We start from the raw sequence: 49,711 nt of genomic DNA on the forward strand, positions 1-49,711 counted from the left end.
GTCACAACCGTCTCTCCGGCCCGTCACCAGCAACCCTCAAGCGCCGGTGAAGGGCGTTCTAAGACTAACTGCAAATCACCGCAAGCGGAAAATTCGAAATCGGCGAATTTTTTTGCAAAGTCACACTTTTTCGTTTAAAATCAAGAGACTGACTTCAATCTGACCAATCGTCCAATACCCCTACTCCCACCAAACCCGTAACCCCTCTTGCGTCCAAACCCGAGCACGTCGAGTCGTGCCACAACATGTTGTTGGCGAACTTGCGGATCCCACAAGCCAGCAGGCCCGGCAGCACACCGAAACGACTCGCCGAACCCCATGAGACCCGCCTTCACGTCACAAATTTTACCTAACGTGGCCTTCAGCTTCCGCTACAGGCTTCGATCAGCTCTACATCGTCCGGAACACCCGGCGAGCCGGTTGCTCCGGCCTCCGGCAGCTTATCAGTCACGAAACTGTCGAACCGACCCCAGCCGGCAACCGCACATTTGGCGGTCTTGGCCCATTTGCTCTGATCGGCGACCAGAATGGTGTGGCGGGCATGATCCAGCAGCACCCGACCGATCTCGGCATCGAAATGCTTGAAATCCAGAACCCCATGCACGGCGTCCAGCCCGCCGGCACCGATCAGGGCGAAATCAGCCAGAAACCCGGAAAAACCGCGCAGCGTTGCGGGGCCGGCGACGTCGCGATCCTCGGCCCGCAACTGGCCGCCGACCAGATGCACGTCATGGTCGGTCCCGCTGCACAGCAGCCGCGCGACCTCGAGGTTGTTGGTCACGATCGTCAGGTTGGATTTGTCCAGCAGCGCCTCGGCCACATATTGCACCGTCGTGCCGATGCCCAGCAGCACGGTGGACCCATCGGGGATACGCGCGGCGGCGCATTGGCCGATGCTGCGCTTGGCCTCCTCGTTCAGGATGCGTCGGGCCGAGAAGGTCAGGTTCACCGGGTTGCTCGGCGGGGCCACGCCGCCGTGCACCCGCCGCGCCACACCCTGTTCGCACAGTGCATTTATGTCCCGGCGAATGGTCTGGGTCGCGACCCCGAAATGACTGGACAGCGCATTGATCGACAACAGGCCGGAGCCGCGGATCATCTCGACGATCTGCCGCTGCCGGTCGTTCAGCTCCATCATCTCTTTCTCCCCGCGCCGCATGGCGACGCTAAATGGATGGCACGATCCAGTCCGGAGACAGGCCGCTGCGCCCGATGAACGCGTCCACGTCGAGGCCGGCAAAGAGCCCATGCGCGCTGACGAGGACCGAGGTCCAGCCGCGCGCGTTCGCGCCCAGCACATCCGTGTGCAGCGTGTCTCCGATCATCGCGATGCGGGCACGCGGCACGCCGTCCAGCCGTCCTTCGATCTCTTCGAAAACCGACGGAAACGGCTTGCCATGGTACTCCGCCTCGATCCCCAACCTGTCTTGTAAGGCATGCGCAAAATAGCCGGGCTCCAGCGTCAGGCCGGTCTCGCGCGGGGCCACGAGATCAGGGTTGGCAACCACCACCGGGCGCGGGAGGGTACGAAGGCTGTGCTCCAGCAGGGTTTGCCGGGCTTCGGTCCAGATCGCCGAACTGAGCAGCAGGAAACCGTCGACCCGGTCGTAATCAGCACGTGCCTCACCCAGAGGCACATTGTTCACGCTCAATTCGCCGCGATCGAAACCCAGCGGCGCGGCCACACCCCAGAGCGAAACGCTTCGCCGGGACAGGTGCGCCTCGCACACGTCGCGGCTCGAAATGATTTCGGCCGGTGTGAAATCGAACCCGAGCCTGTGGAACTTGGCCAGTGTGGCGGCGCGGTTATAGCTGGCGGCGTTGGTCAGAACGAACAGCCGCTTGCCCGCCGCGCGCAGCATCGCCACACGCTCGGCGGCGCCGGAGATCGGGCGCTCGCCCACGTTCAAAACCCCGAAGGCGTCGAAGACAACGGCGTCGAATTCACCGGCCAGGTCCCCGAGATCAGCCGCAGACCGCGCCGCACCGGGCCGCCGCATACCGGGCAGGCGGTGGCGGATCGCCTCATACCGGTCAAAGGCGGCTTCGGGTGTCATCGTCCGCCTCACTGTCTCGCACGCCATTGCCATTTCCGGGATCCGATCCTTTCGCGCTCAGTTCAGCCGGGTACCGTTCTGCGCGTCGAACAGGTGCACGTTCTCCATCGCGAAGGTCAGCGGCAAGCGGGTGCCGGGGGCGCTGGTCTGCACCCCGTGCAGGCGGATCGACAACACGTTGTCGCCGCCGTTCAAAGTGCCGTGCACCACCGTGTCGGCGCCGAGCTGCTCCAGAAAGCCCACGGTCAGGTCCATCTGGCCCTGCCCTTCGGCGGCGTGTTGCAGATGTTCGGGGCGCACGCCCATGATCACCGATTGCCCGGCAGACACCGGCAGTTCAGCGGCGAAATGCACCTGCTCGGCGCCGTGATAGACCAGCGACTGGCGGTCCTCGCCCACGGTGCCCTCGAACATGTTCATGGCGGGGCTGCCGATGAAATCCGCCACGAACCGGGTGGCGGGGCGCAGGTACAAGTCCATCGGGGTTCCGATCTGCTCGACCCGGCCCGCATTCATGATGATGATCCGGTCGGCCAGGCTCATCGCCTCGACCTGATCGTGGGTCACGTAGATGAAGGTGGCGCCCAGCCGCTGGTGCAGCGCCTTCAGCTCGGCACGCAGCTGGGTTCGCAGCTTGGCGTCGAGGTTCGACAGCGGCTCATCGAACAGGAACACCTTGGGATCGCGTACGATGGCGCGGCCCATGGCGACCCGCTGGCGCTGACCGCCCGAGAGCTGCCGCGGCTTGCGGTCGAGATAGTCCTCCAGCCTTAGGGTGCGCGACGCCTCGGCAATGCGTTTCGCGATCTCGGCCTTGGGCAGGCCCTCGTTCTTGAGCCCGTATTCCATGTTCCCGCGCACGCTCATATGCGGATAGAGCGCATAGTTCTGGAACACCATGGCAATGTCGCGGTCGCCGGGCTCAAGCTCGTTCACACGGCGGCCGTCGATCTGCAACTCGCCCTCGGTGATGGTTTCCAGCCCTGCGATCATCCGCAGGATGGTGGATTTGCCACAGCCCGAGGGGCCCACCAGCACGATGAACTCGCCATCGTCGATACCCACATTCACGTCCGATACCGCGGTCACCCCGCCCGGATAGACCTTGCCCAGCGATGAGATGTTCAGAGTGGCCATTTACTTCTCGCTTTCAACCAGCCCTTTGACAAAGAGCTTCTGCATTGCAACGACGACCAGCACCGGCGGGATCATGGCCAGCACGGCGGTGCCCATGATGTAATGCCAGACCGGCAGGCTCTCGCCCGAGTTCACCATGCGCTGGATGCCCATGACGACGGTGTAGAGCCCTTCGTCGGATGTGATCAGGAACGGCCAGAGATACTGGTTCCAGCCAAAGATGAAGAGGATGATGAAGAGCGCGGCGATATTCGTCCGGCTCAGCGGCAGCAGGATGTCCCAGAAGAACCGCAAGGGGCCCGCTCGGTCGATCCGCGCCGCCTCGACCAGTTCATCCGGTATGGTCAGGAAGAACTGCCGGAACAGGAAGGTGGCGGTCGCCGATGCGATCAGCGGCACGGTGAGGCCCGCATAGGTGTTCAGCATCCCCATCTTCACCACCACGTCATAGGTCGGCAGGATCCGCACCTCGACCGGCAGCATCAGGGTGATGAAGATCATCCAGAAGAACCCCATGCGGAAGGGGAAGCGGAAATACACGATGGCATAGGCCGAGATGATCGAGATGGCGATTTTGCCGAAGGTGATGCACAGCGCCATGATCAGGCTGTTGAACATCATCCGCCCGATCGGCACGCCGCCCGCCTCGGGTAGGCCACCGGCCAAGAGTTGCGAGTAGTTCTCCCACATCTGGCCGCCGAACCACATCGGAATCGGCGACCGGCTCAGCGCCTCGGGGCCATGGGTCGAGGCGACCAGCGCCATCCACACCGGAAAGCACAGGAACACCACCCCGAGGATCAGAACCGCATGGGTGAGGAAGGTCAGGAAAGGGCGATTTTCAACCATCAGTACTGCACCTTGCGCTCGACATAGCGGAACTGGACAAAGGTCATCGCGATCACCAGCCCCATCAGGATCACTGACTGCGCGGCGGACGATCCGTAGTCCTGCCCGATGAAGCCGGTATTGTAGACACGGAAGACCAGGATCGAGGTCGCATCGACCGGCCCGCCCTCGGTGGTGGCGTGGATCAGGGCGAAGGTGTCAAAGAAGGCGTAGACCAGATTGACGACCAGAAGGAAGAATGTGGTCGGCGTCAGCAGCGGGAACACGATGGTCCAGAACCGGCGCACCGGGCCCGCGCGGTCGATGGCGGCGGCCTCGATCATGGATTTCGGGATAGATTGCAGCCCGGCCAGGAAAAACAGGAAGTTATAGCTCACCTGTTTCCACGCCGCCGCGACGATCACCAGGAACAGGGCCTGATCGCCATTTACGTAGTGGTTCCACTCGACGCCCACACCGCTCAGCCAGTAGCTGACGATGCCCAGGCTCGGGTTCATCAGGAAATACCAGATCACCCCGGCCAGCGCGGGGGCCACCGCATAGGGCCAGATCAGCAATGTCCGGTATCCGGTGGCCGCCTTGACCACCCGGTTCGCCGCCACCGCCAGACCCAGCGAGATCGCCATGGCCAGAAACGCCACCGAAATGCCGAAGATCAGCGAGGTGCGGAAGGATTTCAGGTATCCGGGGTCCTTGAACAGTTCGAAGTAATTCGTCAGCCCCACCCATTCGCGGGAAAAGCCGAACGCATCCTCGATGAAGAACGAGCTTTCAAGCGCCTGATAGGACGGCCAGAAGAAGAAGATCACCGTGATCGCGATCTGCGGCAACACCAGAAGATAGGGCAGCAGCCGGGACCGAAAGACGACACGCTTTTGCATTCATGTCCCCATGTGGAAGCGGCAGAGCGGGCTCTGCGGAGATGGATGCGGAGGCCCCGTATGTCACGGGACCCCCATCAGCACGGATCGAAACCGATCAGCTGTTGGCGTTTTCGAACTTGCGCAGCAGGGCGTTGCCGCGCTCGACCGCTTCATCCATCGCCTCTTTGGCAGTTTTCTCGCCGGACCAGACAGCCTCAAGCTCTTCGTTGATGATGTCGCGGATCTGCACGAAGTTGCCAAAGCGCAGGCCCTTGGAGGCCGGGGTCGGCTCGTTCAGGCTCAGCTGCTTGATCGCGGTGTCGGTCATCGGATCGCTTTCGTAGAAGCCGTCCGCCTGCGACTTTTCATAGGCCGCCGTGGTGATCGGCACATAGCCGGTCTGCTGGTGCCAATAGGCCTGCTGCTCCTGGCTGGACAGGAACTGGAAGAAATCGGCCACACAGGCATATTCCGCCTGCTCCTTGCCATTCAGCACCCACAGCGTCGCGCCACCGATGATCGAGTTCTGCGGCGCTTCGGCAACGGCGGTGTCCAGCGGCAGCATGGTCTGGCCGAACTCGAACTCGGTGATGTCCTTCTTGAACCCGCCATAATAGGCCGACGAGTTGATCCACATCGCGGTTTCGCCGTTCACGAACTGTCCGCGCGAGTCGCCCCGGCGGCCGCCATAGACAAAGAGACCTTCCTTGCCCATGTCCCCGATGCGCTGGATGTGGTTGACCACCGCGTCATTGTTGAAGGTGAACTCGGTCGAGAGCCCGGCAAAGCCGTTCTCTTCGGTGCCCAGCGGGATGTTGTGCCAGGCTGAGTAGTTTTCGATATTCGACCACGACTGCCAGCCGAACGAGAACGGCTTGGGCACGCCGTTTTCCTTGAGTTTACGCGCGGCTTCCTCAACCTCGTCCCAGGTGGTCGGCACGGCCACGCCGGCGGCGTCCAGCGCGGTCTTGTTGTACCACAGAACCGGGGTCGAGCTGTTGAAGGGCAGCGACAGCAGGCGGTTCTCGGTGTCGGTGTAGTAGGAGATCACGGCGGGCAGATAGACCGACTGGTCGAAATCGATCCCGGCATCTTCCATCAGCTTGTAGACCGGATAGATCGCACCCTTGTCCCCGGCGGCCATCATGGTGGCGGTGCCCACCTCGAACACCTGCACGATATGCGGCTGCTCACCAGCGCGGAAGGCGGCGATGGCGGCGGTCATGTTCTCGGTATAGTTGCCCTTGTAGACGGCGTTGATCTGGCAGGTCTCGCTGCCGGCATTGTAATCGGCGGCGAACTTGTCGGTGATCTCGCCCAACTGACCGCCCATGGCGTGCCAGAACTGGACTTCGGCCTTGTCGGCGGCAAAGGCCGCGCTGGCCGCGACGGATGCGATGGCAGTCGCGGAAAGAATGGATTTAACGGTCATTTCGGTCTCCCCAGAGCCTGAAGGGCCATGTTCCCAGCACGTCAGGCGCCTCTTGTTGGATCATTGCGATGCGCGATTCGAACGCGCACTGTGGCAATAATAGACCCTTGTAACGTTCATATGAATAAAATTTGCGGTTCATATGAACATTCGCATGCGTTTGCGCCTGCGATCCGGTTCAGGCTGGCTCGTACCGCGGGACGCGTTGCTGCCGAGGCCGTGGCACAGCGGTGTCGCCCGCTTTGCGGGCAGCTTTATGGCGTGGAACAATGGCGAAAAATGGCTGGCACGGCGATGACGCCCAGCCAGCCTTTCAGACGCGCGCAAGGGGCGTGTTACGCCGACGTGTCCCGGATAACGAAATGCTTGGTGGTGGTCTCGATCACTTCCCAGAACCCGCGAAATCCGTCGGGGATCAGAAAGGACGCACCGGTGCGGAACTCCTGCCGGGTGCCGTCCTCATGGATCAGCGCGCAATGGCCCGAGACGATGTAGCAATATTCATCCTTGTCGGTGAACGCGTGCCACTTGCCGGGGGTCGAGGTCCAGGTCCCGGCAGACAAGCGGCCATCGGGGCTGGTGAAATGCATGCCGACCTTGTGGTGCGGGTCGCCTTCGACCACGCGGTCCGGCAGATCGGCCAGACGCCTCTCGCTTTGCTTCTCGGCTGCGCCGTTCAGATTAATGACATGAGTGGTCATTCGGTGTCTCCGTGAGTGTGATGCGCCGTTCAGGCCACTTCGTCCTTGAGGTAGTACCAGACATAGGCGATGCGCTGGCCGAGCCGCCGGAAGGGTGTGAGCAGCCCGTGGCTGGGCAGTGGCGAGGTGAAGATCGGCAGGTTGAACACCTCGTCCTTCACGCCGGCGATTTGCTGGGCCATGCGGCGTCCGGCTTGCGCCGAATACATCACCCCGTTGCCGCCATAGCCCATCGCATAAAAGATGCGCTCGTCCGGGTTCGGCTGGAAGATGCGGGGCATCATGTCGTGGCTCACATCGACCCAGCCCCACCAGGAGTAATCGAGGTTGATATCCTCAAGTGCCGGGAACTTCCGTGCAAGGCCCTTCCTCAGCTGAGCCAGATGCTTGTCATTCTCGGCATCGCGCCCGGTCACCGCCGAGCGGCTGCCGATCTGCATCCGGTTATCGGGCAGCAGCCGGTAGTAGTGGCGCAGCGTGCGGGTATCGGTCAGCGGCGATTTGGTCTGGATGCCGCATTCCGCCAGCTCGTCCTGCGTCAACGGGCGGGTGACGATCGAGTTCGACAGGATCGGCATCAGGCGATGCCTGGTCTTGGAGTTGAGGCCCGGCGGTGTGTAACCGGCGGTGGCCAGCGCCACCGTCTTGGCCCGCACGATGCCGCCCGGGGTGCGCAGGTGGTGCACGCCGTTCTTCGTCTCCCATCCCATCACCGGGCTGCCGGTGTGGATCTTGACGCCCAGACGGCGGGCCATGTTGACATAGCCAAAGGCCAGCTTGCCTGCGTGAATGCAGGTGCCGTCAGGCTCCCATAGCGCGCCTTGCGCCTCCTGGTCGCGCACGTGTTCGGCGTGCAGTTCGTCGCGTGAAATGATGCGCGAGGCATAGCCGAAGGTCTCGTTCAGCAGCGCGCTTTCCTTCTCCAGCCCCGGCATCACCTTGGCGCGGTGGGCGATGTAGTAGTGCCCGCCCGGCTGCGGGTCGCAGTCGATGTCGTCGCTGGCGATGAGATCGTTGAACAGCTCGAACGCCTCGGAGACCTCGCGGTGCATGCCCTTGGCGGCCTCGACGCCCCAGCGCTCGATCCATTGCGAGCGCTTCAGGCGCCCGGACGAGATCTGGGCCTGCCCGCCATTGCGGGTCGAGCAGCCCCAGGCCACGGTATTTGCTTCCAGAACAATGGCTTGGATGCCGTGTTCCTTGGCAAGGTGAATGGCGGTGGACAGGCCGGTATAGCCCGAACCGACGACAACGACATCCGCGTCCATGTCGCCCGACACGGGACCGTCATCGGCGGGCGGCTGGCCCGCGGTGCCGATCCAATAGGTCGGGGCGTAGTCGCGGTTATGACCCGGACCCGCATCCATGATCGGGTCGTATTTGGGGTCATAGCTGGCCTTGGGCCAGTGCCGAGGGATGGAGTTGTCCACCATTCTAGTCTCCTCCGGTCGCGCGTGGCGGATCAGGCTTTGAACATCGGGCGCGTCTTTCGAAGCGCCTGTTTCACAATGATTTTCCCGTCCCGAAGGGTGAAGAGATCGGCCCCCTCGGCCTCGACCCGCATGCCGTTTGCGTCGGTGCCCGAGAAGGTCCATTCCGACACTGCGCGGTCACCATGCACGAAATGGCTGTGGTGATCCCAATGGGCATCCTTCATGCCCGCCCACACGCCCGAGAACGCGGCGGCGATGGCCTCGGCGCCTTCGACCTTGTTGCCGTATTTCTCGTCACCGGCGACGGTGTAGAACACGCAGTCGTCGGCGAAGTGGGTCATCACGCCGTCAATGTCATGACGGTTGAACGCGTCGAACGTGTCGGACAGGTCCTGCGCGGTCAGGGTTTTGTTCATTTTGTACGTCCTTTTGAGGGGGGTTGTTACGTTTTGTCCTGATGTGGAACGATCAGTGTCGGGATCTTCGAGCGCCGCAGAACGCGCTTGGCCACGGTGCCCAGGAAGGTGTGCGAGAAGCCGTGGTCATGCGCGCCCAGCACGATCAGGTCGCAGCCCAGTTCGGCCGAGCGGCGCAGGATCACCTCGGCCGGGTGGCCGTCGGTGACCTCGACCGAGGTCACCTGTTCGCGGATCTTTTCGTCGTCGCCTTCGAACTGCGCCCAGAACTTGGCCTGCCGCTCGGCCAGCACCTTGCGCACCATCTCGTGACGGCGCGCGACGGCGGTCTTGCGGGTTTCCTCGTTCAGGATGAACATCTCCATCGTGATCTTGGCATCGTCCGACAGCGGCTCGTTCACATGCAGCACGTGAATCTCCGCCCCGGTGGCCTGCGCGATGCTGGCCGCGTGGCGCATGGCATGACCCGAGTTCTCGGACAGATCGGTCGCAAACAGGATGTTCGTCACCAGCTGTTTCATGTCGTCATCCTTTCCGGGTCAGTAGCCAAAGACGCGTGGCAGCCACAGCGACAGTTCAGGGAAGAAGGCGATGATGAAGATCGCGATCGTGTTGGCCGCCGCAAACGGCAGGGCACGCAGCGAGATTTGCTCGATCGAGATGTTCGATATCCCCGAGGCGATAAACAGGTTCTCACCCAGCGGCGGCGTCTGGAAGCCGATGCCGAGAGTACAGACCATCACCACGCCGAAGTGGATCGGGTCGATGCCCACCGAATAGGCCACCGGCAGCATCACCGGCACCAGGATCAGGATGGTGGCCAGCGTCTCCATGAACATGCCGACAAACAGCAGGAAGAAAATGATCAGCGCCCAGATCACGTAGAGGTTCGAGGTGAAGCTGAGCATGCTTTCCGCGATGATCGCCGGGATCTGGTTTTCCACCAGCAGGCGCCCGAACACGGTTGCGGTGAACAGGATCAGCAGCACGCGTCCGGTCAGCCATGTGGTGGCTTCCAGGGCCTGGAACAGCGAGTTCCACGTCAGCTCGCGGTAGATGACGACGCCCACGACCAGCGTGTAGAAGATCGCCACGATGGCGGCCTCGGTCGGAGTGAAGAAGCCGGTATAGATACCGCCCAGGATCACCAGCGGCGCCATCAGCGACCAGAAGCCGCGATACATCTCACACATCACGTGGCGGAAGGACCAGCCATCGGCAACGCCCTTGTAGCCGCGCTTTTTCGACATGATGAAGTTCAGGATCAGCAGGCTGGTGGCGATCAGGAAGGCCGGGACGAAACCCGCGATGAACAGTTTCGAGATCGAGACCGACTGGAAGGTGCCGAATTTCTCGACCGCTTCCGGCGGCGGCGCCATGCCGAGCGCGGCAATGCCGAAGATCACCATCGGGATCGAGGGAGGAATAATGATCCCGAGGCCGCCCGAGGAGGCCGTGATCGCAGAGGCATAGCCGCGCTCATAGCCGCGGTCGATCATCGCGGGGATCATCAGCATCCCCACAGCCGCGGTTGTTGCCGGGCCCGAGCCCGAGATGGCGCCGAAGAACAGGCAGGCCATGACCGTGGCCGCCGAGATACCGCCGGTGAACGGCCCGGCCAGACTTTCGGCCACGTTGATCAGCCGTTTCGAGATGCCGGCGGCCTCCATCAGCGCGCCGGCCAGAATGAAGGCAGGAAGCGCCATCAGCGGGAAGGCCCCCACCGAGGTAAAGGCGATCTGCACGAATTTGATCGGGTTCTCGTCCAGATAGAGGAACGAGACCAGTGATGCCACACCCAGCGCCACGGTGATCGGTGCGCCGATAAACAGCAAGAACAGAAAGGATCCGAACAGGATGCCTACGATTTCCGTTTCCATGATTTCTACTCCCTACCTCAGTTGTGCTTTGCCGCTTCGGTGGCGGCTTTGATCTCGTCCAGGTCGATCTGGTCGGGATCATGGATGTCCTCGCCCTTGACGAGCTTGAGGTAGTTCACCTGAATGATGCGGATGGTCATCAGCGCAAAGGCGATGGGGAGCACCATGTAGATGTATTTCATCTCGATGCCCAAGGTCTGGGATTTCCAGAACTTGTTCATCTTGTTGAAGACGAAATCGGTGGCCAGGTAGAGGAAATAGACGTTGAAGAAGAGCCAGAAGAGATCGGCGAAGGCTTCGATGTACTTGATCGCGCCGTCCGGCAGGAACTTGAACTGGAATGTCACCCGGTTATGCGCGCCCTTGAGCGCTGCGTAGCTGGCGCCGAAATAGACGAACCAGACGAACATGTAGACCGAGAGTTCCTCGATCCAGCTGATCGAGAAGCCGAACACCTCGCGCGCGATGATCTGCACGAAGAGCAGGATGACAAAGCCGGATAGCAAAATCCGGCAGATGATACTTTCTATATTGTCCAGGAATTTCCAGAACATGATGATTTTCCTCCTCCCTAGGGGGGAAAGAGCGCCGGAGCGCTCTTTCCAATCTTTTTTGTTCCGGAAGTTACTGGACCGGGTCGCGCCCGATGGCGGACAGAACCGCGTTCAGCTTTTCGACACCGCCGATGGAGTCGTAGAACTGCGGCCAGACTGCATCGGTGGCGAGCTGGATGAACTCGGCCTCGTCGTTTTCAGGATCGACGATTTCCATGCCCTTGGAGGTCAGTTCTTCCTTGATCGCGGCCTCGCTGTCGCGCAGGAACTGGGCCGAGGCGAGGGTCGCTTCCTGACCGGCGTCAAGGAACATCTTCTGCTCGTCTTCCGAGAGATCCTGGAAGACCGCTTCGGAGACGATGAGCGGCTCGATGGAGAAGATGTAACGCAGGTTGGTCACGTGGTTCTGGACCTCGTAGAACTTCATCGCGTTGATGGTCAGGTACGGGTTGTCCTGACCGTCGACCACCTTGGTCTGCAGGCCGGTGAAGGTTTCCGACCAGGCCATCGGGGTCGGGTTGATGCCCCAGGCCTTGTAGGTTTCGATCATGATCTCGTTCTTGGGAACGCGGATGATCAGGTCCTGCAGGTCGGCGACCGTTGTGACCGACTTTTTCGAGTTGGTCAGGCGGCGGAAGCCGGTATAGGTCCAGCCGATGATGCGCACGCCGGCGTCACGGATGGTGTTTTCCACCAGTTCCTGGCCGATGGGGCCCTGGGTCAGGGTTTCGGCGTCTTCCAGGCTGAGGATCACGTAAGGCAGGGTGAACACGCCAACGCTGGGCGAGAACGGCGTGATGTTGTTGATCGCCAGCAGCGACATGTCCAGCGTACCGATTGCGGCCTCGTTGACGGTGTCCTGCTCTGAGCCCAACTGACCGTTCAGAAACAGGGTTGCGGTGTGTTCGCCGCCCGACTTCTCCTCCAGCGCCTTGACGAAGGCCAGACCAAGAGCTTCCTGTGCGCTGCCCGCGCTGTCGCCTACGGCGATCTTGAAGTTCTTTGCGTCTGCTGCGCCCGCACCCATCAGCGCCGCCACGGAAACGGCGGCGGTGAAGGTGCCGAGCTTTTTGATGAATGACATGGATGTCCTCCCATTTGTCGGTTTTTCGAGGTGCGCGCTGCCCTGGGGAGAGGTGGGGCAATCCGATTCTACCTCGGCGGCGCAAACCTACATTGCGGATAATGTTTCAAGAATGTAATCTTGTGCGCGTTAGGTTTCACAAATAGCGAACCTTGGAATGAATCAGAGAGCCCTGGTCGCGCGCATTGGCGACGCCGATATCAAGCTGTTGCGGATCTTCAAGTCGGTGGTCGAAAGTGGCGGTTTGTCGGCGGCCGAGGTGGATCTGAACATCGGCAAATCCACCATCTCGAAACATATCGCCGATCTGGAGCATCGGCTGGACCTGAAACTGTGTAACCGGGGGCCGGCGGGATTTTCGCTGACCGAGGATGGCGACAAGGTGCTGCGGGCGGCGGAGAACCTGCTGGCCTCGGTGTCGCATTTCCGGACCGAAGTGAATGATATCAAGCAGAAACTGGTCGGTACCATCCGCGTTGCCTTGTTCGACCAATGCGCGTCGAACCCGGAATCCCACCTGGCGCAGGCGATCCACCGCTTCAACAGAGCGGCCCCCGGGGTCGAGATCGAGCTGTCGCTGGAGCCGCCCAACATCATCGAAACCATGGTGATCGGCGGACAGCTCGACCTTGGGATCGTGGCACTGCACCGGCCCTCGTCGAGCCTGGATTACGCGCCGCTTTATGGGGAGAACATGTACCTGTATTGCGGCAAGGGACACCGGTTTTTTGGCGACCACCAGAGCGCGCTGGGGATGCAGGATGTGCGGGCCGCGAACTATGCGGGCATCAGCGTAAATTCGCCCAACCTCTATATCGGTCAGAAACTGGGGCTGCGCCGGGCGGCGAAAGTGCAGAGCGAACAGGCGTTGGCGATCCTCATCATGTCGGGCCGGTATCTGGGATTCCTGCCGGATCATCTGGCCAAGGAGTTCGTTCGGAGGGAGTTGATGCAGGCGGTGCTGCCCGATCACATCCACTATCGCACGCGGTTCGCGGCGATCACCCGCAAGCGCCCGGTGCCGACGCGGACCACGAAGCTGTTTCTGGAAACGCTGCTGGATCAGCACGCGGGCTGAGTGCGCCGGGCCTGAGGCGTTTTCAGTTCAAGTTGGATCGGTTTTCGCTACCTCTCACCTCCGGTTCGAACGCAGAAAACCGATGCATTGGTTCAACGAGAACTGGAAACGCTTTAGTAGCCGGACACGTCGCGCGCGTATTCCTGGTAGATGCCCGGGTTGAAGATCGAGTTCACCGCCAGTTCGCGCCGGGGCAGCAGGTCGGCGGGAAACACCCGGGCGGCGGCAAAGACCTGCGGGGTGAGGAACCGCAGACCCTCGGGCAGGTCACCCAGGTCGGTGCCCGGGCGGTTGCTGGCCAGATTGAAGCCCCAGACCCCGAAGGACGGGATGGGCATCTGATAATTCACCACCTGCGGGAAAATCTCGGCCAGGGTTTCGGACACGGTCCAGTAGGTGTGCGGCGAGAAAAACGGCGAGCTGCTTTGGGTCACCAGCACCCCGTCCTCGGCCAGAATGCCTTTGACCATGGCGTAGAATTCGATCGCGTAGAGCTTGGACAGCGCCTCGTTATGCGGGTCGGGGAAGTCGATGATGATCCGGTCATAGGTCTGATCGGTGGATTTGACGAAGTTGAACGCGTCGGTGTTGTGCACGGTCAGCGCTGGCGAGGCCATGGAGTTGCCGTTGAGCTGCACGAGCGGGGCGAAGTCGCGGCCCAGATCGGTCATCGCCGGGTCGAGATCGACCAGATCGATACGCGTGACACTGGGGTGTTTGAGAACCTCGCGAACGGCGAGACCGTCGCCGCCGCCCAGCACCAGCACCGTCTTTGGCGCATCCTCGCCCCAGGACAGGACGGGATGCACCAGTGCCTCGTGATAGCGGTACTCGTCCACTTCGGCGAATTGCAGATGGCCGTCGATGAACAGGCGCACATCGTTTTTCTGCCAGGTGTTGGTAACCACCAGCGACTGATACTGCGACTGCTTGCGCCAGACGATGCGGTCGAAATAGAGGTGATCCTGCGCAAAGGCGGTGATGCGGCCCGCCAGCAGGGTCAGCACGAACAGCAGGACGATGGTGCCCACCGCGCAGGCCAGCATACGCTTGGGCGCATCGAGCCGATCCCACAGCCAGAGCACGCTGAGCAAGCCCACCATGGCATTGGTCAGCCCGATGGCGAACGAGGACGAGATCAGCCCCAGCGACGGCAGCAGCAGGATCGGGAAGAGGACCGAGCCGCCCAGCGCGCCGATATAGTCGAGCGACAGCACATCCGAGATGGATTCGCGCGTCGTCGTGCGCTCGGACAGGACCCGGGTGAGCAGCGGGATCTCCAACCCGACCAGAAACCCGATGGCCGAGATGAAGGTGAACATGCCCACCGTGTAGAACCAGGGCGCGAAAGGAAACAGCAGGAACAGCGAGATGCTGCACAGCCCGCCGATCAGCGCCAGCACCAGCTCGACCCAGATGAAGGCCTGAATCAGATTTCCGAAGATGAAGCGCGAGACATAGGAGCCGACCCCCATCGCGAACATGAAAAAGCCGATGGTCAGCGAGAACTGATAGACCGAGTTGCCCAGCAGGTAGCTGGACACGGTGCCGATGATCAGCTCGTACACGATCCCGCACAGGGCCACGACCAGGATGGCGCCCAATAGAACCGCGGCCTGTTTCTGCGGCAGATCGGCGTAGCGGAGCGTTTGGGTTTCGGTCATTTCGATGTCTCTGAGTGCTTCGGGTCGTGCGGGGTCTGCAATTCGGCCCGGGTATGGAAGCTGCGTCGTGACAGGTTACTTGCCCGCCCGCAATCCCCCAGACCGCAGCCGGGCCCAGATGCCCGTGCGACTGCCCTGCGAACTGGCAGCCTTGGGGGCGACATAGCTGCTTCGGGGTGTGGTCGAGCGTTCCTGAAAGCTGGAGGCCGCGATCCCGGCTGCCCGCTGCCGGCCGATCAGGTGGCCCAGCAAGGCGCCTGCGATAAATCCGGAGCCGGCAAAGCGCTTGTCCGCGGCCCAGCCGGTGACGTCGGTGGCAATCAGCCGGTTGTCGGCCTCGTCGATCTCGACGGTGAAGACGTCGCGCTCGCCGGTATCGCGGTTTCCGTCGGCGTTGTCGTCGGCATAGCCGGTGAATTTGGCGTCACTCCCGATCTCGATCCCCAGTTGCTTGTCGTAAAACCGAGGCTCGTTGTTCAGAACCTCGGTCAGAAAGACGGCGAACTCATCGAGCTGCGCGTCCGAGGCTTCCCTGATCTTCGCTTTGGACAGTTTCTGCTGGTATTTGACGATGGCAAACTCGGTCCGGTCCAGAACCTGGCCCAGATCCACCCTCTGCTCTCCTGCCGGAGCGTCCGGGCCGGGCAGCAAGACCCATCCCAGGACCAGAACAACGATTATCGTCGCTATTACGCGCAACATGCGAAAACCCCTTTGGTCAGTGCCCCCTGCCCTTTTTCATCTTATGCGGGGGTGCGCCAGACCCGATGCACCCCCGCTGGCATTGCTGCCGCCACGTCCGTCGGGTTACTTGCCCGCCCGCAGACCGCCCGAGCGTGCGCTGCGCGGTGCGCTGTAGCTGCTGCGCGGCGTGACGGTGCGGTTGTTGAAGCTGGCGGCCGAAACCCCGGCCGAGCGCTGGCGTCCGATCAGGTTGCCCAGCAGCGCCCCAGCCAGAAAGCCCGCGCCCGAGAACCGCAGACCCGCCGAGGACCCGGCGGTGTCGGTCGCGATCAGGCGGTTGTTGGCCTCGTCGATCTCGATGGTAAAGACATCGCCTTCGTCGCTATCCTTGATGCCGTTCGTGTTGGCATCGGCAAAGCCCAGGAACTTGGCGTCGGTCTGGATCTCAAGCCCCAGCTGCTTGTCGTAAAAGCGCGGATCCGAGTTCAGGATCTGGGTCAGGAAACCGGCGAACTCGTCCACCTCGTTGTTGGTGGCTTCGGCGATGCCGTTCTGGTCGAGATATTCCTGATATTTGACGATGGCGAACTCGGTCCGGTCCAGAACCTGACCCAGATCGGCGGTCTGCTCGGACTGGGGTGCCAGAAAGATCGAATAGGCAAAATATCCGAGAACGCCGAGGATGACGATCCCTTTGAGTTTTCCGAACATGTAATACTCCTACTAATTCAGGTCCGTTTTCATTTCTGGGTCAGGTCGCAGGTCCACCAGTCCTGGTGCAGCCCGGTTCCGTAGTAGTCCTTGAGGTCGCCGCAGCGGCGAAAGCCCTGCGTTTCCAGCGTGGCGCTGTTGGCCGCCGACAGGTCGGACGGGATGGCCAGAACCGCCATGCGGAATTTCTGAGTGCGTGCTTGCGTCAGTTGCTGCTCCATACCGGTCAGCCCGCCGGGGGTTTCGGTCCAATGCAGCCCGGCCACGTCCAGGGTCTCGGCGGCCTTGTGCAGTTCGGTGATGGCCAGCCCGGTGGATTGGCCCGGTTCCGGCGCGGGGGTGGCGGGTGCCTCGGGGTTGTCCAGCCCGTAGATGATCTTGGCCTCGCGGGGCCCGTGATAGGCGGGCACGGTCAGTTCGACGCTGGCGCCGAATTCTTCGTAGAGCTCGTGGGCGCTGGCATAGATCTTTTTGCCGAATTCCTCGTAGTCGCTGGTCTCGATAAAGATCTTGCGGATGCCCTTCTTTGCCAGCTTGCCCAGGAGGTCGTTGAGCATCTGCCCGCCCAGCCCCTTGCCGGTCTGCGCCTCGTCCAGATAGGTCCAGGACAGCCAGGCGAGATCGGGCACCTGCTCGTCGAGGCCGAAGCCGATCACGCCCAGCACTTCGCCCCGGTCCTGCAGGACGAACATGTTGTCCATGCCGTCGTCCAGAAAGGTGCCTTCGGCCTCGACGGCGTCGTCCTCATCGGTCTGCCCGATGATCTCGATGACGCGCGTGGTGTGGCGCCATTCCATGGGTTTCAGCGACGGGCCCTTAGTGCCGAACAGTGAGCCGAACATGGCAAACCCTCCTCCGATGGCGGCGGCTGTGATGTGGGTGAAGACGGCGATCTGAGGCCGCAGAAAGAGGGCCTCGGCGGTCAGCGCCAGCGCGATCAGGACGACCGTGTAACCACGCCGGTCGGGCGGGGTCGAGGCGAGGATTCCATGGGCCGCCAGCCCGTAAGCAATTGCGGAAAGGCCGACGAAGCCAGGGCCCGCCAGTGTGAGTTCCGCCACCGTGCCCAAGATCGCGCAGAGCGCGGCCAGCAGCGCGGTTCCGGCCGGTCCGATGCGCGGTTCGGTCAGCGCGCCGCCGATGCCGATCAGCAGGCAGTTGAGCGCCAGATGCCCGGCATTGCCGTGCCGGAAGACGCCGATCAGGTGATCGGCCAGGGATGTGACGCTGCCCGCGCCCCGCGCAGGCCCCCAGACCGCATAGACCGCGATCCCGAGGAGGATGAGTGATACCGTGACCTGACATCTCGATAGCTCTCTCATTCCCCGTTCAGAAACCCGCGGCGAGCCGGCGCTCGGGCTGACCGAGCAGGCCGCGCGAGATCACCTGCACATCCGTCCGGGCGGGGGCGAAATAGGATTCCAGCACCTTGAGGCTGGCCTGCGGGTTGGCGTCGCCGCACATGAAGATGTCGATGGCGGCATAGTCGTGTTCCGGCCAAGTGTGCACCGAGATATGGGACTCGGCCAGCAGAGCAACGCCGGTAAAGCCCGCGCGGTCGCCGAAATCGTGGGTGTTGACCTCAAGCAGGGTGGCGCCGGCGGCATGAGCGGCACGGGTCAGGGCGTCTTTTGCTGGCGTCGGATCGTAGAGAGCGCTGGCGTCGAATAATTCAGCTATTAAGTGCAATCCCAACGGGGATGGAGAGCTATACATGCGAACCCGGCTTCTCGGTAACGGTACTGATATGGGAACGCTGATAACAGACTGGTTTGGCGGGGCAATGCGGAAGTTTCGGGATGAGACGCGCGCGTGTGGCCTGTGGCAGAAATGCACAACCTTACCGTGAGTCACTCTGGTTTCGGACCATCGTTTTCCGTGCCGTCAAGCGCTCAGCAGAGGGCCGCGCCCTCCCTCGGGTGGGCGCATGCTCGGCACGTGGTCAGCGGTTTATCTCGAAAGCTCCGGGCGACGGATGGGCGGTGCACTACTTCGCCAATGCGCCCTCCCGTGCGGGAGGGAGGGCGCGGCCCGGCGGCACTGCGTGCCTTTGTTCCGGGCCATGGGGTCAGATATGAAAACGGGCTGCGCGATCCTGACGTGAGGGCGCGCGCGCGCCGTGTTCCGAACAAAAAAAGCGCGACCCCGTCGGGCCGCGCCTTGGTCATTGCTTCACTACGATCAGGCCAGATCGAAGCGGTCCGCGTTCATGACCTTGGTCCAGGCGGCCACGAAGTCCCGCACGAACGCCTCTTTCGAGTCGTCCTGGGCGTAGACCTCGGACAGCGCCCGCAGCTGCGAGTTGGAGCCGAACACCAGGTCCACACGGGTCGCGGTCCACTTGACCTCGCCGGTGGCGCGGTCGCGGCCTTCGAACACATCGGCGTCGTCCGAGACCGGTTTCCACTCGGTGCCCATGTCCAGCAGGTTGACGAAGAAGTCGGTGCTGAGCGTGTCGGACTGGGTGGTGAGGACACCATGCGCAGACCCGTCATGGTTGGCGCCCAGCATGCGCAGACCGCCGATCAGCACCGTCATCTCGGGCGCGGTCAGGGTCAGCAGTTGCGCGCGGTCGACCAGCAACTCCTCGGCCGAGACGGCGAACTGGGCCCGCTGGTAGTTGCGGAACCCGTCCGCTGCCGGCTCCATCACGTCGAAGTTCTCGATATCGGTCTGATCCTGCGACGCATCCGTGCGGCCCGGGGCAAACGGCACTTCGGTCGCGTGACCCGCGTTCTTGGCGGCCTGCTCGACCGCCGCCGAACCCGCCAGCACGATCAGGTCGGCCAGCGAGACCTTCTTGCCGGATTGCGCGCCGTTGAACTCGGCCTGAATGCCTTCGAGCACGCCCAGAACCTTGGCCAGCTGATCGGGCTGGTTCACGGCCCAGTCCTTTTGCGGGGCCAGACGGATGCGCGCGCCATTGGCGCCGCCGCGATTGTCCGAGCCTCGGAAGGTTGAGGCCGAGGCCCAGGCGGTCGAGACCAGCTCCGACACCGACAGTCCCGAGGCCAGTACCTTGGCCTTGAGATCGGCGATGTCGCCTGCGTCGATCAGCTCGTGATCCACCGGCGGCAGCGGGTCCTGCCAGATCAGGTCTTCGGCGGGAACCTCGGAGCCGACATAGCGGGATTTCGGCCCCATGTCGCGGTGGGTCAGCTTGAACCAAGCGCGGGCGAAGGCATCGGCGAACTCGTCGGGGTTCTCATGGTACCGCTTGGAGATCGGGCCATAGATCGGGTCCATGCGCATCGCCATGTCGGCAGTGGTCATCATGGTCTTGACCTTCTTCGACGGGTCGTGCGCCACCGGGGCCATGTCCTCTTCCTTGACGTCCACCGGCTCCCAGATCCAGGCGCCTGCCGGGCTTTTGGTCACGTTCCAGTCATAGCCGAACAGCAGATCGAAATAGCCGTTGTCCCACTGGGTCGGGTTGGCGGTCCAGGCGCCTTCGATGCCGCTGGTCGTGGTGTCGTCGCCCTTGCCGCTGCCATGGGCGTTGATCCAGCCCAGGCCCATGGCCTCGATCGGGGCGCCTTCGGGTTCGGGGCCCACCAGTTCGGGATTGCCCGCGCCATGCGCCTTGCCGAAGGTGTGCCCGCCGGCCACCAGCGCCACGGTGTCTTCGTCGTTCATGCCCATGCGGCCGAAGGTGTCGCGGATGTCGCGGCCCGAGGCCAGGATGTCAGGCTCACCATTCGGCCCTTCTGGGTTCACGTAGATCAGGCCCATCTGCACGGCGGCCAGCGGGTTTTCCAGATCGCGCTCGCCGCTGTAGCGGGCGTCGCCCAGCCAGGTATCCTCGGCGCCCCAATAGATGTCTTCCTCGGGCTCCCACACGTCGGCGCGGCCACCGGAGAAGCCAGCGGTCTTGCCGCCCATCGATTCAATGGCGCAGTTGCCCGCCAGGATGATCAGGTCGGCCCACGAAATCTGATTGCCGTATTTCTGCTTGATCGGCCACAGCAGGCGGCGCGCCTTGTCGAGGTTGCCGTTGTCGGGCCATGAGTTCAGCGGTGCAAAGCGCTGCGTCCCGGTCGAGCCGCCGCCGCGTCCGTCGCCGGTGCGGTAAGTGCCGGCGCTGTGCCATGCCATGCGGATGAAGAGCCCGCCGTAATGGCCGTAATCCGCCGGCCACCAATCCTGCGAATCGGTCATCAGCGCATAGAGGTCCTCTTTCAGCGCCTTCAGGTCGAGTTTCTTGAACTCATCGGCGTAGTTGAACCCGTCGCCCATCGGGTCGGACAGGTTCGAGTTCTGGTGCAGAATCCTCAGGTTCAGCTGGTTCGGCCACCAGTCGCGGTTCGACCGGACACCCGAGACCGTGTTCCGCGCGGTTCCGTGCATCACCGGGCAACCGCCTGATTTGTCGATATCATTTCCGTCCATAGTGCTCTCCGATCATGGCTGAGTTGGCTGAATGGGTTGAGTATTTAAAAGACGTCAGACCGGATCGTGACCGATCCGGCGACCCGGGCTGGGCGGTTCTGCGCCCGTTCTGTGCACGTGCTGTGCAACCCCTATGGGTCGTGGCATCGGCCGGTCCTCATCTTCGCTGACCCAAAGGTAGCGAATGCGGGCCATTAGTATAAGTTTTGTTTTCTAATGGCTGCGATAGGATCGGATTATGAAGGCGTGCTTATTGGGCGCTGTCCGTTTTTTGGCCCCGGAAGCGGGTGTTTCAGCGCAAACGACCGCCGCTCGCTGAGCGGAGATCTGCGCCTCTGGGCCCCTTCTGCCGGAATGCACCAGCCTAGCAGCAGCCGCATTTGCAGCCCGATACGTAGCTGTCGCAGTGATTGGGCAGTACGGCGACGGCGACCAGAACCGGGCGCGAGATGCATCCGTCGGCGCTGACGCGGGCATAAGCGACCTCGCAGTGATCGACATCGGTGGCGCGGTCTTGGTTCTGCCCGGTGTCGTCGGGGCTGTCGGGTTTGCCATTGCAGAAGGCCGCGCAGTCGACCTGAACCGCCAGCTGCACGGTTTTCTCGCCACAGGGGCCGAGTTTGAACTTGGTCTCGGACAGGGATGCGGTCCAGTTCAGATCACGCCCGCTGGCGGTGGTGAAGCCGCTGAGCGACAGCGTCACCTCGCGGTCGCGGCGGGTGTCGTTGCAGAAGGTCAGCGAAATCAGGCGGCGTTCGAGGCAACGCGCCTCGATCACCACATCGGCGTCGCAGATGCAGCACTCGCAGCAGCTGTCGTAGCCGCAGCAATGGTCATGGTGGCAGTCGCAGTCATAGTCGCACCCGCAGTCATGCGGATGGTAGCGGCCCCGCGCATGCGGCTTGCGGTGCGGCACGCCATAGAGGCGGTCGGTGTAGTCCTGTATCTGCGCATAGCCCTCGCGGATGTTGCACAGGTAGTCGTCGATATTCATCATCCGCATGCCGCCGGTCTGGTAGCTGTAGCCATAAAAAACCTCTGGCGCAGCGGACCGCCGGGGGTGTCTTGTCTTCACGCCGTGCATAATGCTCTCTCCCAATCCTTCGTCCTTTTGCGTCGCGCGTCACACCGCGAGGACACGTATCGTCACTGTTTCGGACACGATCTGAATGCTTGCGGTTGCGGGCACCCGTTTGGGTGTCTTGCTGGGTATCTGAAAGGTAAATTTCGCGCTGACCGAGGCGCCGGGGTCGATGGTCAGCGCATCGTTGGTGACCCGCAGGGGGGCAAAGCTGGCCAGCTCGGCCTTGTAGCTCTTGGCGAAGGCCGCCGCGATCTCGTCCAGCGTGCAATCGGCCTCTCCCAGCGCCTTCAGCGCCGCCCGTGGCGCCCGGCAATGCAGCATGTCGATATCGAGCTGCACAGCGCCCACGGCCGGCACGTTGACGGGCACATTGCCATGGTTCTGGAAGAACAGGAGCTTTTCGAATTTCGCACCCGGCTTGCCTTCGAGGAAGATCTCGGAGGGCTGGATTTCCAGATCCACAACCTCGGTCACCACCAGTTCGACCGGGTGGGTCTTGCCCTCAAGCGCCAGATCCAGCGCGTAAGTACCCGGTGCGGCGTTGCGGTTCAGCGCGAGGTTCAGGGCGACCTCTTTGGACGCATTCGGGCGCACGGTCACGCGGGGCAGGTCGATGGCCAGCGCCGGTTCTGGATCGGCTGGCTGGCCTTTCTTGGGCTTGGCGCGGCGTTCGGTCAGCCGCAGGTCGCGCAGGGTCTTCTTGTCGGCGCCCGGATTGCGCAGGCACAGCCTGCCCTGCACAAAGCCCGGCTCACCCACCAGAACCAGAGGTGCCGCGACTTCGAGCCCGGTGGCTGCCTCTTTCTTTGCTGGTGCCATGACGCCTGCCTTTCCCGCTGATGCGCCGAGAGTGTTGTCAGGTTACTTGATGCGGATCTTTACCCCGCCCGAACCTTTGGGCTGCGGTTTGGTGGAATGTGGTTTTGCCTGACTCTGTGGCGGCAACTGGACCGAGGGCCGGAACGGCAGTTCCTCGAACACCTGCTTGGCCTCGCCGCTATAGGTGACGCCGTAATACTCGACGCCGAAATAGGTCACGCCGATATGGTGGTGATACGGCTGGCGGATGATGCCAGTGGGCAGCTTGCCCAGATTGACCGTGGTGCACAGATCCAGCGCTACCGGCTTGATGTCCACCGACAGCGGCTTGATCTCGACCGTCAGCGCGCTTTTGTTGTCGGTGACGATGGGTTCGGAAATCTTGAAGTCCTGCAGGCTTTCCGTCTTGATCGGATCGCCGCCCTCAAGCTTGGTTTCGGTCTTGATCGGGTCACCGCCTTCGAGCGTGACGCCGATATCGTCGAGACCGTTGATGGTGACATCCGCGTCCGTATCCGAGTCGATGGTGATCGGGCCGTTGTTCACGTTCACCGTGCTGCGGCTGCTGCCACCTTTGCCTCCCCCTCCGGGCATGGCTGACCTCCCCTTGGCTGGCGGTGCGGACCCCGGAAAATCAGGAACCAATACCTGAGGGCGCACCGGTTGCCGCGCATGTCGCGGCGCGTCAGGACAATGGCGAAACCATAGCAGAAACGGCCTGAATCTTCATCACCTATCGGGTTTGCGGCCCCGGCCGGACGGGGATCGGGCGAATTGGGGGCGTGTCGCAGTCAGCCGCCCTCCCCGGCAGAAATGTGCAAAGCGTGCTAAAATATGGGCAGAGGGACACTCGGCATTATTCTTGCGGCTCTCCTGCGGATCAGCGGACAGGAGAGGCTAATTCATTGACGGTGAAGGGTTCTTTGGCGTGGACAGGTCATTCGAGATTTCCATCAGCGCCCCGGATGCGGGCCTGGTCGATGACGCCCCCCGCCTGATCTGTTTTCCACATGCGGGCGGCAGCGCCGACAAGTTCCAGAAGTGGGTCGGCGAGTTTTCGCCGCATATCGACGTGCGTGCGGTCACATTGCCGGGCCGGGGCGGTCTGACCGGGCATCCGCCGATTACCGCATGGGACGGGTTGGTTCAGGCGGTTGCCGAGCGGATTTTGCTGCTGGCGGACAGGCCCTATGCCCTGTTTGGCCACAGCTTTGGCGCGCTTCTGGCCTATGAGGCGGCGCGCGCGATGCAGCGGCTGGGGCAATCACCAGCGCTTTTGGCCGTGGCCGGACGGGCACCGCAATGCGCCATGTCTGGACCGGGGCTCTCAGACCTGCCGGATGAGGCATTTCTGGCCGAACTGGCGGCCATGAACGGCACGCCGGACGAGGTGCTGGCGAACCAAGCGTTGACGGATCGACTGTTGCCCGCGATCCGCGCAGATTTTGCTCTGCTCGAGGGCTATGACACGGGTGCAGCGACGGCGCATGACCCGCTGGCCTGCCCGATCCTGGCGCTGGGGTCGGATCGTGACCCGCAGGTGTCGTTCCGCGAGATCATCGAATGGCGCCACCGGACCGGCACGTCGTTCGATTGCCGTATCTTTGCCGGTGACCACTTCTTTCCTTTCACCAACCCGGGCTTTGCGGACGCATTGTTCGACTACATCGACGGGGCGCTGAATGAACAAGGCACGTATTTCGAACAGGCCGGATGACGGCGCGATTGCCATTATCGGCATGCAGGGGCGGTTTCCGGGGGCGGCCGATGTCGAGACCCTGTGGACCAACCTGAAAAACGGTGTCGAGGCGGTCAGCACCCTGACCGAAGAACAGATGCAGGGCGCGGGCGTTCCCAAAGACGTCTATTCGCTGCCCAACTACGTGAAGGCGGCCACGATCCTCGACGATGTGGACAAGTTCGATGCCGAGTTCTTTGGCTTCAGCCCGCGTGATGCCGAGCTGACCGACCCGCAGCACCGGCTGTTTCTGGAATGCGCGTGGCACAGTCTTGAGGATGCGGGCTACGTCCCCAACACTTACGAGGGCGATATCGGCGTGTTCGGCGGCTGCGAACTGAGCGGGTATCTGTATCTGATCAACCGCAATCTGGACCGGCTGGGATTCCTTGACGGGATGCAGCTGATGATCACCAACGACAAGGACTACATGGCCACGCAGGTCGCCTACAAGCTGAACCTGACCGGGCCTGCGATCACGGTGCAGACCTCCTGTTCGACCTCGCTGGTGGCGATCTGTCTGGCCTGTCAGAGCCTGATCGAGGGCAGTTGCGACATCGCGCTGGCCGGGGGGGTCACGGTCAAGGTGCCGCAGCGGCGGGGGTATCTGTTCACGCCCGGGGGAATTCTGTCTCCGGACGGTCACTGCCGCCCCTTCGATGCGGCCGCGCAGGGCACCATCGTCGGCAGTGGCGTGGGCTTGGTGGTGCTGAAACGGTTGAACGCGGCGCTGCGCGACGGGGACCGGATCAGGGCGGTGATCCGCGGTTTCGGGCACAACAATGACGGCGCGAACAAGGTCAGCTATGCCGCGCCCAGCGCCGAGGGGCAGGCCCGCGCCATCGAAACCGCCTATGAGATGGCCGGGGTCGAGCCCCGCAGCGTCGGCTATATCGAGGCGCACGGAACCGCCACCATGCTGGGCGATCCCATCGAGGTGTCGGCGCTGACACGGGTGTTTCGCAAGCAGACGCCGGACCGTCAGTTCTGTGCCTTGGGTTCGATCAAGGGCAACGTGGGTCATCTGAGCTGTGCCGCCGGGGCCGCCGGGCTGATCAAGGCGGCACTGGTGGTCGAGCGGGGAGAGATCCCGCCGAATGCGCATTTCAACGTGCCCGCGCCGGGGATCGATTTCGCCTCGGGCCCCTTTTACGTGAACCGCGATCTGACGTTCTGGAACGGCAATGGCGGGCCGCGCCGGGCGGGCGTCAGCTCGTTCGGGGTGGGCGGCACCAATGCGCATGTCATTCTGGAGGAGCCGCCGCGGCAGGCAGGCAGCGGGCCGGGCCGCAAACGGCAGTTGCTGGTGATGTCGGCTCGCAGCAAGGCGGCGCTGGAGCGGCTGTCGCAGGTCTATGCGCGCCGGATGCTGGGGGCGACGGGCACTGAGTTTGCCGATATCGCCTATACCGCCCGGATCGGGCGTGCACGTTTTGCGCATCGGCGGTTCGTGGTGGGGGACAGTGACAACCCAGCGGGCACAGCGCTGGCTTTGTTGTCGCGAAACCCCGACCGGCTGCGCACGTTCCAGTCGGCGGGTGAGGACCGTCCTGTGGTCTTCATGTTCTCGGGCCAGGGCGCGCAGTATCCGGGCATGGGGCGTGATCTTTATGCGCAGGAGCCGGTGTTCCGCGACGCCTTCGACACTTGCCGCAAGGCGTTCCGCGGGGAAACGGGTGTGGACCTGAAGCCGATCGTGTTTCCCGCCAAGAGCAGGGCCAAAGAGGTGGCGGAGAAACTGAGGCAGACCGAGATCACTCAGCCCGCGCTGTTCTCGGTCGAGTATGCGCTGGCCCAGCTTTGGATGTCGTGGGGGGTGACGCCGCAGGCGATGATCGGGCACAGCATCGGCGAATATGTGGCCGCCACGCTGGCCGGAGTAATGTCTTTGCCGGATGCGGCCAGGCTGGTGGCGCGGCGCGGGGCGCTGATGGCGTCCTGCCCGCGCGGCACGATGCTGGCCATCCCGAAGCGTGAGACGGATGTGCGCCCGCTGCTCCCGCCCGACATCGCCGTGGCCGCCGTGAACGCGCCGGGCATGACGGTGGTTGCGGGGCCGACGCCTTCGGTCGAGCGGCTGGTGGAGCGGCTGGAAAAGCAGCGGATCGTGCCGACGCGGCTCAGGACCTCGCACGCATTTCACTCGGCGATGATGGACCCGATCCTCGACCCGTTCATCGACGCCTTCGAGGGGATCACGCTGAATGCGCCTACCATCGACGTGATCTCGAACCTGACCGGAGAGGTTCTGACCGCCGAGGCCGCCACCGATCCGGCCTATTGGGCGCTGCACCTGCGCAGCACGGTGCGCTTTGCCGATTGCGTGCGGACCTGCCTGAAGACGCCCGAGGCCGTGCTGCTTGAGGTCGGGCCGGGGCGCAGCCTGTGCAATCTGGCCGGGCTGCAGGTGGGATCGGCGGGGGAGAATGCGGTGCTGGCCTCGATGGACAGCAAAGCCGGCAAGGTGGATGAGGGCGATCTGCTGACGGAGTGTCTGGGCCAGCTCTGGGCCCATGGCGCGCGGATCGACTGGGACAGGTTTCATGCCGGTGAGGTCCGGCGCCGGGTCAGCCTGCCGGGATACCCGTTCGAGCGCGACAGCTATTGGGTGGACGGCGCCGAGGACCCCAGCATTCCCGCCGCCGCAGCCCGTCAGGCGATGGCGCACTGGGCCTATCTGCCGAAGTGGAAAGCCGCCGATCTGCCGGACGACCTGCCCGCCCTGCCCAAGGGCGCGCGGGTACTGATCCTGAGCGACAATGGTCCGGCTGCCGCCGGGCTGGAGACTGGTTTGCGCGAGGATGGGGTGCACACGGTCATGGTGCGGAGCGGGAAACGGTTTACTGCGCGCAGTGACCGGGGGTTTACCCTGAACCCGAGTAATCCCAAGCATATCACCCGCCTATTCGAGGCTATTGCGGAGACCGATCAGCCGCTTACGCATGTGGTCTGCCTGTGGCCGCTTGCCGCGCGCGACCCCGAGGATGCAGCTCTGATGATGCAGCGCCTTTCTGTGGCGTTGTCCAGAACCAACGGGCTGACCAAGGTGCGGATGCTCTGCGTCACGCGCCAGAGCCAGCCGGGGCGGGCGGATGGGACCAAGGAGGCAGCGGTCTCGCCCGTGCTGGCGCTGACGAAAGTGATCAATCAGGAGTTTTCGAATCTGCGCGGCACTTGCCTCGATATGGCGGCGTCCGATCTGACCAAACCCCGGGCAGCGCAATGCGCGGGGATCTTGCGCAACGAGTTGCGCGCGCCGGGTTTTGCAGCCTCGGTCGCCTATATCGGTGGCAAGCGGCATGTTCTGGGGTTCGGACCCGCCCGCCTCGATCCGGTCGAGACCTGCCCGCTTCTGCGCCAACAAGGCGTCTATGTGGTCACCGGTGGGCTGGGCAATATCGGGCTGGCGGTGGCCGAAATGCTGGCCAGCCGCTATCGGGCGCGGCTTGTGCTTGTGGGGCGTTTAGGGTTCCCGGCTAAGGAGGAATGGCCGGATCTTGCGGTGAGCAAGGACGAGTTCGACGCCACCGCGAAACTGGCGCGGCGGTTGCTGGAGATCGACAAGGCAGGGCAGGTCATGACCGTTGCGGCGGATGTGGCCGATGCGGAGGCTCTGCGCGTGGCACTGGGGCGGGCTGAGGAGTTTGGGCCAATCAACGGTGTTTTCCATCTGGCCGGGAACGTGTCCGAGGGGTTTGGCCCGCTGAAAGATCTGACCGAGGCGGAGTTGCACCGGCAGTTCTTGCCCAAGATCGGCGGCGTGCAGGCATTGGCCGAGGCGCTTGCGGGGAAGGAGCCGGATTTCGTGATGCTGGGCTCGTCGCTGTCGGCGGTGCTGGGGGGCCTGAACCTTGGGTATTATGCGGCGGCGAACCAGTTCCTCGACAGTTTCGCAGCGTCGCAACGTCCAAAGTCAAAGACACGCTGGATGACGGTCAACTGGGATCAATGGGCCTTTGCCGGGCAGCAGCACGGTGAGAACGCGATCTCTCCGGCGCATGGGGCCGAGGCCTTGGAGCGGCTGATGTGCCTTGAGGCCGATCAGGTGGTGATCTCGACCACGCCGCTGAAAAAGCGGCTGGCGGAATGGGTGGATTTCACGGCGACGCCCGAGGCAACGGAGAAAGCCGCAGGCCACAGCCGGCCGAACCTGTCGAACCCGTTCGAGGCGCCGAAAAACGATATGGAGAAGATTCTGGCGGAGATCTGGGAGGATCTGCTGGGCCTCAGCCCCGTCGGCATCCACGACAAGTTCTTTGAGTTGGGCGGGCACTCGCTGCTGGCCATCGAGATGACGATGAAGATCGAGGAACAGCTGGGGCATGCTATGGAAGTCGGGCAGATCTTCGACACGCCGACGATTGCGGGTCTGGCGCCGCTGATCGAGGCCGAGGTGCAGAGCGGAACGGCCCCGAAGACACAACCCGCTGTACCCGCGCCGGAGCAACCCGAACCAGAGCTTGATCTGGACGGCACCAAGCAGAGTTTTCAGGACATGTATGACGGCGTCACCCGGCAGCTGGACGGCTCGGCCTTTGGGGCGTTCGCGCATTTCCTGAACTACGGATATGTGCTCAATGGCGCGCCGGAGGCGTCGTCGGTGCGGCTCGACGACAAGATGCTGAACCGCAACTCGGTCAAGCTGGCGCTGGAGGTGATCGGGGCCTATCCGGTCGCGGGCAAAACCCTGCTGGATGTCGGTTGCGGGCGCGGCGGGACGGCGCGGACGCTGGTCGAGTTCTTCGACCCGGAGGCGGTCACCGGGCTGGACTTGTCGGGCGCGGCCATCGAGTTCTGCCGCAAGACCCATACGGATGCGCGGCTGCGTTTCGTGCAGGGCGATGCCGAGGACCTGCCGTTTGACGACGCCAGCTTCGATGCGGTGACCAATATTGAATCCTCGCACACCTACCCCGCGATCCAGCGGTTCTATGCCTCGGTGAAACGGGTGCTGAAACCGGGCGGGCATTTCCTTTACACCGATCTCATGCCGGTAGGTAAAATGCACCAATGCATGGAGCTGTTGCGGGAGCTGGGGTTCGAACTGCAACAGGACCGGGACATCACGCCAAATGTCCTGCTGTCTTGCGATGAAATAGCGGCCTCGCGGCTTGGGGCGTTCGAGGGGGATCAGGCGGGGTGGAGCAACTTTCTGGCCGCGCCTGGATCGGCGGTTTACGAGTCGATGAAATCCGGCGAGTGGACCTATCGCATCCTGACGCTGACGGTTACGTGACCTCGATCTGCATCGAGATCAGCTGGTCGCGCCCATTGCCCAGCCCCACGATCACCAGCGCGCTGGAATAGGTGCTGCCCGCCTCATAAAGCTCGGCATCGAGCGGGACATGCACGGTGACGGTCTGCTTCTGACCGGGCGCGAGGTTCAAGAGGTCGGGAATGATGTCGACCATGGCGCCGTCCAGGCTGTTCCCGTCGGCGTCCAATATGGGCGTCGGGGACACCCGGGGGCTGACGCTGGTGGCCAGGCTGTTTTCCACGTCGAAACTGGTGGCGAGCGTTGATCCGGCCTCTCCCCGCAGGATCAGGCCGTTGCTCTGCTGCGGCTCTTCGACCGAGGGTTCTTTCAATCCCTTGTGTTGCAGGAAAAAGAACAGCTCATCGGTGTAGCGTTTGGAGAGAGCCTGCGCCGAGGCGGCGTATCGGATGGCGAGTTGCAGCCCTTCCTGCGCGATTTCCGCGCCGCGGGTTTCGGTGAACTCGCGGTATAGATCCGCCAGTTCGGGGCGATAGCCCTGTTCCGACAGCCGCTGATACTGCGCACCCGCATCGGTGTATTGCCGGGTGAAGGCGTCGTAGATGCTCTGGAGCTGGCGGTAGCTGTCTTCCATCGCGGCGTTGAGGTCGGGTTTCGGCGGCGGTGTGTGCGGGGGCATTTCCGGCGCCGCGGGCGCTTCGGTCGGCGGTGGCGTGGGTGCGGCTGTTTTGCGCGCCTTGGCCGCCGGGCGTTTGGCACGGGTTGTGGTCGTCTTTTTGGACTGCTTTCGTGGTGTCCGGGCCATGGGTGCCCCCCGTTGAATGGCTAAACGCAATACCGGCCAATAGTATATCAAACCTCAGGAAATCGCTACGGCGACGTCCTGTTCGCGGCGAAGCGCCGCCTGATGCCAGGTGCCCAAGAGGGCGATGAAACCCGCCAGATTGGCCGTGCTCGCGGCCTGCGCGCGCCCGTGCGTGGCGGCGGAAAGGCCCCGATGTAGCGCCAGCGTGCCGTAGCGCTCGGCGACCTGTTGGATCAGGGCGGGCTGGCTGTAGGCGAGCGATAGGTGCCGGGGTTCCCACACGGTGTTGAAGTACAGAACCGCGTCCAGCTCATCGGCAAATTCCAGCAGTTCGGGCAGTTCCTGCCAGTTGGTGGTCATCATGCAGGCGGAGATGCCGAACGACCGGCCATGGTGGCGGGAGTAATCCGCCATCCAGCGGGTATTGGCGATCACCGCGTCATAATCCGCGTTGCGGCGGATCGAGGCGTAGGTGGCGGGGTGCACGCTGTCGAGCGACACGCCCAGATGGAAATTTCCACGCTCCAGAAAGTCGTGGACGCGGTCGGAGAGGATCGAGGCGTTGGTCTGCACCATGATCTCGCACTCGGGGTTCAGGGCGATCAGACGGTCCCAGATCCGGTAGTAGAGCCGCATCAGAAAAGGCTCTCCGCCATAGAATGTTGTGCCTTCGAGATGGGGAATGAAGTCTTCGAGCTGGTTGACAAAGGCGGCGTCATAGACGTTCCGCTTGGCGGGCAGCCGGTCGCGATATCGGCGGATGCGCGAGGACAGATCGCCGTTGCACATGATGCATTCGAGGTTGCAGGTGTTGTGCAGCTCAAAGGAAAACGAGGTCGGATGGTCCGGATCGACCGACCAGCGGTCGGAGTGCTGCGCCACCACGGCGCCGTAGTTGCCGACCTCGATCTGAGAGCCGCAGCCGACACAGCCGCCGGAAAGATCGTTTGCCGCGATGCTCTGGCACAGGGAGTGGCGCGGCCGCCCCTGCCAGATCTCACGGATGGTGTTTTTGGGGTAGCGGCCCAGAACCGTCTCGCGGTTGTAGCAGCAGCTTGTCACCTTGCCGTCGGTGCCGAAGAACAGGCTGGTCGAGGGGCTGTAGCACAGGTGCTCACGCGGGCCGCACCGGCGTTGCAGGTTGTAGAGATATATCTGGAGGGCGTTCAACAGGTCCTCCCGTCCCGGGCCCCGTGCCGATGCAGCCTAGCACACTGGTGGGCTGTTGGCACGGGCAGGGCTTAGGGGACCCGCTGGCGTCAGTTGGCGCGGCGCACGGTCTGGGTCTGGACGCCGAGACCCTCGATCCCCAGCCGCATGACCTCGCCACCTTTCAGATAGACCGGCGGTTTTTGCCCCATTCCTACGCCGGGCGGGGTGCCGGTTGAGATGATGTCGCCGGGCTGAAGGCTCATGAATTGGCTGCAATAGGCGATCAGGTGCGGCACCTTGTAGACCATGGTGGCGGTCGATCCGTCCTGATAGCGGTGCCCGTCCACCTCAAGCCACATGGGCAGGGCATCATAGTCGCCCACCTCGTCCGGGGTGACCAGCCAGGGGCCGGTGGGGCCAAAGGTATCGTTGCCCTTGCCCTTGTCCCAGGTGCCCGCGCGGTTCAGTTGAAAGTCGCGTTCGGACACGTCGTTGACCACGCAGAAGCCCGCCACGTGGCCCAGTGCATCCGCCTCGTCGATGTAGCGGCCACCCTTGCCGATCACCACGCCCAGTTCGACCTCCCAATCGGTTTTTTCGGAGCCGCGCGGGATTTCGACGTCATCGTCGGGGCCGGTGATGGCCGAGGTCCATTTGCCGAAGATCACCGGCTCGGGCGGGATGTCCATGCCCGCCTCGGCGGCGTGATCGGCATAGTTGAGGCCGATGCAGATGAACTTGCCCACCTGACCGACGCAAGGCCCCAGCCGCAGGTCCTGTTGCGGGGCGCCGTCGACCACCGGCAGCGCCGCCGGATCCAGCGCGCTGAGCCGGGCGATGCTGTCGGGCAGCAGCGCCGCGCCCGCGATGTCGGGCACATGGGCCGACAGGTCGCGCACCTGTCCGTCGTCATCCAGCAATCCCGGTTTTTCGGCACCGGCGGGCCCGTAGCGCAGCAGTTTCATCCAGTCTGTCCCTGTTCATGAATCGGCCCGGCACACACCTGCCGGGCCAAGGGTTACCCTGCCTGCGTTCAATCGTACAGAACGGCGGCAATTTTAGGGTCGTCGATATTCGACGCATCGTAATAGTAGAAGCCGGTATCGATCAGCGCCGGGACCTCTTCGCCCTTCACCGCTGCCACGGCGGCCTTGACGGTTTCATAGCCGATGCCGACCGGGTTCTGCGTGATCGCGCCCGCCATCAGGCCGCTCTTGATCGCGTCCTTCTGGGCCTTGCCGCTGTCGTAGCCAATGATCGTCAGCCCGGTGGTGCCAAGCTCCTGCACGCCGTTCACCACGCCGATGGCCGAGCCCTCGTTGGTGCCGAAGATGCCCTTGAGGTCCGGATTCGCGGTCAGGATCGCCTTGGTGACCTCGGTCGATTTCAGATGGTCGCCCTGACCGTACTGGACCGTCACCACCTCGATATCGGGGTATTTCTCGGCGATGCGGTTCACGAACCCGTCGCGGCGGTCGATGCCGGTGCGGCTGGTCTGGTCGTGGGCAACAACGGCGACCTTTCCGGTGCCCCCGATCAGCTCAGCCATCTTGTCGGCGGCCAGCGATGCGGCGGCGAGGTTATCGGTGGTGGCGGTCGAGACGGGGATGTCGCTGTCGACGCCGCTGTCGAAGGCGATGACGGGAATGCCCGCGTCACTAGCCTGACGCAGCAGCGGGATCGCCGCCTGGCTGTCCAGCGCGGCAAAGCCGATGGCGGCAGGCTTGTTGGCCAGCGCGGCGGCCAGCATGTCGATCTGGCGGTCCACCATGGTCTCGTTATCGGGGCCTTCGAAGGTGATGCGGATCCCCATCTCGTCAGCGGCCTGTTCGGCGCCGAGCTTGACCGCCTGCCAGAACTGGTGCTGGAACCCTTTCGACACCAGCGGCACATAGAGATCCTCCGCCGAGGCGGTTGTGGCGGGGGCGGCCAGCGCCAATGCGCCAATGGCCCCCAAAATGAAACGACGTGAAAGCATTTCTTCTCCTCCTGTTGGATGCTCGGATCGGTTGCCTGCCGGTTCGGAACGTCCCCCGTTCTCTTGTTCAGTTGGCCCGTTCAATTGGTTTGTCGGCGGCGGACCATGTCCGCGTAGACCGCCAGAATGATGATCGCGCCGGTGACCACGGTCTGCCATTCCTGCGCCACGGACAGCACCCGCAGGCCGTTGGTCAGCACCGCCATGATCAGCGCGCCGATCAGGGTGCCCAGAATGGTGCCGCGCCCACCCGAGAGCGACGTGCCGCCGATCACCACGGCGGCAATCGCCTCAAGCTCGTATCCCAGCCCCAGCGCCGGTTGCGCCGAGTTCAGGCGCGAGGCGATCAAGATGCCGGCGATGCCGCAGATGCCGCCCGCCAGCGCGTAGATCCCCATCTTCCACGCGTCGGTGTTTACGCCCGAGAGGCGCACCGCCTCTTCGTTCGAGCCCAGCGCAAAGGTGTAGCGGCCCAGCACGGTGCGGCCCAGAATATAGGAGGCCGAGAGCGCCACCAGAAACAGGATCAGTACCCCGTTGGGGATGGGCAGCGCCGGGATGATCTCTCCGATCAGCGAACCGCGCGAGATCTGGTCGAAGCCGGGGGTGTCGTTGAAATAGATCGGGCGCGTGCCGGAAATGACCAGCGACAGCCCCTTGAGGATCAGCATCATGCCAAGGGTGGCGATAAAGGGCGGGATCTTCATCTTGGCCACGAATGTGCCTGAGCAAAGGCCGCAGAACGCGCCTGCCCCGATGGCTGCCGCCACGCCCAGCGGCAGGGGCATCCCGGCATAGGTCAGCACAACCCCGGCGATCACCGCGCAGAAGGTCATCAGCGTGCCCACCGACAGGTCGATGCCGCCGGTGATGATCACGAGTGTTGCCGCCACCGCCAGCACGCCATTCACGGATGTCGCCTGCAGGATGGCGATCATGTTCGAGGTTTGCATGAAATTCGGGGACGCGATGGAAAACCCGATCAGCAGCGCGATCAGGCTGGCGAAAGCCAGCAGTTTCTGATGCGCGCCGGTATCCACCAGATGCGAAAGCAGGGTCTTCGATTTGGTCTCGGTCGCCGATGTCATGGTTCAGGTCCCCGTCGGTTGCATCGCTGCCTCGCGTTGGGTCGCGAGTTTCATGATGTCTTCTTGTGTGGTCTCGGTTCCGCCCTGCAGGATGCCGGTCAGCCGCCCCTCGCACATCACCGCGATGCGGTGGCTGAGGCGCATGATCTCGGGCAGTTCGGATGAGATGACGATAATCGTCTTGCCCTGCGCGGCGAGTTCCTCGAGCAGCTTGTAGATCTCGGATTTCGCGCCCACGTCGATGCCGCGCGTGGGTTCGTCAAAGATCAGGATGTCGCAATCGCGCAGCAGCCATTTGGCGATCACCACCTTTTGCTGGTTGCCGCCTGAGAGCAGCCGGACCTCCTGCGTGTCCGACGGCGTGCGGATGCCGAGCTGACGGATATAGCCCTGCGCGGCATCCCGCATCGCGTCATCGTTCAGCGCGCCGCCGCGGCGGGTGAACCGGTGCATCGAGGCCAGCGCGATGTTGTCCCGCAAGCTCATGCCGGTGGCGAGGCCAAAATGTTTGCGATCCTCGGAGAGGTAGCCGATCCCGGCGCGCACCGCGTCGGACGGGCTGGCGATCGGGACGGCCTGGCCATGCACCCGGATGTCTCCGGCATCGCGCAAATCTGCGCCGAAGATGGCGCGGGCGACCTCGGTCCGGCCCGCACCCATCAGGCCGGCAAAGCCCAGGATCTCGCCCTTGCGGACCGAGAAACTGACATCGTGGATCTCGCGGCCCCGGGACAACCCCCGAACCTCAAGCGCGATCTCGGCCTGCGACAGGTCAGGGACATCCAGCGGGTCGTCCTTGACCTCGCGGCCCACCATCATGGCGATGATCTGGTTGATCGGCGTCGCGATGGCATCCACCGTACCCACATATTCGCCGTCCCGCATCACCGTGACGCGGTCGGCGATGCGTTTGAGCTCATCCATCTTGTGACTGATATAGACGATGCCCACACCTTCGGCGCGCAGGCGGCGGATGATCACGAACAGCTCGGCAATCTCGGCCTCGTTCAGCGCCGCCGTGGGTTCGTCCATGATCAGAACCTTCGAGCGGTAGGAGAGCGCCTTGGCGATCTCGACCATCTGCTGCCTGGCGATGGTCAGGCTGCCGACCGGCGCCTTTGGGTCGAGGGTCAGGTTCATCGGGGCGAAGATCTCGGCGGTCTGCGCATTCAGCGCCGCCTCGTCCAGCCGCCCGAAGCTTTTGCGCGGCTCGCGCCCGATAAAGATGTTCTGGGCCACGGTCAGGTCGTTCATCAGGCTGAGTTCCTGATGGATGATGCCGATGCCCAGATCCTGCGCCGCGCGCGGACTGTCGGGGCTGACGCTGCGCCCTTCGATCTGCAGATCACCGCCGTCGCGGCTGTAGATGCCGGACAGGATCTTCATCAGCGTCGACTTGCCAGCGCCATTCTCGCCCATCAGGGCGTGAACCTCTCCGGCCTCGAGATCGAACTGCACGTTCTTGAGCGCATGGACGCCCGGAAAGCGCTTTTCGATGCCGGTCATGCTGACGATGGGTGCCATCTCCTGTCCTCCGGCCCGTCAGATCGTCACGCCGCCATCGACCAGCATGGACTGGCCGGTGACGAAACGGCTTTCATCCGAGAGCAGGTAGATGACCATGGGCGTGATGTCCCCGACCTCGGCTAGGCGACCCATGGGTTGGCGGGCGATGAAGTCTTTTTCCGCCTGCACCGGGTCCGCCGCCGCCGCGATCCGCCCGCGCAAGGAGGGCGTGTCCACGGTGCCGGGGCACAGGCAGTTGCAGCGGATGCCTTGGGTGACGAAATCGGCGGCCACGCCCTTGGTCAGGCCGATCACCGCCGCCTTGGTGGTCCCGTAGGCGGTGCGGTTGACGAAGCCTTTGATCGAACTGGCCATCGAGGACATGTTCAGGATCGACGCGGTGCCGGTCTGTTCGGCGCGGCGCAGCATTCCGGGCAGCAGGGTCCGTGTCAGCCGCATCATCGAGGTGACATTCAGATCGAAGCTGAAGGCCCAGTCGTCGTCGGAAATCTCAAGAACCGTGCCGTGATGGACAAAGCCCGCCACGTTGAAGAGCCCGTCGAGATCCGGCAATTCGTCCGCCAGTGCCGCGACCGCCGCCGTATCGGTCACATCGAGATGCCGGGTTTCGATCCCGTCCGCCGCCAGCGCCTCCAACGCCTCGGTGTTCACATCCGTCGCGATCACCCGGGCCCCTTCGGCGGCGCAGGCCGTTGCACTGGCGAGGCCCATCCCCTGCCCCGCCGCGGTGATCAGGATGGTCTTGTCCTTCAGTCGCATCACATCACGGCTCCTATCTGCCACGGCACGAATTCCACGCCGCCGAACCCCAATTCCTCGCTTTTGGTCTGCTGGCCCGAGGCCACGCGGATCAGCATCTCGAACAGTTCTTCGCCCTTGGCCTCGATGCTGACCCCATCGGTCACGATGTCCCCGCAATTGAGGTCCATGTCGTCGGCCATCCGCCCGTACATCTCGGAATTCGTCGCCAGCTTGATGCAGGGGGTGGGCTGATAGCCCGAAACCGAGCCGCGCCCGGTGGTGAACACGATCAGGTTCGAGCCCGAGGCCACCTGTCCGGTCACCGAACAGGGATCGAAGCCGGGGCTATCCATGAACACGAACCCTTTTTTCTCGACGATCTCGCCGAACCGGTAGACATCGCGCAGCGGCGCCGTGCCGCCCTTGGCGACCGCGCCCAGCGATTTTTCCAGGATGGTGGTCAGGCCACCGCGCTTGTTGCCGGGGCTGGGGTTGTTGTCCATTTCGCCACCGTTGCGGGCGGTGTACTCCTCCCACCAGCAGATGCGTTCGATCAGTTTTTGGCCCACTTCGACCGTCTCGGCCCGGCGGGTCAGCAGGTGTTCGGCGCCGTAGATTTCCGAGGTTTCGGACAGGATCGTGGTGCCGCCATGCCGGACCAGCAGGTCGGAGGCAAAGCCCAGCGCGGGGTTTGCGGTGATGCCGGAATAGCCGTCCGAGCCGCCGCATTGCATGCCCACGGTGATCTGCGACACCGGGGCAGGTTTGCGTTTGGCGCTGTTGGCCAGCGCCGCGATCCCACGTAGCTTCTGCAAGCCGCGTTCGATGGTGCGTCGGGTGCCACCCTCGTTCTGTATGGTCATGTAGCGCAGGGCGCCGTCAGCGCGGATCGGGCGACCGCCGACCAGATCCGAGACCTGCATCACCTCGCAGCCGAGGCCGATCAGCAGGATACCTCCGAAATTGGGGTGCTGCGCGTAACCGGCCAGCGTGCGGAACAGGGTGGCATAGCCTTCGTCCCTGGCGGACATGCCGCAGCCAGTACCGTGCACGATGGGCACGATGCCATCCACGTTCGGGAAATCGTCCAGTAGGCCCGCACGCTCCGCCGCCTCAGCGACGAAACGCGCAACCGAGCCGGAGCAGTTCACCGAGGTCAGAATGCCGATGTAGTTGCGCGTGCCGACCCGCCCGTCGGCGCGGTGGAAGCCCTGAAAGGTGCGGTCGCTGTCGATGGTGGGCAGCGGAGTGTTCTGGCTGGCAAACCCGTAGTCCTGCTGATGCGCGCCCATGCCCAGATTGTGGACATGCACATGCTCTCCCGCCGCGATCTCGGCTTTGGCCTGCCCGATGATCTGACCGTATCGCAGCACGTTCTGCCCGGCCCCGATCGGCGCGCTGGCAATCTTGTGCCCCCGTGCGATGCCCGAGACCAGCGGAGCGGGAATCCCTGCCAGTTCCGCCCCCGCAGGCAGATCCCGTAGCGCAATCGCAACATTGTCGCGCGCATGCAGGCGGATGATGTCGCTTGCGGGGTCTGTCACGCTGGGCCTCCCTTGCCTGGCGTCTCAACATTCTGGGCTGAGCGTTGTAGAGAGTGCTAGCTTGACTCGCAGCATGTGTCAACTAACATGTTAGTATAAAAGGAGGAGCCCATGGCCCCAATCGCGGACATCGACGCAACCCGGCTGAAGGATATCGGCGCTTTTGAGGGGTCTCTGGCCCAGAGGGTCTATCTGTCCCTCAAGGAGGCGATCCTGTCGCTGGAGTTCCCGCCGGGATCGGTGCTGCGCAAGGGCATGATCTGCGACACGCTGGGCGTCTCGCGCTCGCCCGTGTCCGAGGCGATTGCCCGGCTGGCCGCCGAGGGGCTGGTCGAGGTGATCCCGCAATCGGCTACGCGCGTGTCGCATTTTTCGATGTCGGAGATTCGCGAGGGCACCTTTCTGCGCGAGGCGCTGGAACTGGCCACCGTGGCCAAGGTGGCGCGGGACCGGACCGAGGAGCAGTTGGCGCAGTTGACCCGGAATGTGCGGCTGCAAAGCCTGCTGGTCGAGGATGGGGATTTCACCGGGTTCTATCAGGCGGATGAAGAGTTTCATGCCATGCTGATGCAGTTCACCGGCTATACGCGGCTGATCACGGTGGCGCGCATGGTCTCTCTGCAGGTCAGCCGGGCGCGGATGCTGCTGCTGCCGACGCCGGGCCGCGCCGCCGAGACGCTGGAAGAGCACCGCGCCATCGTCGAGGCGATCCGGGATCAGGATCCGGTGGCCGCTCAGACCGCGATGCGTCACCATCTGGGCCAGCTTCTGCCGCGGATCGAGCCGCTGGAACAGGAACGGCCCGAGCTGTTTACCCTCTCTGATGCAAGGAAACGCTGATGAAAGCCGCCGATACCGCCCCCCTCAACCTACGCACCGCGCGCCCGGTTCCGCTGACCCGTATGGGGTTTGGCGGTGCGCCGCTCGGCAATCTCTATCGCAAGGTCAGCGACGAGGATGCACAGGCGGCCCTGCAAGCGGCCTTTGACGCAGGCATTCGGTACTTCGATACCGCGCCGCAATACGGGCTGGGCCGGTCTGAGGAGCGGTTCGGTGCGGCAATCCGGCGGTTCGGCCGCGACAATATCCAGCTTTCGACCAAGATCGGCCGCCTGCTGCTGGATTGCGAACCGCATGAGGTGACGCCCGAGGCTTTTGTCGACGTGCCGCAGAAGCGCATCGTTTTCGACTACACCTATGACGGCGTGATGCGGTCGTATGAGGCCAGTCGGCAGCGTCTTGGGGTGGCAAATGCGGATATCCTGCTGGTTCACGATGTCTGCGTGTTCTCTCAGGGCAGTCAGGAGGCCAGCGACGCCAAGGTGCGCGAGTTGTTCGACGGGGGCGGCTACAAAGCCCTGACCGAGCTGCGCGCAGCCGGGGAAATTGCCGCCATCGGCGCGGGCGTCAACGAATGGCAGGTCTGCGAGAAACTGCTGGGGCTGGGGGATTTCGACGGTTTCCTGCTGGCGGGCCGCTATACGCTGCTTGAGCAGGAGGCGCTGGAGACCTTCCTGCCGCTTTGTAAAAAACGCGATGTGGGGATCATTCTTGGCGGGCCCTACAATTCCGGCATCCTCGCCACCGGCGCGGTGCCCGGTGCGAAATACAATTACGCGGACGCGCCGCCCGACATTCTGAACCGGGTGCGCCGGATCGAGGCGGTCTGCGCCGCCCACAGCACGCCCCTGATCGCCGCCGCCCTGCAATTCGTGCTGGGGCATCCGTGCGTCAAGACCGTGGTGCCCGGCGCAGTCAGCGCGGCTGAGGTTGAGGCCAATGTCCAACTGCTGGAAACCCCGATCCCGACCGGGCTGTGGTCGGATTTGCAGCGCGAAAGACTGATCCGTCCGGATGCGCCCCTGCCGTCGGAGACTGCCGATGCTGCGTGATATCGACCCGATCCTGTCACCCGATCTGCTCCACGCCCTGCGCGCGATGGGGCATGGAGACGAGATCGTGATCGCGGATGCCAATTTCCCGGCAGAAGGCCTTGGCCCGCGTTGCATCCGCGCCGACGGATCCTCGGCCAGCGACATGTTGCGGGCAGCGCTGTCGGTCTTGCCGCTGGATACCTTTGTTCCCGACCCGGCGCACAGCATGGCGGTCGTGGATGATCCGGATGCGATCCCCGAGGCCGTCGCCGATTTCCAGCGCATCATTGACGACACCGCAGATCATCCCGCCCGGATCGCGCCGCTGGAGCGGTTCGCGTTTTATGAGCGTGCCGCCAGCGCCTTTGCCGTCATCCAGACCGGCGAGCGCAGGCTTTATGGCAACATCATCCTGAAAAAGGGCGTCATCGCGCCATGAGGATCGACGCGCACCAGCATTTCTGGACCCTTGCGCGCGGCGACTATGGCTGGCTGACCGCCGATCTTGAGGTGCTCTATCGCGATTTTGGCCCCGAGGACCTGACCCCGATGCTGAAGGCCGCCGGAATCGAGGGTACCGTTCTGGTGCAGGCCGCGCCAACGGTGGCCGAAACCGAATTCATGCTCGGGTTGGCGGATCGAAATTCGTTCATCAAAGGCGTCGTTGGATGGGTCGATTTCGAGAGCCCGGACGCACCTGACGAAATCGCACGTCTGGCGCAGCACCCGGCCCTCGTGGGATTGCGGCCGATGATTCAGGACATAGCCGACCCCGACTGGATGTTGCGCGGCGACTTGGCGCCTGCTTTTGCCGCACTCACCGGTCAGGATTTGACCTTTGACGCGCTGGTGCTGCCGCATCACCTGTCCAACCTGCGCCGCCTGCTGGAACGCTATCCGCAGATGCGGGTGGTAATTGATCACGGGGCCAAGCCCCGCATCGCGGATGGGGATTTCCGGGACTGGGCCACGGATATGGCTGCAATGGCCCGCGACACATCCGCCTTTTGCAAGCTGTCCGGCCTGGTGACCGAAGCCGCAGTCGGCTGGACCGTCGATGACCTGAAACCCTATGTCGTCCACCTGCTCGACACATTCGGACCCGAGCGGCTGATCTGGGGCAGCGACTGGCCGGTCTGCACGCTGGCCAGTTCCTATGAACGGTGGCTGGAAGCGACCGATATCCTGCTGGCGGATCTGGATAGCGCTGCCAAAAGCGCCATCCTCGGTGGAAACGCCACGCGTGCCTACCGGCTGCGGGAATGAGCCATTCCGCGCAAAAGCGGCACCGATTGTCGCCATCCGAATAGCAAGGCTGGACGGGTCTGGCAGGTTTTCCTAAGAAAACAGTTGAGCTTAGCCGAAGGACCCTGCGGATGCCTCAGACGCGCAACGTTCTGTTCATCATCATTGATCAACTCCGGGCCGACTGCCTTTCCGGTGCGCTTGCGGATCATGTGGACCTGCCGAATCTGCGCGCGTTCATGGCCGATGCCGTCACCTTTTCGCGGCATTTCTCGGTGACGAATCCGTGCGGCCCCTCGCGCGCGTCGATCCTGACCGGGCAATACGCGATGAACCACCGCTCGGTCCGCAATGGCACGCCGCTGCGTCATGATACGCCGACCCTGGCATCCGAGATGCGCAAGGCGGGTTACCTGCCGATGCTGTTCGGCTACACCGACACATCCGCCGACCCGCGCGTGCATCACCCCAACGATCCGTCGGTGCAGACCTATGAGTACCCGATGGCCGGGTTTCACGAGGTCACCGAAATGCGGCTTGAGATGTCCTATCCCTGGCAGTCGCATCTGATGAACAAGGGGTATGAGTTCGAGGAGTATTGGGACGTCTACAAACCCGTCTCCCCGGCGGGTAATGCTCCCCGTCTGAACGACCCCGCGCTCTATTCGGCCGAGGACAGCGACACGGCGTTTCTGACCAATTCGTTTCTGGGCACGATGCCCGCCTATCACAAGCAGAGCTGGTTTGCGCATCTGACCTACATCCGGCCACACCCGCCGCTGGTTGCTCCGTCCCCCTACAACGACATGTATGATCCGGCGTCCCTGCCCTTGCCCCAGCGCTTAGAAACGCCCGGGCAGGAGGAGGCACAGCATCCGTTCTTTGGGCCGATGCTGCAAAGCGCGTCTGCTGCCAGCTTTGTCGAAGGGTTTCCAGATCTGGAACCGACGGACGAAAACATTCAGACCCTGCGCGCGGTTTATCTGGGGCTGGCCACCGAGGTCGATCACCATGTCGGGCGGGTCGTCAGCTATCTGAAGGACAGCGGGCAGTATGACAACACGCTGATCGTGATCACCGCCGATCACGGTGAGATGCTGGGCGACCGGCATGCGTGGGGCAAGATGACGGTTTTTGACGCTGCCTATCACACGTCGCTCATGATCCGGATGCCGGGCAACGAGGCGCGGGCAGGATCAACGGTCGCGCTGCCCACCGAGTCCGTAGACATCACGCCGACGATCCTCGACTGGGTGGGTCAGAAGGCCCCGAACTCGATGGACGGGCGGTCATTGATACCGCTCCTGCGCGGTACGCCGCCCGAGGACTGGAGGGCTTATTCGTTCAGCGAACTGGATTTTTCCGACCCCGAGGGCCCGACCATCTGGGAGAGAACCCTTGGCACCGGCCCCAGCGATTCCAGCCTTTGCATTCTGCGGGATGCGCGCTTTACGCTGGTTGAGTTTGCCGCCGATCTGCCGCCGATGCTGTTCGATCATGACAATGGTGGCGAGCTTGAAAACGTCGCCGACAATCCGGAGCTCGCGGACGATCTGAACCGTCTGACGCGTCAGATGCTGCGCCACCGGATGCGCAATATGGATCACACCCTGTCGCTGGATACGATCACCAACAATGGCCCACGGCGTCGGGATCGATTTGGATAATTTGGCGTACTGAGGTTCTTCGCGGCCTACTTGGACCTTACCCGATTGTGTCAGTGGGTCGGGCCGCCACCCGCCTGCCACCGGTCGAGCGGGATGTAGCGCGTCTTGCCCTGAAGGCTCTGGATCAGAACGAACTCGGTCACGCGCCATCTGACCGGCTCGATCCTGCGTTCGCCTTCAAAGCTCGATCCTGCGTTCGCCTTCAAAGCCCGATCCGTAGGTGAGCGTGATGTGAGGAGTGAATTTCGGCACCGGGCCCATGCTGAACCCTGCATCAAACAGCGCCGAAATCACCGAGAGCCGCAGGTCTGACAGCGGCACGTTTTCACCCTGCGACAGCAATACGACAGGGCTGGAGCTCGGCCGACCTCTGAAGGTCAAGGCGCGGTCAAAGCACACTTCGAACGGTTCGAAAGCGACCGTGGACGCCGCCTTGCAGGCCGCGTTCACAAACCACCGAGGCACATCCTTGAAACGCTCTACGAAATGGAGGGTGACATGCAGGCGGTCCGTCCTGAGCTCACGCAAATCCGGGCCGGGCCCGCCGCGCAATCTTCGGCGGCGGTCGACTATGGCGTCGACTGCCGTCTTTGGAGGAAAAAGCGCAAAGAACAAGTGGTGCTGTCCCCATCTTGTTGCCGGCTGCGCCCGATGGGGCCGGTGGCCCAAGGGAAGCCGGTCAAACAGCGGGAGTTGCTTTGCCATTCGCCTCTCCGGTTGCGAGGGCGCGGTTTGCATCCCGCGCCCTGACTGATGTTATTGATGCCGCGAAATGTTGCGGCCATGTTTGGCAGCACCCTAGCGGGAGCGGCCAACGAGCTTTCGGTTCATCTCCTTGTCGACCAAGCAATGCGTACCGTTGCTCGGGTCTTCTGTCCGTTGAGGGCGCTTCGCGGTGCACTCGTTACGGTTGGTCGGGTCCTCGACGCCATAGAACGCATTGATGATCGCCTGCTCCTGTTCGTGGTCGAACGCATGTGTCTGCGCGAACATGAGATACTGGAAGATCTCGGGCTGAGTTGTGGTCACGAAACGAAAATCGCCCGCGTCGGCCAACCGGCCATTGCTGCAGCCGTCATAGGCCACGGGACGCGCCAGCCTGCGACCGCCGGTCGATTTGCCCGCCAGCGCGTTGGTGAAACACCGGCGCGGCAGTGACATCTGGCAGTAGTAGTGAATGGTGATATCCGACCAGTGGTCGGGGAAATGCGTGGTCCGCAGGCACCCGATCAGCGCTTTCAGGCCCTGTTGTGTGTGCTTGGGATGATTGGGCGGGCGACCGCCATAGGTGTCGGCACTCAGATTCATGGCCGCAAGTATGGACTTGCCCGGCAGGCCCAGCTTTGCCCCGGGCGCGCGGGGGCGATAGTCGGCATAGGGGTTGCTCGGGCTGTTGATCGGCTCTTTGAGTTCGTCGATTTCGGCCTGAGTGGGAACCGCCTGCCAATCCTCGACGTTCCTTGCAAGATCGACGGATACGCCGATGGACAGGCTTTCAAGGGTTGCGTTATCCAGTTCGCCGGTTGGCGACAGCCCCTCCTGGGTTTGATAGGACACGATGGCCCGCCGCGTATTCGGGCCCATGAACCCGTCCAGCACACCGGGGTCGTGCCCCTGTGCCGCCAATTGGGATTGCGCCTGATGCACAACAGCCGAGTATCTGGCCTCGGCCGGGACCGCGATCATGGTCAAAATGGTGAGGGCGACAATCGCTGTCCAGGTTCTGGTTGGGTTCCACATGGTGAACTCCCTGTTGCTAATAGATGATAAAAAATAACTCACAATGTGTATCAGAAAGTCTTCAAATATTCCAGAAGATCGCCGATTTCGGAGGCCAGAACCCGCCGGGCTATCTCGTCCCGATCCGCCACGGGATCGAGACCGCTGGTATCCGGGCACAGGTTGGCTGCAAAGTCGTGGCCGCCGTTGCTGCGGCCGAATTCGGCGGTGTCGTAGTCCTTGATCGACATCGTATCATGCGGGCTATAGCGTTGTTGCGGAACGATATTCCATTCGAAGCCGACCATCGCCTGATCATAGTAGATGTTGCCGCGTTTGAATTTCGCGGGCCGTGTCTTTGGGCACATCAGGTGCATCAGCGTGGGAACCGAGCCGTTGTGCAGATAGGGCGCCCGGGCCCAGATCCCGTGCAGCATGTCGGCCTTGTAGCCGTTGGAACCCGCCCTGACCCGTCCGGGAATATCCCTGAAATAGTCGTCATAGGCTGCTGCCGTTTCAGTGACCACATTGCCGTCGTCGTCGCGCGGCAGGCACCAGTCATTGCCGGGATATTTGCGCATGAAGACGCGGCAGGCTTCCATCACCAGACCGGCCAGACCGAAGCGCGCGACCTCGCTTGTGACGCGCGAGCGGTTTTCGTCCACGCCCAGTTCAGCAACGGGGTAGATCTTGTCGTTGTGCGGCTTGTGGCAGCTTGCGCAATTCTCCCGCTCATAGACCTCAATGCCCCGGCGGGCCTTATCCTTGTCGATCTCGAACGGATAGGGCGGCGGCGGCAGGTTGTTGATGAACGGGTTGAGCGGCTCGTGAATCCGGACATTGGTTTCCAGCGGATTGCCGGTTGCCGAGGTTCCCGACGCCAGCGCGCGGGCCGCGGCCCCCTGATTGCCGTCCCAGTTGGCATGAACGCGATGCGCTGACCAGTTCAGGCTTTTGATATCGATTGGGGCCGGGACCGACGGCGCCCAGCTTTCGACATTGGAAAATATCCGTTCGCCTGCCGCCTCCGCATCTGCCGGTGTTTCAAATCCGGGCAGCGTGGCAATGCCGGTGAACAGCGGATTGTCCGGAAAATCATCCTGCATGAACCTGACATAGGTGTTGTCCGGGCGCTTGGTGTGGAGCGCGACCAGACCGGCGGCAACGCCAAAGGCATCCATCTGCCCGGGCCGGTTGTTCATCATGTCCGGCACCCTTTGATCCGGCGTCACTTTCTGTGGATTGTTCGCGTTATAGGCGTGTTTCTTGCCGACCTGATGATAGATGTATTGGGTCTTGACGGCGGTGCCGATCAGGTTGGCGATATGGGTGGCGAAGTCCTTGGCGACCCAATAGGTCTGCAGCTTGGCGCGTCGCATCTCCTCGGGTGACGGGCCATAAATGGTACCTACGGTGTCATCCTTGCGCGCGCGGTCGATCATCCGAACGAGCAGTGCCTTGACCACATCGCGGTTCGCCTCGATGTCGTCGGGATCGGGGAGGGTCTGGCTGCCCATCGAGAACCCGGATTCCACCAGCGCCAGGCCGGTTGCCAACAGCAGTTCGGAGTAATGCTGCGCCTCGATCTCGGTGTTGGGCATCCCGTGCAGGAAGCGGACCTGGCCCTGCTGCACCATGTTGCCGGAGTCGTCGATTTCGCCGCCAACCACGACCCGCCCGGTATGGCAGGCCGAACAGGCGAAGAATACGGCGTCATGGTTCGGCGCCGTCTGATACTTTTCGGGCTCGGTCTGATAGTCGATATCGTCTTCGTAGATCCGCTTGCGCAGGCTGCTTCTGAGGAGCGTGGTCAGATCCAGCTGGCGCATCACGAACAGCTTGGCGTTGATACGCCGCACCTCTTCCGGCTGGACGGTGGGGTCGAACACGAACCCATTGGGCAACGAAAACCGGCGATCCTGCGCGGGTTTCGCCGTGCCGTTGTCGTAGTCTGCGGGGTGCGGACTCGAGCCCAGATGATCGAGGGTGAACACGCCGTTCTCTCCGGGAACGGGCGATGCCTGACGCCATATCCGCGCGAGCGGCAGCAGATCGGGATCGGCCTCGGTGGCCGGATCCAGAGACAAGAGCGTCTGAAGCAGGACCAGAGGAACGCCGCTGAACCCAACCGGGTGCCGGTCGAACCAGTTCCAGGCCAGCGCGGGGGTGTGACCGGGCGCAAAGCCGTATTGCGAAGCCCTGCCCGGGTCCTGATCGTTCAGATAGGCCGCAATCTCGGCCTCGCGCCGCTGCTGTTCGTCCGACCACGGTGTCGCGCTCTCAAGCCACGCATCGGAGGCATAGCCGCTGTCGGGTGGCGCCACAGTCTCGGCCTTTGCCTCGGTGAGCGTGTATCCCAGGGCGAGCAGAGCGATCAAACAGGCTCTCATGGCAAACTCCTAACTGAAATACCGGTCGGTCGTGCCGCCGAGATCGAATTCGAGCGTAAAGGTCTTGGCGTAAAGATTGTTGTCATCCAGTTGCAGCCTGCCGAACCGGCGTTCGAGCGGAAATGCGCTCTCGCCCGGCTGCGGGTCGGGCCTGCGAAGATTGTCCAGCGCCAGAACGGCAATCAGCGTTTCCACCAGAATGACGGGCGAGATGTACTGGCCCAGACATTTGTGCCTACCATGGCCGAATTGCAGATAGTTCTCTACATCCCGTCCGATGATGAAGGCGTCGGGCTGTTCGACATCCCTCATGGCCGAGCCATGCGCCACAAAGATCAGCGTTGCCGCGCGAATGGGCCGGCTGCCGGAAATCGTGGCCCCCTCCTCACGGCATTCGCGCAGCAGGATTTCGGCCTGCGGCTGAAGCCTCAGCGCTTCCAGCGCGTATTGGTGTAGCTGTCGCCGGCTTTCGTCCACATCCCGGTTTTCAAGGACATTGAGGGCCAGTTGCCGGGCCTCTTCAAAACTGCCATAGCGCTGGCCGGCGCACAGGGGCGCGGGATCGTCCTGTTCGAATTCCCCTTCCTTGAGCCGGAGGATCGAGTCGATCATGCGGCAGGTCGCCTCTTCCTGCCCGGCGACCGCACCGACCACTGTACCCATCACGTTCTCAACAATCCTCAGGTCGCCAACCCGGGCGGGATCAACCTCGGGATCGGGTGTCAGTTCCGGATCGGCCAGCCCCATCTGCAGTTTCAGCAAACGGCTCACCATCGTGTCGGGAACCGCATCACCCGCCGTCAGGGCCGCGCGCTGAATGTCCAGTTCGCGCAGCAGATAGACCAGCAACTCGCGATAGGCCCGCACGCCCCGGGCCTGAACCTCGACATCCTTCTGGACGTTGTTGAAGAAGTTCTGAAACGCGGCCTTGATCCATTCATAGACCTGCGCCTCGTCCGGGATCACGCCGTCTGACTGACCAAGCGCTGAATCGGGCAGATCGACGGTGCTGCCGTCCGGGCGCGTATGGGACGTCGGCAACGGAGTGACCCCGTCCGGCCCGGCGACTTTCGTGCCGTAGTACCGGAGCATGTCCGGGTTCAGCTCGAACCCCCCTTTTTCCTCGACGGTCGGAATGCCAAAGTAGTGGTGAGACACTGTGACCGGGACAAACCGGGCGAGCGCGGTTACGACGTCGATCTGCGCCTGATCGTCCGCACGTGACGCATCGACAACCTGTTCGACGCGCCGCATGCAGTCCTGATGAACGAGCTCGGTGATTTTTGCCGGGTCATCCTTGTTCACGACGGTGGTCAACAGGGTCTTGTCTTCAATGAATTTTTCGGCGTCATCGGTGCCCAGAATGAACGCGTCGAAACCGCCATTCTCGGCCGGCGTCATCGACTTGATCATCTCACGCCCATAGGGGTCCACGGTGAACGCGTCGTGGCGCGTCAGCACATCGCGTACGCTATCGCCATCAACGACAAGGACGGGGCCAAGAGGGGGCTGGAACAGTTTCTCCCTAGCCCTGATTTCGGAGAGCATGGGGTAAGGCTTGTATTTCAGAAAGAACCCGTAGACGCCGCCAACCGCACGGCCCTGTCGCGTGGCTGCACCCTTGAGCGTCTGCAGTTCCGTGATTTCATCGGGCGTGACGTCCCCCGCCGCGGCTTTTGCCGCCAGCTCGGACAGGCGGGCAAGATCCACGGGATTGTCGTCAAGAATTCGGGCAATCGTGGCGTAGAATGACGCCAGCGCTTCGGCAAAATTCTGTTTCAGATAACTGAGATCAGGCGCCGTGGGGTCCTCGGGTTGTGCTGACCTGCGTGTCCCCGGCAAAGCGGGTGTTTCGGTTGCTGAGCCCTCGTGCCCGGCCAGATTCGCCCAATTATTGGGCCAGTTTTCGTAATCAATCCTCAACATCGTCGGCACCTGCTGAGCTGTGCGTGGCAATAGAGTGTTTTGTTCAGTTCACTATCTGTAGAGGCGGAAAATGGAGCGGCCTCTGGGATCTCGTAATTGCGCCAGTCTAACGGAATGGCGGCGTGTCGGCTACCCTTTTGCCGTTGTGGCGGGGTTTGGCAGTCCTACCACGAGGAGGAGCTGCCGGTGCAGCGGTGGTGCTGGAGTGCCCTTGCAAAGAAAAAGGCCGCTCTTGTTGAGCGGCCTTTTTTTGGTTTGGTTTGTTCG

General features: G+C 63.0%; 43 protein-coding genes. 8 read left to right on the forward strand and 35 right to left on the reverse strand.

Translation table 11 applies throughout. From position 1 onward, the window contains the following. Window positions 1-361: 361 nt before the first annotated feature. From GOX53_RS22975 to GOX53_RS23035, 13 genes are all read right to left on the reverse strand, one after another. Window positions 362-1,138, reverse strand: a complete 777-nt coding sequence (locus GOX53_RS22975) for a DeoR/GlpR family DNA-binding transcription regulator (RefSeq protein ID WP_171180561.1) — start codon at window positions 1,136-1,138, stop codon at window positions 362-364. A 28-nt stretch (window positions 1,139-1,166) separates the two neighbouring features. After that, window positions 1,167-2,057: an HAD-IIA family hydrolase gene (locus GOX53_RS22980; RefSeq protein ID WP_171180563.1), complete on the reverse strand. Its 891-nt coding sequence runs from the start codon at window positions 2,055-2,057 to the stop codon at window positions 1,167-1,169. 57 nt (window positions 2,058-2,114) lie between these two features. Next, window positions 2,115-3,194 (reverse strand): sn-glycerol-3-phosphate ABC transporter ATP-binding protein UgpC, encoded by a 1,080-nt coding sequence (gene ugpC, locus GOX53_RS22985; RefSeq protein WP_171180565.1) that lies wholly within the window; start codon window positions 3,192-3,194, stop codon window positions 2,115-2,117. After that, complete coding sequence (gene ugpE, locus GOX53_RS22990) at window positions 3,195-4,043, reverse strand: sn-glycerol-3-phosphate ABC transporter permease UgpE (RefSeq protein WP_171180568.1); 849 nt, start codon at window positions 4,041-4,043, stop codon at window positions 3,195-3,197. It lies immediately after the preceding gene. Further along, a complete protein-coding gene (gene ugpA / locus GOX53_RS22995; RefSeq protein ID WP_171180570.1) occupies window positions 4,043-4,924 on the reverse strand; it encodes a sn-glycerol-3-phosphate ABC transporter permease UgpA in 882 nt (293 codons plus the stop codon). Before ugpA ends, ugpE begins: the two co-directional genes overlap by 1 nt. A gap of 97 nt (window positions 4,925-5,021) precedes the next feature. After that, the gene (gene ugpB, locus GOX53_RS23000; RefSeq protein WP_171180572.1) at window positions 5,022-6,338 is read right to left on the reverse strand and encodes a sn-glycerol-3-phosphate ABC transporter substrate-binding protein UgpB; all 1,317 of its coding nucleotides are present in this window, start codon (window positions 6,336-6,338) and stop codon (window positions 5,022-5,024) included. A 335-nt stretch (window positions 6,339-6,673) separates the two neighbouring features. Next, the gene (locus GOX53_RS23005) at window positions 6,674-7,039 is read right to left on the reverse strand and encodes a cupin domain-containing protein (protein WP_171180573.1); all 366 of its coding nucleotides are present in this window, start codon (window positions 7,037-7,039) and stop codon (window positions 6,674-6,676) included. A 29-nt stretch (window positions 7,040-7,068) separates the two neighbouring features. After that, window positions 7,069-8,472, reverse strand: a complete 1,404-nt coding sequence (locus tag GOX53_RS23010; protein ID WP_171180574.1) for an FAD-binding oxidoreductase — start codon at window positions 8,470-8,472, stop codon at window positions 7,069-7,071. Between the two features lie 29 nt (window positions 8,473-8,501). Further along, window positions 8,502-8,888 (reverse strand): nuclear transport factor 2 family protein, encoded by a 387-nt coding sequence (locus GOX53_RS23015; protein ID WP_171180575.1) that lies wholly within the window; start codon window positions 8,886-8,888, stop codon window positions 8,502-8,504. 26 nt (window positions 8,889-8,914) lie between these two features. Next, entirely contained in the window at window positions 8,915-9,409 is a 495-nt protein-coding gene (locus tag GOX53_RS23020; protein WP_171180576.1) for a universal stress protein, read from the reverse strand. Window positions 9,410-9,427: 18 nt separating this feature from the next. Continuing rightward, entirely contained in the window at window positions 9,428-10,768 is a 1,341-nt protein-coding gene (locus tag GOX53_RS23025) for a TRAP transporter large permease (RefSeq protein ID WP_171180577.1), read from the reverse strand. Between the two features lie 17 nt (window positions 10,769-10,785). Beyond that, window positions 10,786-11,322 (reverse strand): TRAP transporter small permease, encoded by a 537-nt coding sequence (locus GOX53_RS23030; RefSeq protein WP_171180578.1) that lies wholly within the window; start codon window positions 11,320-11,322, stop codon window positions 10,786-10,788. Window positions 11,323-11,392: 70 nt separating this feature from the next. Then, the gene (locus GOX53_RS23035; RefSeq protein ID WP_171180579.1) at window positions 11,393-12,406 is read right to left on the reverse strand and encodes a TRAP transporter substrate-binding protein; all 1,014 of its coding nucleotides are present in this window, start codon (window positions 12,404-12,406) and stop codon (window positions 11,393-11,395) included. 157 nt (window positions 12,407-12,563) lie between these two features. On the opposite strand from GOX53_RS23035, the gene GOX53_RS23040 reads away from it, so the two are divergent. Next, a complete protein-coding gene (locus tag GOX53_RS23040; protein WP_171180581.1) occupies window positions 12,564-13,484 on the forward strand; it encodes a LysR family transcriptional regulator in 921 nt (306 codons plus the stop codon). A 113-nt stretch (window positions 13,485-13,597) separates the two neighbouring features. On the opposite strand, the gene GOX53_RS23045 is transcribed toward GOX53_RS23040, so the two are convergent. From GOX53_RS23045 to GOX53_RS23085, 9 genes are all read right to left on the reverse strand, one after another. After that, on the reverse strand, window positions 13,598-15,148 hold the full coding sequence (locus GOX53_RS23045; RefSeq protein ID WP_171180583.1) for a polyamine aminopropyltransferase: 1,551 nt from the start codon (window positions 15,146-15,148) through the stop codon (window positions 13,598-13,600). Window positions 15,149-15,223: 75 nt separating this feature from the next. Continuing rightward, the gene (locus GOX53_RS23050; RefSeq protein WP_171180585.1) at window positions 15,224-15,850 is read right to left on the reverse strand and encodes a hypothetical protein; all 627 of its coding nucleotides are present in this window, start codon (window positions 15,848-15,850) and stop codon (window positions 15,224-15,226) included. A 105-nt stretch (window positions 15,851-15,955) separates the two neighbouring features. Next, window positions 15,956-16,543, reverse strand: a complete 588-nt coding sequence (locus GOX53_RS23055; RefSeq protein WP_171180587.1) for a hypothetical protein — start codon at window positions 16,541-16,543, stop codon at window positions 15,956-15,958. Between the two features lie 29 nt (window positions 16,544-16,572). Further along, entirely contained in the window at window positions 16,573-17,865 is a 1,293-nt protein-coding gene (locus tag GOX53_RS23060) for a GNAT family N-acetyltransferase (protein ID WP_171180589.1), read from the reverse strand. 7 nt (window positions 17,866-17,872) lie between these two features. Then, complete coding sequence (gene speD / locus GOX53_RS23065; protein WP_171180591.1) at window positions 17,873-18,259, reverse strand: adenosylmethionine decarboxylase; 387 nt, start codon at window positions 18,257-18,259, stop codon at window positions 17,873-17,875. 465 nt (window positions 18,260-18,724) lie between these two features. Beyond that, complete coding sequence (katG, locus tag GOX53_RS23070) at window positions 18,725-20,932, reverse strand: catalase/peroxidase HPI (protein ID WP_171180594.1); 2,208 nt, start codon at window positions 20,930-20,932, stop codon at window positions 18,725-18,727. Window positions 20,933-21,296: 364 nt separating this feature from the next. Beyond that, window positions 21,297-22,016: a hypothetical protein gene (locus tag GOX53_RS23075; protein WP_171180595.1), complete on the reverse strand. Its 720-nt coding sequence runs from the start codon at window positions 22,014-22,016 to the stop codon at window positions 21,297-21,299. Between the two features lie 39 nt (window positions 22,017-22,055). Then, complete coding sequence (locus GOX53_RS23080; protein ID WP_171180597.1) at window positions 22,056-22,835, reverse strand: hypothetical protein; 780 nt, start codon at window positions 22,833-22,835, stop codon at window positions 22,056-22,058. A gap of 42 nt (window positions 22,836-22,877) precedes the next feature. Continuing rightward, window positions 22,878-23,429: a hypothetical protein gene (locus GOX53_RS23085; protein ID WP_171180598.1), complete on the reverse strand. Its 552-nt coding sequence runs from the start codon at window positions 23,427-23,429 to the stop codon at window positions 22,878-22,880. A 334-nt stretch (window positions 23,430-23,763) separates the two neighbouring features. Between GOX53_RS23085 and GOX53_RS23090 the strand changes: the two genes are divergently transcribed. Then, window positions 23,764-24,552 (forward strand): alpha/beta fold hydrolase, encoded by a 789-nt coding sequence (locus tag GOX53_RS23090; protein ID WP_171180600.1) that lies wholly within the window; start codon window positions 23,764-23,766, stop codon window positions 24,550-24,552. Then, window positions 24,518-29,809 (forward strand): type I polyketide synthase, encoded by a 5,292-nt coding sequence (locus tag GOX53_RS23095; RefSeq protein ID WP_171180602.1) that lies wholly within the window; start codon window positions 24,518-24,520, stop codon window positions 29,807-29,809. Before GOX53_RS23090 ends, GOX53_RS23095 begins: the two co-directional genes overlap by 35 nt. Here GOX53_RS23095 and GOX53_RS23100 read toward each other — a convergent pair. From GOX53_RS23100 to GOX53_RS23135, 8 genes are all read right to left on the reverse strand, one after another. Continuing rightward, window positions 29,802-30,593, reverse strand: a complete 792-nt coding sequence (locus GOX53_RS23100) for a hypothetical protein (protein ID WP_171180604.1) — start codon at window positions 30,591-30,593, stop codon at window positions 29,802-29,804. The two genes, GOX53_RS23095 and GOX53_RS23100, sit on opposite strands and share 8 nt — an antisense overlap. Before the next feature lie 54 nt (window positions 30,594-30,647). Further along, complete coding sequence (locus GOX53_RS23105; protein WP_171180606.1) at window positions 30,648-31,763, reverse strand: radical SAM protein; 1,116 nt, start codon at window positions 31,761-31,763, stop codon at window positions 30,648-30,650. An 89-nt stretch (window positions 31,764-31,852) separates the two neighbouring features. Continuing rightward, window positions 31,853-32,710: a fumarylacetoacetate hydrolase family protein gene (locus GOX53_RS23110; protein WP_171180608.1), complete on the reverse strand. Its 858-nt coding sequence runs from the start codon at window positions 32,708-32,710 to the stop codon at window positions 31,853-31,855. A 68-nt stretch (window positions 32,711-32,778) separates the two neighbouring features. Beyond that, complete coding sequence (locus GOX53_RS23115; RefSeq protein WP_171180610.1) at window positions 32,779-33,723, reverse strand: ABC transporter substrate-binding protein; 945 nt, start codon at window positions 33,721-33,723, stop codon at window positions 32,779-32,781. Window positions 33,724-33,803: 80 nt separating this feature from the next. Next, window positions 33,804-34,811, reverse strand: a complete 1,008-nt coding sequence (locus tag GOX53_RS23120; RefSeq protein ID WP_171180611.1) for an ABC transporter permease — start codon at window positions 34,809-34,811, stop codon at window positions 33,804-33,806. A gap of 3 nt (window positions 34,812-34,814) precedes the next feature. Then, the gene (locus GOX53_RS23125) at window positions 34,815-36,335 is read right to left on the reverse strand and encodes a sugar ABC transporter ATP-binding protein (protein ID WP_171180613.1); all 1,521 of its coding nucleotides are present in this window, start codon (window positions 36,333-36,335) and stop codon (window positions 34,815-34,817) included. Between the two features lie 18 nt (window positions 36,336-36,353). Next, window positions 36,354-37,097 carry an SDR family oxidoreductase gene (locus tag GOX53_RS23130; RefSeq protein WP_171180636.1) on the reverse strand — a complete coding sequence of 248 codons (744 nt, stop codon included), beginning with the start codon at window positions 37,095-37,097 and terminating at the stop codon, window positions 36,354-36,356. Continuing rightward, window positions 37,097-38,623, reverse strand: coding sequence for an altronate dehydratase family protein (locus GOX53_RS23135; RefSeq protein ID WP_171180615.1), 1,527 nt, complete (start codon window positions 38,621-38,623; stop codon window positions 37,097-37,099). The genes GOX53_RS23130 and GOX53_RS23135 overlap by 1 nt, the downstream gene beginning before the upstream one ends. Before the next feature lie 111 nt (window positions 38,624-38,734). Here GOX53_RS23135 and GOX53_RS23140 point away from each other — a divergent pair, with 111 nt between their 5' ends. The 5 genes from GOX53_RS23140 to GOX53_RS23160 all read left to right on the forward strand — a co-directional run bounded on the left by GOX53_RS23140 (window position 38,735) and on the right by GOX53_RS23160 (window position 43,409). Beyond that, window positions 38,735-39,463: a GntR family transcriptional regulator gene (locus GOX53_RS23140; RefSeq protein ID WP_171180616.1), complete on the forward strand. Its 729-nt coding sequence runs from the start codon at window positions 38,735-38,737 to the stop codon at window positions 39,461-39,463. Then, window positions 39,463-40,515, forward strand: coding sequence for an aldo/keto reductase (locus GOX53_RS23145; RefSeq protein WP_171180618.1), 1,053 nt, complete (start codon window positions 39,463-39,465; stop codon window positions 40,513-40,515). The genes GOX53_RS23140 and GOX53_RS23145 overlap by 1 nt, the downstream gene beginning before the upstream one ends. Next, window positions 40,505-40,936 (forward strand): RbsD/FucU family protein, encoded by a 432-nt coding sequence (locus tag GOX53_RS23150; protein WP_171180620.1) that lies wholly within the window; start codon window positions 40,505-40,507, stop codon window positions 40,934-40,936. The genes GOX53_RS23145 and GOX53_RS23150 overlap by 11 nt, the downstream gene beginning before the upstream one ends. Beyond that, a complete protein-coding gene (locus GOX53_RS23155; protein WP_171180622.1) occupies window positions 40,933-41,763 on the forward strand; it encodes an amidohydrolase in 831 nt (276 codons plus the stop codon). Before GOX53_RS23150 ends, GOX53_RS23155 begins: the two co-directional genes overlap by 4 nt. Before the next feature lie 110 nt (window positions 41,764-41,873). Beyond that, window positions 41,874-43,409: an alkaline phosphatase family protein gene (locus GOX53_RS23160; RefSeq protein ID WP_171180624.1), complete on the forward strand. Its 1,536-nt coding sequence runs from the start codon at window positions 41,874-41,876 to the stop codon at window positions 43,407-43,409. Between the two features lie 50 nt (window positions 43,410-43,459). Here the strand turns inward: GOX53_RS23160 and GOX53_RS23165 are convergent, their stop codons facing one another. The 5 genes from GOX53_RS23165 to GOX53_RS23185 all read right to left on the reverse strand — a co-directional run bounded on the left by GOX53_RS23165 (window position 43,460) and on the right by GOX53_RS23185 (window position 49,444). Beyond that, complete coding sequence (locus GOX53_RS23165) at window positions 43,460-43,615, reverse strand: hypothetical protein (protein ID WP_171180627.1); 156 nt, start codon at window positions 43,613-43,615, stop codon at window positions 43,460-43,462. Further along, window positions 43,587-44,024, reverse strand: coding sequence for a 2'-5' RNA ligase family protein (locus GOX53_RS23170; protein ID WP_171180628.1), 438 nt, complete (start codon window positions 44,022-44,024; stop codon window positions 43,587-43,589). Before GOX53_RS23170 ends, GOX53_RS23165 begins: the two co-directional genes overlap by 29 nt. A gap of 183 nt (window positions 44,025-44,207) precedes the next feature. Further along, the gene (locus GOX53_RS23175) at window positions 44,208-45,149 is read right to left on the reverse strand and encodes a peptidoglycan-binding protein (RefSeq protein ID WP_171180630.1); all 942 of its coding nucleotides are present in this window, start codon (window positions 45,147-45,149) and stop codon (window positions 44,208-44,210) included. 50 nt (window positions 45,150-45,199) lie between these two features. Continuing rightward, window positions 45,200-47,518 (reverse strand): hypothetical protein, encoded by a 2,319-nt coding sequence (locus tag GOX53_RS23180; RefSeq protein WP_171180632.1) that lies wholly within the window; start codon window positions 47,516-47,518, stop codon window positions 45,200-45,202. Between the two features lie 9 nt (window positions 47,519-47,527). After that, window positions 47,528-49,444 carry a hypothetical protein gene (locus GOX53_RS23185; protein ID WP_171180634.1) on the reverse strand — a complete coding sequence of 639 codons (1,917 nt, stop codon included), beginning with the start codon at window positions 49,442-49,444 and terminating at the stop codon, window positions 47,528-47,530. Window positions 49,445-49,711: the final 267 nt, after the last annotated feature.

This window comes from Ruegeria sp. HKCCD8929 (assembly GCF_013031405.1).
GTDB lineage: Bacteria > Pseudomonadota > Alphaproteobacteria > Rhodobacterales > Rhodobacteraceae > Ruegeria.

Excerpts from the sequence above, each read along its gene's own strand:
- GOX53_RS22975 (WP_171180561.1), bottom strand. The coding sequence starts at position 1,138 with ATGATGGAGCTGAACGACCGGCAGCGGCAGATCGTCGAGATGATCCGC.
- GOX53_RS22980 (WP_171180563.1), bottom strand. The coding sequence starts at position 2,057 with ATGACACCCGAAGCCGCCTTTGACCGGTATGAGGCGATCCGCCACCGC.
- ugpC (WP_171180565.1), bottom strand. The coding sequence starts at position 3,194 with ATGGCCACTCTGAACATCTCATCGCTGGGCAAGGTCTATCCGGGCGGG.
- ugpE (WP_171180568.1), bottom strand. The coding sequence starts at position 4,043 with ATGGTTGAAAATCGCCCTTTCCTGACCTTCCTCACCCATGCGGTTCTG.
- ugpA (WP_171180570.1), bottom strand. The coding sequence starts at position 4,924 with ATGCAAAAGCGTGTCGTCTTTCGGTCCCGGCTGCTGCCCTATCTTCTG.
- ugpB (WP_171180572.1), bottom strand. The coding sequence starts at position 6,338 with ATGACCGTTAAATCCATTCTTTCCGCGACTGCCATCGCATCCGTCGCG.
- GOX53_RS23005 (WP_171180573.1), bottom strand. The coding sequence starts at position 7,039 with ATGACCACTCATGTCATTAATCTGAACGGCGCAGCCGAGAAGCAAAGC.
- GOX53_RS23010 (WP_171180574.1), bottom strand. The coding sequence starts at position 8,472 with ATGGTGGACAACTCCATCCCTCGGCACTGGCCCAAGGCCAGCTATGAC.
- GOX53_RS23015 (WP_171180575.1), bottom strand. The coding sequence starts at position 8,888 with ATGAACAAAACCCTGACCGCGCAGGACCTGTCCGACACGTTCGACGCG.
- GOX53_RS23020 (WP_171180576.1), bottom strand. The coding sequence starts at position 9,409 with ATGAAACAGCTGGTGACGAACATCCTGTTTGCGACCGATCTGTCCGAG.
- GOX53_RS23025 (WP_171180577.1), bottom strand. The coding sequence starts at position 10,768 with ATGGAAACGGAAATCGTAGGCATCCTGTTCGGATCCTTTCTGTTCTTG.
- GOX53_RS23030 (WP_171180578.1), bottom strand. The coding sequence starts at position 11,322 with ATGTTCTGGAAATTCCTGGACAATATAGAAAGTATCATCTGCCGGATT.
- GOX53_RS23035 (WP_171180579.1), bottom strand. The coding sequence starts at position 12,406 with ATGTCATTCATCAAAAAGCTCGGCACCTTCACCGCCGCCGTTTCCGTG.
- GOX53_RS23040 (WP_171180581.1), top strand. The coding sequence starts at position 12,564 with ATGAATCAGAGAGCCCTGGTCGCGCGCATTGGCGACGCCGATATCAAG.
- GOX53_RS23045 (WP_171180583.1), bottom strand. The coding sequence starts at position 15,148 with ATGACCGAAACCCAAACGCTCCGCTACGCCGATCTGCCGCAGAAACAG.
- GOX53_RS23050 (WP_171180585.1), bottom strand. The coding sequence starts at position 15,850 with ATGTTGCGCGTAATAGCGACGATAATCGTTGTTCTGGTCCTGGGATGG.
- GOX53_RS23055 (WP_171180587.1), bottom strand. The coding sequence starts at position 16,543 with ATGTTCGGAAAACTCAAAGGGATCGTCATCCTCGGCGTTCTCGGATAT.
- GOX53_RS23060 (WP_171180589.1), bottom strand. The coding sequence starts at position 17,865 with ATGAGAGAGCTATCGAGATGTCAGGTCACGGTATCACTCATCCTCCTC.
- speD (WP_171180591.1), bottom strand. The coding sequence starts at position 18,259 with ATGTATAGCTCTCCATCCCCGTTGGGATTGCACTTAATAGCTGAATTA.
- katG (WP_171180594.1), bottom strand. The coding sequence starts at position 20,932 with ATGGACGGAAATGATATCGACAAATCAGGCGGTTGCCCGGTGATGCAC.
- GOX53_RS23075 (WP_171180595.1), bottom strand. The coding sequence starts at position 22,016 with ATGCACGGCGTGAAGACAAGACACCCCCGGCGGTCCGCTGCGCCAGAG.
- GOX53_RS23080 (WP_171180597.1), bottom strand. The coding sequence starts at position 22,835 with ATGGCACCAGCAAAGAAAGAGGCAGCCACCGGGCTCGAAGTCGCGGCA.
- GOX53_RS23085 (WP_171180598.1), bottom strand. The coding sequence starts at position 23,429 with ATGCCCGGAGGGGGAGGCAAAGGTGGCAGCAGCCGCAGCACGGTGAAC.
- GOX53_RS23095 (WP_171180602.1), top strand. The coding sequence starts at position 24,518 with ATGAACAAGGCACGTATTTCGAACAGGCCGGATGACGGCGCGATTGCC.
- GOX53_RS23100 (WP_171180604.1), bottom strand. The coding sequence starts at position 30,593 with ATGGCCCGGACACCACGAAAGCAGTCCAAAAAGACGACCACAACCCGT.
- GOX53_RS23110 (WP_171180608.1), bottom strand. The coding sequence starts at position 32,710 with ATGAAACTGCTGCGCTACGGGCCCGCCGGTGCCGAAAAACCGGGATTG.
- GOX53_RS23115 (WP_171180610.1), bottom strand. The coding sequence starts at position 33,723 with ATGCTTTCACGTCGTTTCATTTTGGGGGCCATTGGCGCATTGGCGCTG.
- GOX53_RS23120 (WP_171180611.1), bottom strand. The coding sequence starts at position 34,811 with ATGACATCGGCGACCGAGACCAAATCGAAGACCCTGCTTTCGCATCTG.
- GOX53_RS23125 (WP_171180613.1), bottom strand. The coding sequence starts at position 36,335 with ATGGCACCCATCGTCAGCATGACCGGCATCGAAAAGCGCTTTCCGGGC.
- GOX53_RS23130 (WP_171180636.1), bottom strand. The coding sequence starts at position 37,097 with ATGCGACTGAAGGACAAGACCATCCTGATCACCGCGGCGGGGCAGGGG.
- GOX53_RS23140 (WP_171180616.1), top strand. The coding sequence starts at position 38,735 with ATGGCCCCAATCGCGGACATCGACGCAACCCGGCTGAAGGATATCGGC.
- GOX53_RS23145 (WP_171180618.1), top strand. The coding sequence starts at position 39,463 with ATGAAAGCCGCCGATACCGCCCCCCTCAACCTACGCACCGCGCGCCCG.
- GOX53_RS23150 (WP_171180620.1), top strand. The coding sequence starts at position 40,505 with ATGCTGCGTGATATCGACCCGATCCTGTCACCCGATCTGCTCCACGCC.
- GOX53_RS23155 (WP_171180622.1), top strand. The coding sequence starts at position 40,933 with ATGAGGATCGACGCGCACCAGCATTTCTGGACCCTTGCGCGCGGCGAC.
- GOX53_RS23160 (WP_171180624.1), top strand. The coding sequence starts at position 41,874 with ATGCCTCAGACGCGCAACGTTCTGTTCATCATCATTGATCAACTCCGG.
- GOX53_RS23175 (WP_171180630.1), bottom strand. The coding sequence starts at position 45,149 with ATGTGGAACCCAACCAGAACCTGGACAGCGATTGTCGCCCTCACCATT.
- GOX53_RS23180 (WP_171180632.1), bottom strand. The coding sequence starts at position 47,518 with ATGAGAGCCTGTTTGATCGCTCTGCTCGCCCTGGGATACACGCTCACC.
- GOX53_RS23185 (WP_171180634.1), bottom strand. The coding sequence starts at position 49,444 with ATGTTGAGGATTGATTACGAAAACTGGCCCAATAATTGGGCGAATCTG.